General features: G+C 56.3%; 39 protein-coding genes, 1 tRNA gene and 2 pseudogenes (1 of these 42 only partly in view). 12 read left to right on the top strand and 30 right to left on the bottom strand.

Features of this window, described 5'->3' with window-relative positions:
* Nucleotides 1–78 precede the first annotated feature (78 nt).
* The 18 genes and pseudogenes from QP990_RS06030 to uvrA all read right to left on the bottom strand — a co-directional run.
* A pseudogene (locus tag QP990_RS06030) lies at nucleotides 79–1,140 on the bottom strand (amino acid permease); the annotation flags it as partial.
* Nucleotides 1,141–1,358: 218 nt separating this feature from the next.
* On the bottom strand, nucleotides 1,359–2,789 hold the full coding sequence (argH, locus tag QP990_RS06025) for an argininosuccinate lyase (RefSeq protein ID WP_284798707.1): 1,431 nt from the start codon (nucleotides 2,787–2,789) through the stop codon (nucleotides 1,359–1,361).
* 6 nt (nucleotides 2,790–2,795) lie between these two features.
* The gene (locus QP990_RS06020; protein WP_023021630.1) at nucleotides 2,796–4,016 is read right to left on the bottom strand and encodes an argininosuccinate synthase; all 1,221 of its coding nucleotides are present in this window, start codon (nucleotides 4,014–4,016) and stop codon (nucleotides 2,796–2,798) included.
* An 81-nt stretch (nucleotides 4,017–4,097) separates the two neighbouring features.
* Complete coding sequence (locus tag QP990_RS06015) at nucleotides 4,098–4,580, bottom strand: arginine repressor (protein ID WP_049358438.1); 483 nt, start codon at nucleotides 4,578–4,580, stop codon at nucleotides 4,098–4,100.
* 3 nt (nucleotides 4,581–4,583) lie between these two features.
* Nucleotides 4,584–5,504 (bottom strand): ornithine carbamoyltransferase, encoded by a 921-nt coding sequence (gene argF / locus QP990_RS06010; protein WP_200287557.1) that lies wholly within the window; start codon nucleotides 5,502–5,504, stop codon nucleotides 4,584–4,586.
* The gene (locus tag QP990_RS06005) at nucleotides 5,501–6,679 is read right to left on the bottom strand and encodes an acetylornithine transaminase (protein ID WP_239208546.1); all 1,179 of its coding nucleotides are present in this window, start codon (nucleotides 6,677–6,679) and stop codon (nucleotides 5,501–5,503) included. Before QP990_RS06005 ends, argF begins: the two co-directional genes overlap by 4 nt.
* A complete protein-coding gene (gene argB / locus QP990_RS06000) occupies nucleotides 6,676–7,611 on the bottom strand; it encodes an acetylglutamate kinase (RefSeq protein WP_239208548.1) in 936 nt (311 codons plus the stop codon). Before argB ends, QP990_RS06005 begins: the two co-directional genes overlap by 4 nt.
* A 13-nt stretch (nucleotides 7,612–7,624) precedes the next feature.
* Complete coding sequence (argJ, locus tag QP990_RS05995) at nucleotides 7,625–8,794, bottom strand: bifunctional glutamate N-acetyltransferase/amino-acid acetyltransferase ArgJ (protein WP_023021635.1); 1,170 nt, start codon at nucleotides 8,792–8,794, stop codon at nucleotides 7,625–7,627.
* Between the two features lie 16 nt (nucleotides 8,795–8,810).
* Nucleotides 8,811–9,854: an N-acetyl-gamma-glutamyl-phosphate reductase gene (argC, locus tag QP990_RS05990; RefSeq protein ID WP_284798706.1), complete on the bottom strand. Its 1,044-nt coding sequence runs from the start codon at nucleotides 9,852–9,854 to the stop codon at nucleotides 8,811–8,813.
* A gap of 149 nt (nucleotides 9,855–10,003) precedes the next feature.
* A complete protein-coding gene (gene pheT / locus QP990_RS05985; RefSeq protein ID WP_284798705.1) occupies nucleotides 10,004–12,517 on the bottom strand; it encodes a phenylalanine--tRNA ligase subunit beta in 2,514 nt (837 codons plus the stop codon).
* A gap of 23 nt (nucleotides 12,518–12,540) precedes the next feature.
* Nucleotides 12,541–13,587, bottom strand: a complete 1,047-nt coding sequence (gene pheS, locus QP990_RS05980) for a phenylalanine--tRNA ligase subunit alpha (protein WP_023021638.1) — start codon at nucleotides 13,585–13,587, stop codon at nucleotides 12,541–12,543.
* Nucleotides 13,588–13,688: 101 nt separating this feature from the next.
* A complete protein-coding gene (locus tag QP990_RS05975) occupies nucleotides 13,689–14,492 on the bottom strand; it encodes an RNA methyltransferase (RefSeq protein ID WP_239208552.1) in 804 nt (267 codons plus the stop codon).
* Nucleotides 14,493–14,599: 107 nt separating this feature from the next.
* Nucleotides 14,600–15,052, bottom strand: a complete 453-nt coding sequence (locus tag QP990_RS05970; protein ID WP_239205580.1) for a TM2 domain-containing protein — start codon at nucleotides 15,050–15,052, stop codon at nucleotides 14,600–14,602.
* 155 nt (nucleotides 15,053–15,207) lie between these two features.
* On the bottom strand, nucleotides 15,208–15,591 hold the full coding sequence (gene rplT, locus QP990_RS05965) for a 50S ribosomal protein L20 (protein ID WP_005323264.1): 384 nt from the start codon (nucleotides 15,589–15,591) through the stop codon (nucleotides 15,208–15,210).
* 55 nt (nucleotides 15,592–15,646) lie between these two features.
* Nucleotides 15,647–15,841 carry a 50S ribosomal protein L35 gene (gene rpmI, locus QP990_RS05960; protein ID WP_023021641.1) on the bottom strand — a complete coding sequence of 65 codons (195 nt, stop codon included), beginning with the start codon at nucleotides 15,839–15,841 and terminating at the stop codon, nucleotides 15,647–15,649.
* A 36-nt stretch (nucleotides 15,842–15,877) separates the two neighbouring features.
* Nucleotides 15,878–16,399: a translation initiation factor IF-3 gene (gene infC / locus QP990_RS05955; RefSeq protein ID WP_080970442.1), complete on the bottom strand. Its 522-nt coding sequence runs from the start codon at nucleotides 16,397–16,399 to the stop codon at nucleotides 15,878–15,880.
* Nucleotides 16,400–16,669: 270 nt separating this feature from the next.
* Nucleotides 16,670–17,518 carry a hypothetical protein gene (locus QP990_RS05950; protein WP_239208554.1) on the bottom strand — a complete coding sequence of 283 codons (849 nt, stop codon included), beginning with the start codon at nucleotides 17,516–17,518 and terminating at the stop codon, nucleotides 16,670–16,672.
* Between the two features lie 8 nt (nucleotides 17,519–17,526).
* Nucleotides 17,527–20,367 carry an excinuclease ABC subunit UvrA gene (gene uvrA, locus QP990_RS05945; protein WP_239208556.1) on the bottom strand — a complete coding sequence of 947 codons (2,841 nt, stop codon included), beginning with the start codon at nucleotides 20,365–20,367 and terminating at the stop codon, nucleotides 17,527–17,529.
* Between the two features lie 65 nt (nucleotides 20,368–20,432).
* Between uvrA and QP990_RS05940 the strand changes: the two genes are divergently transcribed.
* From QP990_RS05940 to QP990_RS05925, 4 genes are all read left to right on the top strand, one after another.
* A complete protein-coding gene (locus tag QP990_RS05940) occupies nucleotides 20,433–21,035 on the top strand; it encodes an MBL fold metallo-hydrolase (RefSeq protein ID WP_200287571.1) in 603 nt (200 codons plus the stop codon).
* A 77-nt stretch (nucleotides 21,036–21,112) separates the two neighbouring features.
* The gene (locus QP990_RS05935) at nucleotides 21,113–22,129 is read left to right on the top strand and encodes a DoxX family protein (protein ID WP_200287573.1); all 1,017 of its coding nucleotides are present in this window, start codon (nucleotides 21,113–21,115) and stop codon (nucleotides 22,127–22,129) included.
* 157 nt (nucleotides 22,130–22,286) lie between these two features.
* On the top strand, nucleotides 22,287–24,512 hold the full coding sequence (locus QP990_RS05930) for a UvrD-helicase domain-containing protein (RefSeq protein WP_284798704.1): 2,226 nt from the start codon (nucleotides 22,287–22,289) through the stop codon (nucleotides 24,510–24,512).
* A gap of 20 nt (nucleotides 24,513–24,532) precedes the next feature.
* Nucleotides 24,533–25,549, top strand: a complete 1,017-nt coding sequence (locus tag QP990_RS05925; protein WP_023021648.1) for an App1 family protein — start codon at nucleotides 24,533–24,535, stop codon at nucleotides 25,547–25,549.
* 67 nt (nucleotides 25,550–25,616) lie between these two features.
* Here QP990_RS05925 and QP990_RS05920 read toward each other — a convergent pair whose 3' ends face one another.
* From QP990_RS05920 to rpsA, 7 genes are all read right to left on the bottom strand, one after another.
* Nucleotides 25,617–26,057: a universal stress protein gene (locus QP990_RS05920; protein WP_005323273.1), complete on the bottom strand. Its 441-nt coding sequence runs from the start codon at nucleotides 26,055–26,057 to the stop codon at nucleotides 25,617–25,619.
* Nucleotides 26,058–26,140: 83 nt separating this feature from the next.
* Entirely contained in the window at nucleotides 26,141–26,593 is a 453-nt protein-coding gene (locus tag QP990_RS05915; RefSeq protein WP_023021649.1) for a universal stress protein, read from the bottom strand.
* A gap of 131 nt (nucleotides 26,594–26,724) precedes the next feature.
* Nucleotides 26,725–28,818, bottom strand: coding sequence for an excinuclease ABC subunit UvrB (uvrB, locus tag QP990_RS05910; RefSeq protein WP_200287577.1), 2,094 nt, complete (start codon nucleotides 28,816–28,818; stop codon nucleotides 26,725–26,727).
* 40 nt (nucleotides 28,819–28,858) lie between these two features.
* The gene (locus tag QP990_RS05905; RefSeq protein ID WP_051138343.1) at nucleotides 28,859–29,221 is read right to left on the bottom strand and encodes a DUF4259 domain-containing protein; all 363 of its coding nucleotides are present in this window, start codon (nucleotides 29,219–29,221) and stop codon (nucleotides 28,859–28,861) included.
* A gap of 67 nt (nucleotides 29,222–29,288) precedes the next feature.
* Nucleotides 29,289–29,897 (bottom strand): dephospho-CoA kinase, encoded by a 609-nt coding sequence (gene coaE, locus QP990_RS05900; protein WP_239208562.1) that lies wholly within the window; start codon nucleotides 29,895–29,897, stop codon nucleotides 29,289–29,291.
* 81 nt (nucleotides 29,898–29,978) lie between these two features.
* Entirely contained in the window at nucleotides 29,979–32,027 is a 2,049-nt protein-coding gene (locus QP990_RS05895) for a glucose PTS transporter subunit IIA (protein ID WP_284798703.1), read from the bottom strand.
* Nucleotides 32,028–32,325: 298 nt separating this feature from the next.
* Nucleotides 32,326–33,786, bottom strand: a complete 1,461-nt coding sequence (gene rpsA / locus QP990_RS05890; RefSeq protein ID WP_023021654.1) for a 30S ribosomal protein S1 — start codon at nucleotides 33,784–33,786, stop codon at nucleotides 32,326–32,328.
* Nucleotides 33,787–34,035: 249 nt separating this feature from the next.
* Here rpsA and QP990_RS05885 point away from each other — a divergent pair, with 249 nt between their 5' ends.
* A complete protein-coding gene (locus tag QP990_RS05885; RefSeq protein WP_023021655.1) occupies nucleotides 34,036–34,767 on the top strand; it encodes a class I SAM-dependent methyltransferase in 732 nt (243 codons plus the stop codon).
* A gap of 9 nt (nucleotides 34,768–34,776) precedes the next feature.
* Nucleotides 34,777–35,247 (top strand): RDD family protein, encoded by a 471-nt coding sequence (locus tag QP990_RS05880; RefSeq protein WP_200287585.1) that lies wholly within the window; start codon nucleotides 34,777–34,779, stop codon nucleotides 35,245–35,247.
* Here the strand turns inward: QP990_RS05880 and QP990_RS05875 are convergent.
* The 3 genes from QP990_RS05875 to polA all read right to left on the bottom strand — a co-directional run bounded on the left by QP990_RS05875 (nucleotide 35,211) and on the right by polA (nucleotide 39,234).
* Nucleotides 35,211–35,567, bottom strand: a complete 357-nt coding sequence (locus tag QP990_RS05875) for a hypothetical protein (RefSeq protein ID WP_200287587.1) — start codon at nucleotides 35,565–35,567, stop codon at nucleotides 35,211–35,213. The two genes, QP990_RS05880 and QP990_RS05875, sit on opposite strands and share 37 nt — an antisense overlap.
* 75 nt (nucleotides 35,568–35,642) lie before the next feature.
* The gene (locus tag QP990_RS05870) at nucleotides 35,643–36,497 is read right to left on the bottom strand and encodes a DNA glycosylase AlkZ-like family protein (protein ID WP_239208566.1); all 855 of its coding nucleotides are present in this window, start codon (nucleotides 36,495–36,497) and stop codon (nucleotides 35,643–35,645) included.
* An 88-nt stretch (nucleotides 36,498–36,585) separates the two neighbouring features.
* Nucleotides 36,586–39,234 (bottom strand): DNA polymerase I, encoded by a 2,649-nt coding sequence (polA, locus tag QP990_RS05865; protein ID WP_239208568.1) that lies wholly within the window; start codon nucleotides 39,232–39,234, stop codon nucleotides 36,586–36,588.
* Nucleotides 39,235–39,383: 149 nt separating this feature from the next.
* Between polA and QP990_RS05860 the strand changes: the two genes are divergently transcribed.
* Nucleotides 39,384–39,457: transfer RNA gene (locus QP990_RS05860), tRNA-Leu, on the top strand.
* A gap of 759 nt (nucleotides 39,458–40,216) precedes the next feature.
* Entirely contained in the window at nucleotides 40,217–40,399 is a 183-nt protein-coding gene (locus tag QP990_RS05855) for a hypothetical protein (RefSeq protein WP_239208474.1), read from the top strand.
* A 107-nt stretch (nucleotides 40,400–40,506) separates the two neighbouring features.
* Here the strand turns inward: QP990_RS05855 and QP990_RS05850 are convergent, their stop codons facing one another.
* The gene (locus QP990_RS05850) at nucleotides 40,507–42,690 is read right to left on the bottom strand and encodes a metallophosphoesterase (RefSeq protein ID WP_284798701.1); all 2,184 of its coding nucleotides are present in this window, start codon (nucleotides 42,688–42,690) and stop codon (nucleotides 40,507–40,509) included.
* Nucleotides 42,691–43,133: 443 nt separating this feature from the next.
* Here QP990_RS05850 and QP990_RS05845 point away from each other — a divergent pair, with 443 nt between their 5' ends.
* Genes QP990_RS05845 through QP990_RS05830 form a run of 4 tightly spaced genes read left to right on the top strand, consistent with a single transcriptional unit; the run spans nucleotide 43,134 to nucleotide 46,567 of the window.
* Nucleotides 43,134–43,970, top strand: a complete 837-nt coding sequence (locus tag QP990_RS05845) for a DUF368 domain-containing protein (protein WP_034656484.1) — start codon at nucleotides 43,134–43,136, stop codon at nucleotides 43,968–43,970.
* Nucleotides 43,970–44,857 (top strand): ABC transporter substrate-binding protein, encoded by an 888-nt coding sequence (locus QP990_RS05840; protein ID WP_023021664.1) that lies wholly within the window; start codon nucleotides 43,970–43,972, stop codon nucleotides 44,855–44,857. The genes QP990_RS05845 and QP990_RS05840 overlap by 1 nt, the downstream gene beginning before the upstream one ends.
* Nucleotides 44,850–45,803, top strand: coding sequence for an amino acid ABC transporter permease (locus QP990_RS05835; RefSeq protein WP_023021665.1), 954 nt, complete (start codon nucleotides 44,850–44,852; stop codon nucleotides 45,801–45,803). Before QP990_RS05840 ends, QP990_RS05835 begins: the two co-directional genes overlap by 8 nt.
* Nucleotides 45,803–46,567, top strand: coding sequence for an amino acid ABC transporter ATP-binding protein (locus QP990_RS05830; RefSeq protein WP_023021666.1), 765 nt, complete (start codon nucleotides 45,803–45,805; stop codon nucleotides 46,565–46,567). The genes QP990_RS05835 and QP990_RS05830 overlap by 1 nt, the downstream gene beginning before the upstream one ends.
* 84 nt (nucleotides 46,568–46,651) lie before the next feature.
* Here QP990_RS05830 and QP990_RS05825 read toward each other — a convergent pair.
* Nucleotides 46,652–46,834: pseudogene (locus tag QP990_RS05825) on the bottom strand (sulfite exporter TauE/SafE family protein); it runs 560 nt beyond the window's last position.

Below are 46,834 nucleotides of genomic sequence, written 5' to 3'. Positions count from 1 at the left end.
AATCCTCGGCGGCGCAACCCCACGTGAAATACTTAACGAACTATTCAAGCGTGGCGCATCCACCGCTTGATTCCGCCCACCAGACTTGGACATGCGAGCGCCAAACTTCGGGCCGGAGCCGGAGGTGGACATGTTGTACATAATGCGGCCGGTGGAATACAGGCCAGCGTTGAGCGAGGAAATCGCAGCGGTGATAACGACAAGCTGGAAAATCGGAGCCGCCGCGCCAACGCCCAGGGACTCAAAGAAGGTCACGAACGGCGAAACATCTGCGACATAGTTAGTGTATGGCAACACCAAGGTCAGCAATAGCACGGAGCCGAAGTAGAAAATCAAGATGCGGAGCAGCACATTGTTGACTGCGCGCGGGATATGCTTTTCTACATTTTTAGTCTCACCGGAGGTGGTTCCAACAAGCTCGATGCCGGCGTAGGCAAAGACGACACCTTGGACAACGATGACGGCAGGCATGAGGCCATTGGGCAGCCAGCCACCGTTATCAGAAAAGAGGCTAAAGCCGGTGGGATCGCCGCTCGGGTGGCCAAGAATAAGGACACCGATGGCCACCAACATGAAGATGATCAACGCGACAATTTTGATGAGGGAGAACCAGTACTCCAGCTCGCCGAAGATCTTCACCGAGAGCATGTTGAATACAAGGATGCCGCAGATAACAACGAGGGCCAGTGCCCACTGCGGAACGGCGTCGAGCCACGACGTGTACTGGCTAAACCACTTGATGTAGATAGCTACGGCTGTGCCGTCCGCCACCAAGGTCATCGCCCAGTTTCCCCAGTACAACCAGCCTGTGACAAAAGCGGTCTTCTCACCGTAGAACTCACGGGCATAGGAGACGAAGGAACCGGAGCTGGGGCGATAGACAATGAGCTCGCCAAGAGAACGCAGGATGATATAGCCAAAGAAGCCACAAATAAGGTACAGCACCGCTAGGAACGGTCCGGCGTCTTGCAAGCGGCTACCGGTACCCAAAAGAAGACCGGTACCAATGGCAGAACCGATGGCGATCATCTGGAGCTGGCGATTGCCCATCCCCTTTTGCAGGCCGTGGTCTTCCGAAGCGTAGACCGCCTTCTCGTGCTCGTGCGGCCCCGCTGTGGGCGGCGGCGAATTTACTGTCATGGGAGAGATCGTCCTTTCATTGACATGAATGCGTCTGTTAGGTCACATTCTCTGCAAGGATAGTACCGCACCACATTGTAACCCACGTCACCGGCACCCCCATTGTGTTCAACAATGCAGTTGGGGGGTTGGGAATAGGGGCTAATCCCCTACCCCCACATCTAGGCATAAAAGAACCGCATGGCCTACGGCCATGCGGTATTCCGAGGGAAAACTAGTTAGCGCAGTGGAGTCTGCGCCCAGGTACGGGCAGCGGCGGCCCGTTCACGTACCTTTTCCCGTTGCTCAGCCACCCGAGCGCCGGCCGTGCCACCCTTGGTGTCACGAGAGGCAACTGCTCCATCGATGGTGAGCACTTCACGGACGCTTGGTTTTAGCCGCTTGTCGACGCCCGCTAGGTCCTCGTCGCTGAGGTCGATTAGGTCCACCCCACGTTCCTCAGCAATCCGTACGCAGGCGCCGGAGGCTTCGTGCGCTTCACGGAAAGGAACACCTTGGCGGACCATCCATTCAGCCAAATCGGTAGCCAGCGTAAACCCGCGCGGAGCCAACTCGCGCATGCGGTCCTCATGAAACGTCAGCGTCGATACAAGACCGGTCATCGCCGGCAGCAGCAGGTTAAGCTGTGTCACCGAGTCAACGATTGGCTCCTTGTCTTCCTGCAGGTCACGATTATAGGCCAGCGGCTGAGCCTTCAGCGTGGACAAAAGCCCAGTGAGATTGCCAATAAGGCGGCCAGTCTTGCCGCGGGTAAGTTCCGGCACGTCCGGATTCTTCTTCTGCGGCATGATGGACGAACCCGTCGACCAAGCATCATCAAGCGTGACATAGCCGTATTCCGGTGTGCACCAATAGATGATTTCTTCCGAGAGGCGGGACATATCCACCGCGATCTGCGCCAAAACGAAGGCAGTCTCGGATGCGAAGTCACGAGCCGCAGTGCCGTCCAAGGAGTTTTCAGCAGCGGAGTCGAACCCTAGCTCTTCTGCAATCGACTCTGGGTCGAGCTGCAAAGATGAACCAGCAAGCGCGCCAGAGCCATAGGGAGACACGGCTAGGCGCTTGTCCAAATCCTGCAGGCGCTCGATATCGCGCAGAAGCGGCTGCGCATGGCCCAAAAGTTCGTATGCTAGCAGAATTGGTTGCGCGGCTTGCGAGTGAGTCTTGCCCGGCATGATGGCATCGGGATGGGATGCGGCTTGATCGGCCAAGGCATCCACCAAGTCGCTCACCTGGGCGGCGGTATCACGAATGGCATCGCGTACCCACATGCGAAACAGCGTCGCTACCTGGTCATTACGCGAGCGGCCAGCACGCAGGCGACCGCCTACTTCCGGCCCGACAATCTCAATGAGCCCGCGTTCCATCGCACCGTGGACGTCCTCATCTGTCGGCGCCGGGCGGAATTCGCCAGAATCCACCTTCTCCCCTAGCTCGGTGAGACCGGCGAGCATGGTGTCCAGGTCGGCGTCGGATAGCAAGCCTGCCTTGTGCAGCACTTTGGCATGCGCCTTGGAGGCTAATACGTCATAAGGCGCGAGGACCCAGTCAAAGTGGGTGGATACAGAGAGGGCAAACATTGCCTCGGAGGGTCCGCCGGAAAAGCGGCCGCCCCACAGGGCACCTTCATTAGTCTTATGTGATTCCATATGCTTCTACTTCTGGGCGCTGGTCGGGAAACCGCCATCGCGGTCGCGCTGATTGGAAATCTGGGTAGACAGGCCGTGCAGCTGAACAAAGCCCTTTGCGGCGGTTTGGTCGAAGGAATCGCCGGTGTCATAGGTGGCAAGATCAAAGGAATACAGCGACTGGCCAGAGCGGCGCCCGGTCACCGTGGCGGTGCCGGCGTGCATGCTTAGGCGAATATCGCCGGTGACGTTTTCCTGAGATTCCGCAATGAAAGCGTCCAGGGAACGCTTCAGCGGCGAATGCCAGAGGCCGTCGTAGACCTCCTCGGACCAACGAGCATCGGTGAGGCGCTTGTAGCGAGCCAACTCGCGCTCCACAGTGACATCCTCTAGCGCTTCGTGCGCTTGGATAAGGACCATTGCACCCGGAGCTTCGTAGACCTCACGGGACTTAATGCCCACCAAACGGTCCTCGACCATATCTAGGCGACCAATACCCTGTGCACCTGCGCGGCGGTTGACCTCTTCAATGATCTGCAGCGGGGACATCTTTTGGCCATCTACCGCCACGGGGATGCCCTTTTCAAAGGAGAGGATAATTTCATCCGGGGCATTGCCCAGACCCGGGTCCTCGGTGTAGGCGTATAGGTCCTTTGTCGGTGGATTCCACAGATCCTCTAGGAATCCAGTTTCGACGGCGCGGCCCCACAGATTCTGGTCGATAGAAAATGGCGAGGAGGCGGACTGCTCAATTGGCAGGTTGATCTCCTCCGCAAAGGCGATGGCCTTATCGCGGGTCCACGCATAATCACGTGCAGGAGCGATAATTTCGAGAGAAGGATCCTGGGCACGGAAAGAAACCTCAAAGCGTACCTGGTCATTGCCCTTGCCGGTGCAGCCGTGGGAGACGTGGGTGCCGCCAAATTCCTGGGCAGCCTTAACAAGGTGCTTGGTAATGAGCGGACGGGAAATGGCCGATACCAGCGGGTATTGCTTCATATACATGCCGTTTGCCTGAATGGTGGGAACGCAGTACTCCTCTGCGAACTCATCCTTGGCATCGATAACGATGGACTCTACGGCACCGCAGTCAAGTGCACGCTGGCGCACCGATTCCATATCCTCGCCACCTTGACCCAAGTCCAGGGAAACGGCAACAACATCGCCGCCGGTCATTTTTGCCAGATACGGAATAGCAACAGAAGTATCAAGGCCACCGGAGTAGGCCAAGACTACGCGTGCGGACATGGTAAATCTCCTCGATCTATTGGAAACAATTCATTTAAGTACATAATATACGACGGTGGTAAGAATTTCCACTCCCACCGTCTAAAGATTCCGCGTGGTAAGCGTCACGGCCAAATCTGCGCCTGTGACACCCTCGCGCGCCAAGACGAAAATGGTGTCATCACCGGCGATACAACCAATGACATCGTGCAGCCCTACCCTGTCAATAAAACTAGCCAGGTACTGGGCCGCGCCCGCTGGCGTGCGCAGCATCGCAATATTGCCGGAAGAATCATGGGATACCACCAATTCATCGAGCATGCGTCGCAGCTTTTCGCGGGGCCCTCCCACCTGATCTTCAAATTGCTCCAGCTCACCGCCGACCATGTAATAGGAACGGCCGCCATCACGCTTTACCTTCTTCGCTCCCAACTCATCCAAGTCACGGGACAAAGTGGCCTGCGTGATGTCAATGCCGTCTGCGAGAAGCAGCTCGGATAGCTGCACCTGGCTGGTGACGCGATTGCGGTCCAAAATCTCTAGAATCTTGGCCTGCCGAGCATTGCGGGTGGTCGGGGTGTTCATTACTTAGTTGATCTCCTTATTTACTTCGAGCAACCAGACGAGAAGCGCCTTCTGCGCATGCAGGCGATTTTCCGCTTCATCGAAGACTCGCGACTGCGGACCATCGATCACCTCAGTCGTGACCTCGTTTCCACGGTACGCCGGCAAACAATGTAAGAATATTGCATCCTTATGTGCTTTGCTCATTATGGTCGAGTCAACCTGATAAGGCAGGAACGGCGTGTGCCTATCACGACCATCATTTTCCTGTCCCATAGAAACCCAGGTATCCGTAATCACGACGTCTGCGCCTTCTACTTCATTGACATCATCAGTAATGGTGATATTGCCCCGCTGACGCGCGCGGTCAATGAATTCCTGGCGAGGCTGAAATCCCTCTGGCGCAATGATGGAGACGTCCATACCGGCCGTGGCAAAACCGATCATGTACGAGTTGGCCATATTATTATCGCCATCGCCTAGGTAGACGGCCTTTTTACCCGGCAGATCACCTAGATTCTCGCGACAGGTCAGCAAATCAGCCAGGATCTGGCAGGGATGTAGGTCATCAGAAAGCGCATTAATCAAAGGTACGGTAGCAGTCTCTGCCATCTGGAGCAGATTGTCGTGCTCAAACGTACGCCACACAATGGCCTCCACGTACCTTGAAAGCACCGCCGCCGTATCTTGAAAAGATTCCCCCTTGCCCATCTGGGTTGTAGAAGTGTCGACGGTAATACCCCTGCCGCCCATATTCGCTACCGCGGTTTCAAAGGAAAAGCGGGTGCGCGTAGACGTTTTATCAAAGAGAACCGCCACGGTCTTGGGGCCTTCTAAGGGGCGCTCTGCAAAGGGCTCCTTCTTTAGCTTTTCAGCTAAATCTAAAACCGTCGCTTGTTCTTGTGGGCTGAGATCATCGTCAGCTAGGAAGTGCCGCAAGCTCATGCCAGTTCCTCCAATATGGTTCCGAGAGTTGATAGTGCTGTGTCGAGTTCATGCTGGGAAATGACCAAAGGTGGGGTTAGTCGAAGAACATTCTCGTTGGGAGCGTTGAGAATAAGCCCGTGTGCGAGCCCGTCCCGCACGGCCTGCTTAGCCACCGGTGTGCTTAATACAAGGCCCAGCATAAGACCTCGGCCGCGCACACGATCTACAATTGAAAATTTTTCACATTTCTGCCGCACATAGTCCCCCTTGCGGGTCACCTCTGCGAGCAATTCCGCATCTACGGTGTCAAGAACTACGTTTGCCGCAGCGCACGCCACGGGGTTCCCGCCAAAGGTGGTGCCATGAGAGCCGGGCCCAAAAAGACCCTTGGCACGCCCTCGGGTAATCGTTGCGCCGATGGGTAGTCCGGCACCTAAGCCCTTCGCCATAGTGATAACGTCCGGTTGAATTCCTTCTACCTCGTGGGCAAAGAACGTCCCGGTACGGCCTACGCCTGTTTGTACCTCGTCAACGATTAATAGGACTCCGTATTCATCGCACAGCTCGCTGACCTCTTTCATGAACCCCGCAGGGGCCGGAATGACGCCAGTTTCTCCCTGAATAGGTTCCAGGATTATGGCCGCAGTGTCCTGGGGATCTTGTTCCACCAGCTGACGCAGATACTCCACATCCCCGAACGGATAGAACTCCACTCCTCCCGGCAACGGGCGGAAAGAGCGCTGTTTATCGGGCTGACCGGTCAAGGCCAGTGCCCCCATGGTTCGTCCATGAAAGCCGTGCTCGGCAGCGAGGATTCGCCGGCGCCCGGTCAGGCGAGCAAGCTTAAATGCAGCCTCATTGGCTTCGGCGCCAGAGTTACAGAAGAACACTCGGGCGCTATCGTCTCCCACCCGCTCAATCAGCTTCGCTCCCGCATCCAGCACTGGCTGAGTGGCGAAGAGGTTCGAGGTATGCGCCAAAGTGCGCGCCTGGTGGGATACCGCCTGTGCTACGTGCTCATTGCCGTATCCCAAGGAATTAACCGCAATGCCTGCTAGTAGATCAATATAGGACTTACCGTGCTCATCGTTAAGCGTCGCCCCTTGGCCGGAGACGAGACCTATGGACGGTGTGCCATAGGTATCAACGACCGTCTCCGACCACCGCTGTGTCAAGCTCTGTGGCTTGTTCATGCTGCATCATCCTTCCTGAAGATGGTCCCTTCGGGGTAGTCGTGTTGCTTATAATCATCTGGCAGCACCATGGTTCCGACTCCACCCGGGGTTAAAAGCTCTAGCAGCACCGAGTGGCCAATCCGGCCGTCGATAACGTGCGCGGCCGATACCCCGCCTTCTACTGCCTTGAGGCAAGATTCCATCTTGGGAATCATGCCAGAGTCCAGTCGGGGAAGAAGCCTGGAAAGTTGACCACGTTCGATCTTGGACACGAGGGATTCGCGGTTTGGCCAGTCAGTGTATAGGCCTTCCACATTGGTGAGAATGACCAAACGCTCTGCCCCGATTGCGCTAGCCAAAGCCCCAGCCGCGCTATCGGCATTGATGTTATAAATTGCGCCGTCCTCTCCCGGTGCGATGGTCGAGACCACTGGGATGCGCCCAGCGTCGATAATGTCCATCACGGCCGTGGGATTGACCTCTACGATGTCTCCGACCATCCCAATATCGGTAGGTTTTCCATCGACTTCCACCAACCTTTTGGTGGCCCGAAATAGTCCCGCGTCTTCGCCAGAGGTCCCCACCGCATATGGGCCGTGCGAATTGATGAGGTTGACTAATCCGCGACCTACCTGCCCAAAAAGCACCATGCGAACTACTTCCACGATCTCCGGAGAGGTCACGCGAAAGCCGCCTCGAAACTCCCCTTCTATACCAAGCTTGTGGAGCATGGAGTTGATCTGTGGCCCACCACCATGCACCACCACCGGCTTAACGCCCACGGTGCGCAAAAAGACCATGTCCGCAGCAAAGGCAGCTTTAAGTTCTTCGTCCACCATGGCATTGCCGCCGTATTTCACCACTACGATGGTGTCCCGATAATGTTGGAGCCACGGGAGGGCATCCGCTAGGACGGTGGCGCGCTCTTGATCACTAAGCCCACTAAACATTTTCATCTCCTCCCTAGGAGCTATACGCCGAATTGATTTCCACGTAGGCGTGAGAGAGATCCGTGGTCCGCACGAACGCAGACCCAGTACCTCCCGTTCCAAGGTCCACGTAGACATCGATATCAGTCCCGCTAAGGTCCACCTCGCGCGCGCCGGGTACACCCGTCGAGGCACGACACACCGGCTGGCCATTGAAATAGACCGAGATATTTTCCGGGTCCATTTCTGCATCTGCCATCCCCACCGCCGCAAGGACGCGCCCCCAGTTCGGATCAGAGCCGAACATGGCGCACTTGAACAGGTTGTCGCGGCCCAAGGTGCGCGCGGCGTTGAGGGCCTGATAGTCGGTGGCAGTGCCTTCCACAGTGATCTTGACGCGCTTGGTTACACCTTCTGCATCTGCTTGCAATTGCTCCGCAATGTCTGAGCAAACCGCCAGCACCGCCGTTTCAAATTCTTCTTGGCTGGGCGAAACACCCGAGGCCCCAGAGGCCATGAGGATCACCGTGTCATTAGTAGAAGTTGATCCATCCACGTCGAGGGTGTTGAAGGTCTGCGACACGGCCTTGTCCAGGGCACTCTGGAGGGCAGCGGCGCTTGCGGCGGCGTCGGTAGTAAGGCACACCAACATCGTCGCCAGCGAGGGGGCCATCATGCCCACCCCCTTGCCCATGGCCCCAACGGACCAGCCGGCCCCAACATAGGCGGCTTCCTTAGTTACGGTATCGGTGGTCAAAATAGCCTCGGCCGCTGCGTGAGCATGGTCCGCGCTGCCGCCTAGGGCCTTCGCCACAGCGCCTGCACCAGCCAACGCTTTTTCCATAGGCAAAGGCTCGCCTATAAGCCCGGTCGAACAGGCGGCAATATTTCCTTCTGGAAGGGACAAGGAGTGGGCAACCTCGGCTACCAGCGCGGAGGCATCCGCATCGCCCCGCGGGCCATTGCACGCATTGGCGTTTCCAGAGTTAAAGACAATAGCGGCAAGCTGGCCATCGGCCACCGCCTTGCGGGAGAGTTTCACCGGCGAGGCCACAACACGATTACGGGTAAATACCGCCGCCGCATCAAAGCGTGGTCCATTATTGACAACTAATGCCATATCGGGTTTGCCTGAGGGTTTAATCCCCGCTGTGGTAGCGCCGGCGCTAAAGCCGGCCGGGCCAGTAATTCCTGCTGCATTCATAATTTTCTCCTAGTTTTTATGGGGCCACGGCCGCTTGCGGCAAGCCCAAAGTTTCATCCCAGCCGAGTATTAGGTTCATACATTGCACGGCGGCGCCGGCTGTTCCTTTGCACAGGTTGTCCAGTGCTGCGGTAACCACGAGGCGTCGGGCGCGTTCATCCACATGGGCTTGGAGGTGAACCATATTGGTACCTACAACGTTTTGGGTCTCGGGCTGCTGACCGGCGGGAAGCACGTGACAGAAGGGCTCTTGGGCATAAAACTCACCGAATGCAGTCTCTACTTCCCGCTTGCCGACGCCCTCTTTCATCCCCGCCGTTATGGTCGCCAAGATGCCTCGGGTTAAGGGAGCTAGAACCGGAGTGAAGCTGACGTCAAGCTTTTCCTGCGCAAACGGCTGCAGATTTTGCACGATTTCCGGGGTATGTCGGTGCGTGCCGCCGGGCTTATATGCCTTCAGGTTTCCCATAGTTTCCGCGCCGAGTTGCGCCACGGAGGCCTTCTTCCCGGCTCCGGAAACACCGGTAATAGCAATCACCGAGAGGCTCGGCTCAACGAGTTCGTGGGCAACTGTCGGCAAACCTGCGAGGGTTACCGCCGTGGGAAAACACCCCGGCACAGCTACCCGGTTGGCATCGCGCAGCACTTCCCTATTGCCTGGAATCTCGGGGATTCCATAAGGCCAATGCCCGGCGTACTCTCCGCCATAAAAGGCGTCCCAGTCCTTCTTATTGCGAAGGCGAAAATCGGCCGCACAATCGATCACTGTGGTCTGCGGCCCCACGTGCTGAGCAATCGCCGCAGAATGACCGTGTGGAAGGCCCAAAAATACAATGTCGTGCCCGCGAAGATTTTCAGCGGTCGTGCCCACAATGGCACGGTCTGCCAGCTGCGGGAGGTGCGGCATAAGCTCAGCGACCTTCTTCCCTGCGGTGGAATAGGCAGTTAGCGCCCCAATGCGTAGTTCGCCGCCAAGATACGCCGGGTGCGACAGCAGCAGGCGAAGGATTTCGCTTCCCGCGTACCCGGTCGCACCTGCTATTGCTACTGAAATCGTCATAGAAGGGACTATAGCAATAAATACACCCAACCGTATGTTATTCAGTCAGATTGTCCGATTCCGCAGGTAAATGAACGTCGAGTAATGAAAATAATGTATGAAAAAGGGGGAAGTGAGTTAAATCTCACCGCCCCCTGAGCAGGGTTTAACTACGCGCGCATTTCTGCGCCCAGGCGCTGCTTAGCCAATTCCGCCGCCGCCATGCGGTGCTCGTTGACTTCGTCATCCGTCAACGTGCGGTCCGCGGCGCGGAATAGAAGCTGGAAGGCCAAGGACTTCTTGCCATCTCCTAGCTGCTCACCACGGAAAATATCGAAGAGTTCGACGGACTCGATGAGCTCTCCTGCTCCCTCTTCCACGATGGCGCGCACACGCTCGGCGGGTACGTCTTCATCCACTACCAAGGCAATGTCTTGGTGCAATGCGGGGAACGAGGACAACACCGGTGCGGGGAACTTTTCTTCCAACGGCATGGCGCTAATGTCCAGCTCCATAGCGCACGTGCGCGCAGGTAGGTTCAGGGCCTCCAAGACCTGCGGGTGCAGCTCACCAGCATGGCCCAGTACTACGTCGGTGCCAGCCACCTTCACGGCTGCACAGCGGCCAGGATGCCACGGCAGAACCTGTGCTGCCTCCAGCTCAATATTCACACCAGCGGCGCGGGCGACCTGACGGGCGGATTCGATAGCATCGGCGTAGCTATATGCACGGCCCTCGCCCCACGGTCCTTCATGCTCAATATTGCCCGTAGCCACCGTAGCAACGTGAAGCGGCTGCTCAGGCAGGGTATCAAGGAGCTGAGAAACCACCTCTGCAGAAGGTCGCTGTTCTACGGAAGGCATAGGGGATGCCGCAGCGCGCTTGAACGCCACCTGCTGCAGCCCATACAGGGCGAGATCGCTGCGGCCACGAGCCACATTGCGGGCGATGGCCTCCAACATGTTCGGCAACAGCGTCGTAGACAAGATGGCCTTATCCGCCTCAAGCGGATTTTGCACTTCTACGGTGCGGCGGCGAGCATCATCCTTGTCGAGGCCCCACACATCAAACGTATTATTAGCCACGAACGGTGCAGGCAATACCTCGGCATAGCCGGCATAGGCAAGACCATGTCCGATAGCCCGACGACGCTTCTGCGCCGGGGTTAGCCCGCGGCCGCCGGCCGGGGTAGGCAGCACGGCAGGAATATCCTCCAAGCCCTCAAGGCGCAGAATCTCCTCGACGAGGTCAACATCCATTGCAATATCGGTGCGCCAGGTTGCTGGTGTTACCTGCAGTTGCTCACCTTCATCCCCGACGGTGCAGCCGACTTCTTCAAGACGGGAAATAACGGTCTCACGGGAGTAGTCAACGCCGGCATATTCACTGGCTTTTGCGGTGCGCAGAGCAATGGGCTCGCGCTTGGCGACGTCCCCGATAAGCGTACGACCCTTTTCAATGGTGCCGCCTGCTAGCTGCTGGAGCAGCGCACATGCGGTGTCTAGGGCGACCTCTACGATCGCCGGATCTACGCCGCGCTCAAACCGGCGAGAGGATTCGGAAGACAACTTATGGCGGCGAGAGGTACGCGCGACGGTAATCGGATCCCAAATAGCAGATTCGAAGACAACGTCTGTGGTCTCCGCCGAGATTTCAGAGGTAGTCCCGCCCATCACGCCGGCCAAGGACTGGATGCCATTGTCATCACAGATGACCACGTCTTCTGCAGAAAGTTCTCGCTTTACATGATCCAGAGTCTCAAACTTCTCCCCCTCCGCTGCGTTACGGACAACGAGGTTCCCCTGAATCACGTTGGCGTCAAAGGCATGCATTGGTGCGCCCAAAAGCAACATCACATAATTAGTAATGTCCGTAGGCAGATTCACGCTGCGTTGGCCGCAGAGCATTAGCTCGCGTTCCAGCCAAAACGGGGTGCGTGCCTGCGGGTCAATGCCGCTGACCTTGCGGAGGCCAAAGCGCTGTGCCTTGGTTTCGGGGGCCACAGTGACGTCGATAAGCGAGCCCTGCGCCTCCGGCACAGCGGAGGTATCTATGCCAGCCGCGGAAGGATCCTGGGCAATATCGGCAAACTCCAGATCAAAAGCGGAGGCAATCTCGCGGCTCAAACCGCGTGCGGAAAGTGCATAACCACGATCTGGGGTGATGTTTACGTCAAAGTCGGTATCGTGCAAGCCGATAATCGAGCGCGCATCCTCGCCCACTTTATCGGCGACTTCATCGCCTAAGACGATGATGCCGTTGGCTTGCGCGCCCAAGCCGAGTTCAGCGCCGGAACACATCATGCCGTTTGAAATGTGATCGTAGGTCTCGCGTGCCGCGATCTTGAAGCCACCAGGAAGCTCCGAGCCGGGAAGCGCAACGACAACATAGTCATTCAGGCGAAAATTGCGAGCGCCACAAATGATGCCTTGCAGTTCGCCTGTGCCATTAGCCTGGCCTACATTCACCTGGCAGTAGCGAATGGGCTTTTTAAACTGAGTGAGCTCTTCAATCTCTACGACCTGGCCAATAACCAGCTGCCCCGTGCTCTCTGGAACAGCGGCGTATCCCTCGGTCTCAAAACCTACGCGCACGAATCCAGAATCCATATCGGCAGCGGAAACGCTCCAACCGGGGTTCTTAGCACCGAGGATGCGGGTAACCCAGTCTTGGGAAATAAGCATTAGTGTGTCTATCCTTTCTGGGTTTAGGCCTGTACGCCGAACGGTAGAGTAAAGCGAACATCGCCTTCGACCATATCGCGCATATCGGTCAATCCATTGCGGAACTGCAGTGTGCGTTCAAGGCCCATGCCAAAGGCAAAGCCCGTGTATTCCTCTGGATCTACGCCTACGGCGCGAAGAACATTGGGGTTGACCATGCCGCAGCCGCCCCACTCGATCCAGCCAGCGCCGCCCTTTTTATTGGGGAACCACACATCGACCTCGGCCGAGGGCTCAGTAAATGGGAAGTAGTTCACGCGCATACGCGTAGTAGTTTCCGGCCCAAAGAGTACTTTGGCCAAGTGCTCTAGTGTGCCGCGCAGGTGAGCCATGGTCAGGCCTTTATCAACGGCCAATCCTTCTACCTGGTGGAAAACCGGGGTATGGGTGGCATCCAGCTCATCTGTGCGGAATACGCGCCCCGGGCAGGCAATATAAAGCGGCACGTCGCGCTCCAACATGGTGCGCACCTGTACCGGGGAGGTATGGGTACGCAGCACCTGCCTAGAACCCTCGCCCGAGACGTGGAACGTATCCTGCAAGGTACGTGCTGGGTGGTCCGGCTTGAAGTTCAGAGCATCGAAGTTAAAGTACTCTGCCTCGATTTCTGGGCCGTCCGCAATTTCCCATCCCATGCCGACGAAAATATCAGCGATGCGCTCAGACAACGCGGTAATCGGGTGAAGGGCACCGGTCTGGGTGCGGGTGGTAGGAATCGTGACATCTACGGTCTCGGCTCGCAACTGCTCCTCGCGAGCTTGCTGTTCCAAGACATCCTTAACCTGAGCAAAGCGCTTTTCCATCTTGCCGCGGGCCATGTTGACGGCCTTGCCGGCGCTTTTGCGCTGGTCCTTGGGCAGCTGCCCCAGCGATTGGCGAGCCTGCGGAATATAGCCGCCGTCTCCTAGGTGTTCACGGCGGGCAGCAGCCAACTCATCAAGTGTTTCGGCTGCGTCGAAGGCTGCGATAGCCTTATCGGCCGCGGCCCCAAGAGCCTCTTCGGTCAATTCGATCTGCGGTGTATCGGACACGTATTTCGTACCTTCTTCTCGCGCGAAAACTAACGCGTGCAATCTTACTCTGTTGCGGCTAGCGCGACCGCGCCAGGGACCCCCTTTTCATTCGGGTCACACTAGTTATCCGCTTGCGCCTTAGCCGACTCATAAAGACAAATGCTTGCGGCAGTTGCGAGGTTAAGAGATTCTGCGCGTCCACGCAGTGGAATCCGCACCCGCATGTCTGCTTCCTCCAGCAGCTCGCCGAGCCCGTGTGCCTCATTGCCAAATAGCCACGCTGTTGGCTGAGACAAGCCTGCCTCCGCTAGGTCCACTTCACCGTCGGCAGCAGTTGCCACAATCTGCATGCCCGACTTACGCAGCTGACCCAACACGTCTTTAATATTGGGGTCCCGCGCTACAGGTACGTGAAACAGCGAGCCGGCCGAAGCGCGCGCTACTTTGCAGCTGAGGGGATCAACGGTCTCACCTGCGAAGATGACACCATCGGCGCCCATTGCATCCGAGGTTCTAATCAAGGTGCCGGCATTGCCCGGCTCAGAAGTCAGCACGGGAACGGAAACGAGGCTTGGTTTGCCGTTCAGGATTTTGCCCGCGGACCAGCGCACCGGATTGCAAAGCGCAAAGAGCCCCGTAGTCGTGGCTGTATCGGAAAGATGCTTAGCCGCCTTATCGGTGATGGGATGGACGTACACTCCCATGTAACCGCATGCAGTGATGATGTCACCAAAACGATCTGCCGCCTTCTCAGTAACAAAAACGTCGACTGCAGCGCCGGTAGATACCGCCGCGTCTACCGCATTCTCTCCCTCAATGAGGAATTGCTTCGCCTTCTTCCGGTTAGCCGCACGGTGCAGCTTGGCTGCGTTAACAATGCGCGGAGTGCGTTCAGTAAAGGCAGAGTCAAAATCCAAATTCATGGCTACTACCCTACCTGCCAATTCCTTCTTCTCAGACTCACCCCTGAGTCCCTTATAAGAACGAAAATTCCTGTTGCCGCACGGCAACAGGATCGCACAGGTAAGTTCTACTTAGCGAGGGGGACGCCGCGGGCGTCCTTGTCGTAATCACCGGCACCGGCGATGATCATGATGAACTCAATAAACACCCAAAGACCGAGGATGGCCCAGAAGGCGAATCCGAGCAAGAACCAGAAGGTAGCCCAGCCCAAGATATTGAGCACCAACTGTGACACGCCGAAAGTCGTACGGCCAGTGTAGAAGTTGTGTGCGCCGAAAGAGCCTAGGAAAAAGCACAATAGCAAGGTGGCGATCCACGACTTCTGCTGGCCCGGAGCCACATACTGTTGCTGCACCGGGTAAGCACCCATGTTGGGTTGCGGTGCATAGCCTTGGCCATACTGCGGCTGGTAGTTAGCTTGCTGGTTATAAGGGTTGTACTGCTGACCATGGTTATTGTAATCGGACGGGCCAGAGTACTCGCCATTATCAGGTTGGTAGTCTCCGTTTGGATTCGTCATAGGAAATGTTCTCCTGGGTCTCGGCTTTCACGGGGTCTGGGATAAATCTAGCATGTGAGGCCGAGCACCCTAGTTAAACAAAGGTAACGAAAACCAAAATGCCCGCATACCCCGGTTAACAAGGCCGGAGAATGCGGGCACGAAAGCTCTAATGATTAGGCAGCCTTAGGAGCGTTTACGTCCTCAGGCAGAGCAGCCTTGGCAGCCTCGCACAGTGCGGAGAATGCCTCGAAGTCATTAACAGCAAGCTCAGCGAGGATCTTGCGGTCAACCTCGATCTCAGCCAGGCGCAGGCCGTGGATGAGGCGGTTGTAGGTGATGTCGTTCATGCGGGCAGCAGCGTTGATGCGCTGGATCCACAGCTTACGGAACTCAGACTTACGGGCGCGGCGATCGCGATAAGCGTAAGTCATGGAGTGCAGCCACTGCTCCTTCGCCTTACGGTACAGGCGGGAACGCTGGCCGCGGTAGCCCTTAGCGGACTTCAGAATCGCGCGACGCTTCTTCTTGGCGTTAACTGAGCGCTTTACTCGTGCCACAGTGATACTTCCTTAATTCAGATTGTGATGGCGGATGTGGGTTGATTCGGCGCTACTAAGCGCGGCCGAGCAGACGCTTTACGCGCTTGGTGTCAGGCTTTGCGACTGCCTCGGTGCCCTTCAGGCGGCGGGTACGCTTGGACGGCTTGCCTTCCAGCAGGTGGCGGCGGCCAGCCTGCTCACGGCGCAGCTTGCCGGAACCGGTCACCTTGATACGCTTGGCGGTGCCCTTGTGGGTCTTCTGCTTCATGAGTATTAAGTCCTTAAATCCTACGTGGAATCTGGTCTACTTCTTGCCCTTGCGAACCGGACCCAAGACCATGGTCATATTGCGACCATCCTGCTTGGGGCGCGACTCAACGACGCCAACTTCGGCAACGTCATCAGCCAAACGCTCCAAGAGGCGGAAACCGAGCTCCGGGCGCGATTGCTCACGACCGCGGAACATGATGGTCACCTTGACCTTGGATCCCTTCTCGAGGAAGCGGACTACGTTACCCTTTTTGGTCTCATAATCGTGATCATCGATCTTTGGACGGAACTTCTGTTCCTTCACCACGGTTTGCTGCTGGTTCTTACGGGCCTCGCGAGCCTTCTGAGCCTGCTCGTACTTGAACTTGCCGTAGTCCATGATCTTGGCCACTGGGGGCTTTGCCTTCGGAGCTACCTCGACTAGGTCAAGGTCAGCCTCGTATGCAAGCTTGCGAGCATCATCGGTACGGACGATGCCCACCTGTTCACCACCGGGGCCTACCAAACGGACCTCGGGTACTCGGATACGCTCATTGATGCGAGCTTCAGCGCTGATTGTGGTTCTCCTCGATTAGGGGGTGTATGAGTAAGTAGTTCACCTACCGGGACCACAAACGAAGCAAACCCGGTCTGCCATAGACAGCCGGGAGTTCTCACAGTGCCAAGCATGAATGCTTGGTTACCTTTACCTTTATCCTACGAAGCGTGTTCGCGGCATCGGGTGGGAGAAACTCCGCTTGTGACCCACGAACCTCGACAAGGCGTCATGGGCGGTAGTGCCTTTGACACTAGCAGCTCCTCCCCCTCCTACCAAATTGCTACGTTCCTAGCGGGTTTTACAATGGGCGACTGCTTTAATGTCCCCTGCATCTACCCCAGTATCCACGATATCTACCAGCTGATGGGCGAGGTACTTAACCGCTGGTTCGGCATCGGCGTAGTCCTCCCCGTCCATCACGACAGATAGCGCTACTCCCACGCGCTTTCCATCCACCTCATGAACTCCAAACTGACGGTAGGTGTACTCGTTTTCTTCCTCATCCAGACCCCAACCACTTTTCGCACGGGTTCGCGGCTGCGCAGACAGACCTACCCTTTGCCAGGACACAATGTCTTTGAGCACCTTGTGGACGTAGTCCGCTTCTGGAATGCACGGCAGTTCAGCGCCAAATACTGCTTGGTCCTTTAACTCCCAGGTGGAATATCCAAAAGCGGAGTCATGAATATCTGCGTGTGATCCGTAGTCGTCGAGTAAAGCTTTGACCGCATTTTCTGCCGAGCCCTCGCGCCATTGCACCTGCGACCACAAGGCAAAAGCGGCATCATTATCAGATTCCTTGATAGCCAAGTCCACCAAGCTTTTATCCGCACCGTCTTTGAGCGCCGCAATGGCGATGGGCACCTTGATGGTGGACCACACTGGCCCCTCACCTTTATCGCCCGCCGCAAAAGTGTCTTCACCTGCGGAAATGGCGACCCCTACCTTTGCATGATACTTCTTTGCGGTTTTGTCCACCGCACGGTCAAGCTGAGCACGCACCTCAGCTGGATCCGGCACCGCAGAGGTAGTCGTTGACACTGGGGCATCTTCTATCTTGGGGTCGCTAGAGCAGGCACTCATGGTACACAGACCGAGAGCTGCGAGCAGGCTAACTACAAGGCGGATATTTTTCACGCTTTGCCCTACTTCAACATGCCCTTTAGGTAGCCACCGGTATAGGAGCCATCTACTTGCGCAACGTCTTCAGGGGTTCCCTGCGCCACAACGGTACCGCCGCCCGCACCGCCTTCCGGGCCCATATCAACAATCCAGTCCGCTGCCTTGATGACATCAAGGTTATGTTCAATAACAAGCACCGAATTACCCTTGTCCACCAAGCCTTGGATAACCAGCATCAGCTTGCGAATATCCTCAAAGTGCAGTCCAGTAGTCGGCTCATCCAGAATGTAAATCGTCCTACCGTTGGTACGCTTTTGCAGCTCGGAAGCTAGCTTGACGCGCTGCGCCTCGCCGCCGGAAAGCGTAGTAGCAGCTTGGCCGAGGCGTACATAACCCAAGCCGACGTCGACAAGCGTGGCAAGGTAGCGGTGAATGGAGTTGATGGGTTCAAAGAAGTCCGCTGCCTCAGAGATTGGCATGTCTAGAACCTCGGCAATGTTTTTGCCCTTGTAGTGCACCTCCAAGGTTTCGCGGTTATAGCGTGCTCCTTCACACACCTCACACGGCACATAAACATCTGGAAGGAAATTCATCTCGATCTTGATGGTGCCATCGCCCTGGCACGCCTCACAGCGCCCGCCCTTGACATTAAAGGAGAAGCGTCCAGCCTTGTAGCCGCGGACTTTTGCTTCCTGGGTTTCGGCAAAAAGGTTACGGATTTTGTCAAAGACACCCGTGTAGGTCGCCGGGTTAGAACGCGGGGTACGGCCAATCGGACTTTGGTCAACTTGCACCAGCTTATCTAGGTGCTCCACACCTTCGACGCGCTTGGCACGGCCGGGAACCTGGCGGGCGCGGTTAAGTTTATTGGCCAAAGTCTTAGCCAAAATCTCATTGACCACGGTGGATTTACCCGAGCCAGACACACCAGTAATGCATACTAGGACTCCCAGCGGGATTTCCACGTTGATGCCCTTGAGATTATTCTCCCGCGCACCCACTACCTTCAGGGTGCGGTCCTTATCGATCTCCCGGCGGTGGTCCGGTACGGCAAGCGCCTTTTTGCCGGAAAGGTACTGGCCGGTGAGGGACTCTTCTACCTGTTCGATTCCGGCTGGTTCACCTTGGTAGACCACTTCGCCGCCATATTCGCCCGCACGAGGGCCCACATCGACGAGCCAATCTGATTCCCGGATGGTGTCCTCATCATGTTCGACCACGATGAGGGTGTTTCCAATATCACGCAGGCGTTGCAGGGTCTTGATAAGCCGCTGGTTATCGCGCTGGTGCAAACCAATGGATGGCTCATCGAGTACATAGAGGACTCCGGCCAAGCCGGAGCCAATCTGAGTAGCCAGACGGATACGTTGCGCCTCACCGCCGGAAAGCGTAGACGCGCCGCGATCGAGCGTGAGGTAATTCAAACCGACGTCCAGGAGGAAACGCAGGCGGGCTTGAGTCTCCTTAAGCACTGCCCCGGCAATGATTTCCTCACGGTGCCCCAGCACCAGGGAGTCTAGGAACTCAGAGGCGTCTTCAATAGAGAGCGCACAAAGCCCGGCAATGGACTGCTCACCGTGAGTCGTGGAGGCCAAGCGGACGGCCAAGATCTCCGGCTTCAGCCGGGTGCCCTTACAGGTGCTACATGGCACGCGGCGGGTATATTGCAGCAGGCGATCCTTTTGGGATTGAGAATCGGTAGTTTCCAGCTTGCGGTGAATAAACCCGGTAGCGCCTTCAAATGGGGCGGTCCAATTACGCTGGCGCCCGTAACGGTTCTTATATCGAACCTGGACTTCCTCATCGGTGCCATAGATCAGCGCGTGGCGCTGTTCCTCGGTTAATTCACTCACCGGAGTTTTGGGGTCAAACCCCATAGCCTTGCCTAAACCCTCTACTAGCTTGACAAAGTAGCGGGAATTGGGGCTGGAGTGCCACGGTTGAATGGCATCTACAGCTGGAGCATCTGGATCCGGAATGAGCAGATCAACATCAACTTCCAATTTGGTACCCAGGCCATCACACACCGGGCAGGAGCCAAACGGAGCATTGAAGGAAAAGGCACGGGGCTCGTATTCTTCAATGGTCAACGTGTGGCCATTCGGACAGGCCGCCTTCTCCGAATAGGTATGGGTGAGTTCTTCCCTATCCACGAACTCAATGGTGACTAGACCATCTGCCAAGCGCAGCGCTGTTTCCACCGAATCCGTTAAGCGTTGCTTTTGCGAGGCCTTTACCTGCAGGCGATCAACCACTACCTCAATATTGTGCTTGATCTGCTTCTTCAACTTGGGCGGATCGCTTAGCTGATAGGTCTCCCCGTCCACTCGGACGCGGGAATAGCCCTGAGCGGACAAATCCTGGAAGAGATCAACAAACTCGCCTTTGCGCTTGCGCACCACCGGTGCGAGCACCTGAAACTTCAGTTTCTCTTCCAGCGCCAGCACGGCATCGACGATTTGCTGTGGCGTTTGGCGCTCGATTACGGCATCACACTTTGGGCAGTGTGGCGTTCCGGCACGGGAGAAGAGCAAACGCAGGTAATCATAGATCTCCGTAATCGTGCCCACCGTAGAACGCGGATTATGGTTGGTGGACTTTTGATCGATAGACACTGCGGGTGACAGACCGTCAATAAACTCCACATTAGGCTTGTCCATCTGCCCCAAAAACATGCGGGCATAAGAACTCAAGGATTCTACGTAGCGGCGCTGGCCTTCTGCGAAGATGGTGTCAAAAGCCAGCGAAGATTTACCAGATCCGGAAAGACCAGTAAAAACAACCATTTTATCGCGAGGGATATCGATATCCACGCCCTTGAGGTTGTGCTCGCGGGCACCGCGCACCACCAAACGATCAGCCACTGTGCTCAGACCTCCAGTACTAGGGATTGCAATCTTCCCTCGAATGTACCCGTAGGCTGGGACACATGACTAACGAGCTTCAGTTACATCAGATTTCTGTGTCCGAGATGGACAATAACTGCTACCTTTTGCAGGCGGGCGAAGAAGGCTTGCTTGTCGACGCCGCCGATGACGCCCCCGCACTCCTCGACATGGCCCAGAAGGCCGGCGTTAAAATCACCGCGGTACTAACCACCCACCGCCACTGGGACCACGTACGCGCACTCAAAGAGGTTCTCTCTGAGACCGGCGCTATCCACTACGCGTCCTTCCTTGATTCTCCGGCTATCCCAGCCGAGGTAGACGTTGAGCTCCGCGAAGGCGACTCCATCAAGTTCGCGGGCCTCGACCTCCCCATCATCATCTTGCGCGGCCACACCCCAGGCGGCGCCGCACTAGTTACAAACATCGATGGCGTAATTAATCTTTTCGTGGGCGATTCACTCTTCCCGGGCGGCTTGGGCAAGACCACCTCTGAAGGTGACTTCGTACGCCTGTATAAGGACGTCACCGCGCGCATCTTTGATGAGTTCCCGGACAATACGATCGTGCGCCCCGGTCACGGCAAGTCCACTACCTTGGGCGAGGAGCGCCCCAAGCTGGAAGACTGGTGGGAGCGCCGCTGGTGATCCAGTGGCCAATTTCCGCGTACAATGGTCTAGCACACGATAGGTCTAAAACAACGAGCTAAGGAGCTTTAAGGACTATGATTCGCAAGCTTGCCCGCCCCATGCTGGCATCTGTATTTGTATGGGAAGGCGTAGACAACCTGCGCAACGCGTCCGAGCATGTAAAGGAAACCGAAGGTTTCCTCAAGAGCGTGCGCAAGGCCGTTCCTTCTGAGTACCAGGGCTATATTCCCAATGACCCGGAACTGGTTACCCGCGCTATTGGCGGCGCTAAGGTAGGCGCCGGCTCCACCTTGGCTCTGGGCAAGGCACCGCGCACCTCCGCTGCGGTTCTGGCCGCCGCAACTCTGCCCAACTTGATTGCTAAGAACAACTTCTGGGCTGCAGATAACAAGGAAGACAAGGAAACTCGCCGCAACGGCTTCCTTACCAATACCGCTTTGCTCGGCGCCTTGTTTATCGCTACCCAGGACACCGAGGGCAAGCCTTCCCTTCGTTGGCGCGCACAAAAGGCTGGTCAGCGCACGAACAAGAAAATTCAGCAGGCGCTGCCTACCAAGTCTGAGTCCGAGCAGAAGCGCGAAGAGCTCTCCGCCCGTGCCAACGAGGTTTCCACCAAGGCCGGCGACTGGATCAACGAAACCTCTGCAAAGGCACAGGCTTATGTAGATGACAACAAGGATGACTGGCAGTCCACCGGCCGCGGGTTGCTCGATACCGCAAAGTCTTACGTTGACGATGCCAAGACTTATGTTGAAGACAATAAGGACGATTGGCAGGAGTCTGGCCGCGATTTGCTGGGCAACGCAAAGTCCTTCATTGAGGACTCTGTCGATAATGCCAAGACCTATGTTGAAGATAACAAGCGTGACTGGCTTGAGGCCGCACAAGCCAATCGCGACACCGCCCGTACCGGTGCTGTAAAGGCCGCTACCAAGGCTCAGGCACGTGCAGATAAGGCCGTCGCCAAGCTGGATGGTGCGAAGTCCAAGCGCGCAAGCAAGAAGGCTTCCAAGCATGCTGAGAAGCTGCAAAAAGAGGCAAATAAGAAGATTGAGGCAGCAATCAAGAAGCTGGAAAAGCGCTCTAAGTAGCCACAACTTCTGCGGCCGAATAACTCGGCAGTGACACACGGCCCAGCCTTATGCTGGGCCGTTGTTCTTTGTCATGGCAGGGTCTAAACTCATCTCTCCCCTTGCCGGACAGCGTGCCCGGCCCATCCCCATCAACGTCCAATTACCAAGGAGTCACGTGAACTCAGCATCCAATAGGCACGCGGCGGCTGCAGGTTCCTCGGAGCGCACAGCCATCGCTACTGAGCAAGATTATGTGGACGGACTATTTTCGCGCCTCGACGATGAGGTGGCGGCAGCCAATAAAAGGCTTAATGAGGTACAGGCGGATGTAGATCCCTCCACGCCGGACGCGGACGCCTTGGTGCGCCGAGAAACCGAATACCACGGGCTGCAGGCAAAACTTGATCGTCTCAATGTGGCCCAAATGGGCCTAGTCTTTGGCCGCATTGATATCGACGCTCCCGGCGATAATCCCACCCCCGAAGGCCTAGACCGCCGCTACATCGGCCGCATGGGACTAGATGCACGCGAAGATGACTATCGCACACTGCTTTTAGACTGGCGTGCCCCCATGGCGCGCCCTTTCTATCTCGCTACCACGGCCCAACCGGAAGGCGTCCACACCCGTCGCCAAATTCGCACCAAGGGACGCACCGTCACCGGAATACACGATGAGGTTCTTTCCGGCCCCAGTGTGCGAGAAGAAGAAGCAGGCGTCGCGAGCGAATCGGCGCTCTACCACGCCATGCAACGGGCACGTACCGGCCACATGGCGTCAATCGTGGAGACCATCCAGCGAGAGCAAGACGAGATTATCCGCGATAACACCCGCGGCGTCATGGTAGTAGAAGGCGGCCCAGGTACGGGTAAGACCGCTGTTGCTCTGCACCGTGTGGCTTACCTGCTCTATACCCACCGCGAACTACTTTCTGCCACGGGTGTCCTCATCGTGGGCCCTAATAGCAGCTTTTTGGACTATATTTCACGGGTGCTGCCAGAACTGGGCGAGACTGGCGTGGTGCTATCAACCATCGGCGGGCTCTTCCCCGGAATCGAACCAGAACACGAGGAAGACCTCCTCGCTCGCGAAATCAAAGGTAGTGCCGCCATGGTGGAGATTCTCTCCACCGCGGTCAAGGACTATCAGCTTCTTCCTGCCGCCCCATGCGAGCTGGCAATTGATGGCCTCAGCTTAAGCGTTACGCCCGGCATGGTGAAAAGAGCCCGCACTCGGGCCCGGCGCTCGCGAAAGCCACACAATGAGGCTCGCGGTGCCTTTATTGAGCACCTCGTAGAAGACCTTGCATTGCAGATGGCTGAAAAGGTCGGGGCGGATCCGCTCGGCGGGAAGAACCTCCTTTCGCGCGCCGATATCGATCAATTCCACGATGACCTTGCAGAAGATACGGCCGTTACTGCATTGATCGATGAGTTCTGGCCCGAGCTCCACCCCACCGACGTGCTTGCTGGCCTATTCTCCTCACCTGAGCGCATTGCCTCTGCTGCCCGCGGGTACGACGATGAAACTCAAGAGGCGCTCTACCGAGAACAAGGGCGAGCATGGACAGATTCGGATGCCGCCCTCCTAGATGAGCTAGCCGTCCTCATCGGCCTGCCCAACCCTGAGGAAAAGAAGGCAGCCGATGATGCTGCGTGGCGCGAACAAGTGGCAGAAGCAGAAGACGCCCTAGATATCTTGTCTTCTTCCGAGTCCACAGATAATGACGATGACATGTTTGAAGCGGAAATTCTTTCTGCCCATGATGTCATCGACGCCGAGACCTTGGCACACCGTCAGGAGGTACGCGATAAGCGCACCACTGCCCAACGCGCCCGCGAAGACCATACGTGGGCGTATGGTCATATCATCGTGGACGAAGCCCAGGAATTAACTCCCATGGAGTGGCGGATGCTCTTTCGTCGTTGCCCTTCACGGTGGATGACCTTGGTGGGCGATACTTCCCAGACCGGCTCACCGGCGGGTGTTGATGATTGGGGCGAGGCTCTGGAGCCGTTCGTGGCGCAGCGCTTCCGCCACCATTTTCTCACCGTCAACTATCGCACCCCGCAGCCCATCACTGAGCTGGCTAATGGACTATTAGAGATGATTAACCCTGATGCCATCCCGGCTACAGCCATCCGTGATGGCGTGCAGGTGCGCCGACTTGCACAGGGCAGCTACACCCCTGGTGTACACAGGGAGGCAGACGGCAGGCTCACAGCAGTTATTGACGCCGCCACGGCAGAACGCTTTAAAGGCTTAGAGTTTGACCATGTGGTGGTACTCGATCCGCAGAGGATCGTCGATGCCTCCCCGCAGGGTTTGCAGAATCTCTATGTCTGCATCACTCGTGCTACCCAGTCGCTTACCCTCGTCGGTGACTGCGGCGAAGTTCTTTAGGCTCCCGTAAGCTTTAGGCCATGGCCTTATCTGACATTGCGCGCAAAACTGAAAGCTCGCTGAACACCTTTACTTTGAAGCGTTCTCTACGGCGGGGATGGAAGCCCCAGATTGTGGGCTATACCGGGTATGGCACCACCGAGCAAGTAAGGGTTGTTGGCCGCGTACTCATGCACGATCCTGATGAAGGCAAAAAGGATTCCTGGGGTGAACGCGGCTACCAGCAGTTTCTTACTATTCAGGTGGGAAACCACGACATTTCAGTGACTATTGGTGAAAAGACCGTCGCGGGCACAACCAATAGCAACGGGTACGTTGACATCCTCGTTCACGAACATGGGTTAGAACCTGGTTGGCATACGGCAACGATCGAGGCCGCCAACGCGCAAGCCGTGGAAGTCCAGGTGCTCATCGTGGATCCGAGCGCCAAGATTGGCATCATCAGCGATATTGATGACACGGTTTTAGTTACGTGGCTGCCACGTGCGTTGACAGCGGCGTGGAACTCTTGGGCTAAGCGCCCCAGCAAGCGACAGGCCGTTGCTGGAATGGCCGAGTTCTATGCTCAGCTGCAACAGCGATTCCCAAAGGCCCCAGTGTTCTATCTTTCTACGGGAGCATGGAATACTTTTGGCTCGCTGAAAAAATTCCTGTCCCATCATAATTTCCCCGCAGGCCCCATGCTGCTCACGGACTGGGGCCCAACTGAGACGGGCCTTTTCCGCAGCGGACAAGAACATAAGCGGGTTCAGCTACGCAATCTACTCATTGCTTACCCGGACATGCAATGGATCCTGATCGGCGATGACGGACAGCACGATCCATTGACTTACGGCGATGTGGCTAACGAGCACCCGGACCGGATTCACTCCGTGATCATCCGCAATCTAAGCCCGCAGGAGCAGCTGCTCTCGCATGGCTCCCTGAGCCCCCTGGCAGATGCCAATGAAGAGGGCCATTTCACAATCCCACTGATTCAGGGCGCAAACGGCAGTGCCCTTGCCGCAGCCTTCAACGCCGCGCACCCCACGGAGTAAGCAGCACTTAACGACGAAACCCGCCTTGGCCTCTTTAACAAGACCAAGGCGGGTTCAATCACCACATTTAGCTGACAGTGTGAACGATCATCACGTCGCAGTCCGACTGGCGAGCAACGTCTGCAGGTACGGAGCCCAGCAGGCGGCCGGTCAGGGAGTTGATGCCGCGGTTACCCACGATGAGCAGGTCAGCATCGTTGTCATTGACGATGGACATCAGGGCCTGCACCGGAGTACCAGGGCGAACAGCGGTTTCGACCTTAGAAGCACCGAACTTCTCGGCGTGAGCCTTGGCGTCCTTCAGGTTAGCCTCGGCCTTCTCATCGCCCAAAATGGTAACGGAATCCTGGCGCAGGGTCTTGGAAGCCTGCTCCTGGTTCTCGTAGTAAGCACAACCGATGATCAGATTGGAATCGAATGCGGCGGCAATCTTTGCTGCTCGCTCTACAGCGAGGAGGGAAGACTTAGAACCGTCAGTACCGACAACGATCGAGTTGTAGTCGCTCATGATGACCTTTCTTTGTGGGAATGTACCCGGTGTGTTTATTTAGCCTACAGGGGCATTACTGCCAGTGTAACAACGAGAAACGATTAACGTTCCTCGGTGGTATTAACTACGACGACGTCTACCGTTGACTTGTGGGTTAGTTCCGTTGGCACAGAACCGAAGACTCGACCACGGACGGAATTCACGCCGCGGTTGCCCACAACGAACAGGTCCACATCATAGTCCTGGCCTACTTCTAACAAGGCTTTTACTGGGTCTCCAGATTTTCCTACGATTTCAATGTGCTCCGCACCTTCCGATTCGGCGATACGGGTGGCATTGGTCAAATAGGTCCCAGCCATGTCCTCACTTACAACGGGCAGACCGGCTTCGTCGCCCCTCGGAGCGCCAAGCATGGATCCAGCGTGGTTATAAAAGGCTGAGATAATAATCAGCTTGGCGTCGTACGCCCGTGCCATGGACGCCGCTGCGCGAACCGCGCGCAGGGAGGTTTCAGAGCCATCGGTGCCGACGGCAATGTTTTTATAGGTAAGCATCATTCTCCTTGCAGTTGAACCATTTCACAGTGACAACTAAACGGCGCTTCTGGCACCTATTCAGTATAACTAGCGCAGCCGTTTAGAGAAGCACCCGCAGAATCAATCAGCACACTTTTAGGGGGAGAAAACTAAATCCCCGCTTCTTTCAAGCCGCGCAACTCCTTCTTCAAATCGGCAATCTCATCGCGTAGGCGGCCGGCCAGCTCGAATTTGAGCTCACGCGCGGCTGCACCCATTTGGGCCGAGAGGTCGTCGATAAGCGCCTGCACCTCATCGGTAGCCATACTAGAAATATCCCGCTTTTCCACCATGGCGGAAGGATCGGAATTAGCCTCCTCGTCTCCGCCGTCTTCATAGACCTGGTCAAGGATATCCGCGATCTTTTTACGCAACGGCTGCGGATCAATGCCATGTTCCCGGTTATAGGCAATCTGCTTCTCACGGCGCCGTTCCGTCTCCTCAATTGCCTCTTGCATAGAGTCGGTGATTTTATCGGCATACATGATGACCTCGCCAGACACGTTACGGGCAGCACGGCCAATGGTCTGAATGAGCGAAGTTGTAGAGCGCAGGAAGCCTTCTTTGTCCGCATCCAAAATGGCAACGAGCGAGACCTCAGGAAGGTCAAGGCCCTCGCGCAGAAGGTTAATGCCCACGAGAACATCGAATTCTCCCAAGCGCAATTGCCGCAATAATTCGACGCGCTGCAAGGTATCGATATCCGAGTGCAGGTAGCGCACCTTTATCCCCTGCTCCAACAGATAGTCAGTAAGGTCCTCTGCCATACGCTTAGTCAGCGTGGTCACCAACACACGCTCTTGCTTCGATATGCGAGTGCGCACCTCATCAATGAGGTCATCAATCTGCCCTTTGGTGGGCTTGACAGTAACCTTCGGATCCACCAGACCAGTCGGGCGAATTACCTGCTCTACGTATTCGCCATCCGAGGACGTAAGCTCGAAATCGCCTGGGGTGGCGGACATGTATACGGTTTGTCCGACCCGCTGTTCAAACTCATCAAAGGTCAACGGGCGGTTATCCACTGCGGACGGCAAACGGAAACCGAATTCGACCAAGTTGCGCTTGCGCGACATATCGCCCTCGAACATGCCGCCAATCTGTGGAACTGTAACGTGTGACTCATCGATGATGGTGAGAAAATCCTCTGGGAAGTAATCGAGTAGCGTAGCCGGCGCTGAGCCAGCCGGACGACCATCGACGTGACGGGAGTAGTTCTCGATACCGGAGCAGAAACCTACCTGCTCGATCATCTCCAGATCGTATTCGGTGCGCATGCGCAGACGTTGCGCTTCAAGCAGCTTGCCGCGGTTTTCTAGATCCTCCAAGCGCTCAGCCAATTCCTCTTTAATCGCTGCCACGGCCTTTTCCATGCGTTCGGGCCCGGCCACGTAGTGCGTGGCCGGGAAGATGCGAACCTCATCTACTTCCTCTATGACATCGCCAGTCACGGGGTGAATGTAATACAGGGAATCGATATCGTCGCCGAAGAATTCAATGCGCACCGCACGTTCCTCGTAGGCCGGAATGATATCTACCGTATCGCCCTTGGCGCGGAAGGTGCCGCGGGTAAACCCCACGTCATTGCGTTCATATTGGATATCCACCAGCAGTCGCAGGAACCGATCGCGGTCCAGCTCCTCATCAACAGAAATGATTACCGAGCGATCCAGGTAAGACTGTGGAGTGCCCAAGCCATAAATGCAGGACACGGAAGAGACTACGACCACGTCCCTGCGAGACAATAGTGCCGACGTAGCCGAGTGGCGCAGGCGCTCTACGTCCTCATTGATGGAGGAATCCTTTTCAATATAGGTATCGGTCTGCGCAATATATGCTTCTGGCTGGTAGTAGTCGTAATAAGAAACGAAGTACTCTACTGCGTTATGCGGCAAGAGCTGGCGCAGCTCGTTCGCTAGCTGCGCAGCCAGGGTTTTATTGGGCGCCATCACCAACGTGGGCCGCTGCTGCTTTTCGATGAGCCACGCGGCGGTGGCAGATTTACCGGTACCGGTAGCACCCATCAGCACAACATCGCGCTCATCACGGTTGAGTCTGTCATTGAGCTCTGCGATGGCGGAGGGCTGGTCACCAGCCGGTTCATATTCAGAAACGACCTGAAACTCGCCCGGGGTGCGCTCGACCTCGCTGACAACGCGGTGCTCGGAATTTGGAATAAGGGGATGTTCAGCAGCAAAAGCCATACCCACTACTCTACTGTTTAGGTGGCGCGCCTAGCTACGTTCAGGGCAAGGAGTTCTGCGCGGTGCGAAGCCATTCTTCCAACTCGCCAGTGGTCTCCCACAGCGCATAAACGGAAGACGTCTCGGGCCGCATCGCACTATTGATGCGGCGGCGCAGCCAAGCCTTTGACTGCGGCGTGTACAGGGGCGCGAGATCCTCGCGCTCGATGCCTTCCGGCAGTGCATCAGCCTTTAATTTCAACAAGGCGCCGAGTGCAATCATAGTTTCTGCGTCATCCGAGTCGATAGGCTCTGTGGAACATGATTGCTGAAAGCTTTTGAGATCGAAGGAACCATCCCGCAAGCTCGCGAGTAGTTCTCGCGCCGCGTGATTATCAAAAGGCCCAGTATCCCACGTTCCCACGGCGGGTAGCTTAAGCTGCCCAGGTTAACGAGACTTCGAAATGGCGTAAACTTTAGCTACCCAATGGTTAAATCTTCGGTGACTCCGCTTCAATGCGGTCCAGGACCTCAGTCGTTCGCACACGTAGCTGGTCAAGCGTGCCGTTATTATCAATGACGTGCGTGGCCGCGGCAAGCCGCACCTCATCCGGTACCTGTGCCGCAATGCGACGGCGCGCATCTTCCTCATCTATCCCCCGAAAAGCCACCAGCCGACGGACGCGCTCTTCAGGATCCACATCGACCACAATGACGTAGTCCATGTCTTTGTCCAGGCCATTATCCACCAACAGCGGCATATCATAAACGGCGAAGTCACAGCCATCTCCACGTGCCGTCGCAAATTGCCGCTGTGTCTCCTCTTGGATGCGTGGATGGGTAATAGAGTTCAGCAACTCAGTGTGCTCTTTGTCCGCAAAGGCCCGGCGTGCCAATTCCTTGCGGTTAAGGCTGCCATCCGCCAGCAGGATTTCCTCTCCGAAAGCTGCGGCCAACTCGGATAAAGCAGGCTTCCCAGGCTTCACAACGTCGCGTGCAATGCCATCGGCGTCGACCACTCGCCACCCGCGTTCACGGCACAAGGATGCAACTGTTGACTTACCGCTGCCAATGCCACCTGTAAGGCCAATGAGTTTCATGGTCGCCACCCTACGCGAAAAGGAGCCCCACCATACGCGATGGTGGGGCTCTTCATTGCAATTCAGGAGAAAGCGTCTCTTTTACTCTGCGTCCTCCGCCTTTGGAGAAATGTGCAGCAACACATCGCTCGAGGAAACCTGGCCAGGCTCGCCGGTGACAGTTCCAAACTTGGTGGCGTTAGTAACTACCACAGGGGTAATCAGGTTATAGCCTTTGGAGCGGATAAATTCCGGGTCAAAGGAAATCAATTTATCGCCTGCGGAAACGCGTTGCTTCTTTTCCACATGGACTTCAAAACCTTCGCCTCCCAGCTCCACGGTGTCGAGACCTACGTGAATGAGTAGCTGTACGCCGTTGTCCAAGCTCAGTCCTACCGCATGGCCAGACTTTTGAACGGTGAGCACCTTGCCGTCGGCAGGCGCAAAGACCGCATTGCCCGCCGGCTGGACCGCCATACCCGGGCCCAGCTTTGCCGCGGCGAAAATGGGATCCGGAACTTCCGATAGAGCGACCGCCTCGCCCTCGAGGGGAGATTCCAGCGCAATAGCATCTTTCCCAGCCTGCTTAGTGGCCACGCCGGCAGCAGCAGCGCCTGCGGAGCTGGCGGGAACGGCGCCGCCCTCGATCGCGGAGTCCGTACCATTGCCCTTAAGGAACTTCATCTCTGCGCGAGCAGCTGCATCGTCAACAGTCTCGCCTTGTTCGCGCGCAATGCGCTCCAAGTCAGCTTGCTTTTCTTCTGCCGTGCGGTAGCCGAAGAACAAGGTGAGCAAGAAAGAAGTAAGGAATGCAGTCGTAATACCAAGGACATAGCCCAAATGCGGGGTCATGGCACTGGTGGTCAACGCCGAGGTAAAGACGAAGGCTTCTGCACGGACGTCGAAAAGACCGATGATTGCGCCACCCAAGGCACAACCTGGCAGCAACCGATAGTAGCTGCGGCGGAAGCGCAACAAGATGCCGTACAGGGAAGGTTCCGACACGCCACCTAGGATGCCCGCTGCAAACGCACCGATGGAAACCTGGCGCATAGCATTGTTCTTCTCCTTGAAGGAGACGACCATGACCGCGCCGACGACGCCGAAGCAGGCGAAGTTCCATGCGCCCATCGGTCCTTGAATGAAGTCGTAGCCGTAGGTGGCGATGTTCTGGATCATGATGACGTTCAGCGGCCAGTGCAAGCCCATGGGAACGAGGAACGGGTAAAGCAGCGGAACAACTATAGCCAAGATGAATGGAGAGAAATCATTGATTTGATAAAGGACCCAGGAAATGCCGTTGCCCACGCCAATGCCGAACGGGCCAAGGAGGAAGGCCGTTGCCGGAATCATAATTAGCAGGGAGAAAAATGGTACGAAAACCATTTGTACCGCACTTGGGATAATCTTCTTCAGTCCCTTTTCCACCCAGTACAGGCCGATTGCAGCCAGAATCGGGGGAAATACCTGGGAGCCATAGGAGTTAATAACCAACGGCAGGCCAAAGACATTAGCGGTATCTCCTGCTTCGCCCAGGGACAAAAACTCCGGGGTAAGAAGTGCCGCTGGGATAGCGGCGGAGACCCACATGTTCGCACCCAGCTTCTGAGCCGCGGTCGCACCCACCATTACCGGGAGGAAGTAAAAGACCGACTGGAACATGGCGTGAGCCAAACGGAAGCCTTCCGGCTGCTCATCCAGCGGCGCACGGAAGTCCTGAATACCAAAGGTGTCCGCCAAGATCAGCAGCATGATGATGAGCGAGGCGCCCAACAGTGCCCAGAGAACTGGGCGGAAGGTATCAGAAAGAAACTCGAAGCAGTAATCTACCCAGTCGTACTTGCCACGAACGCCGTCGTACTCCTTCTTGGAGGACGCCGTTTTCTCACCGGAAGCGTGTACACCGGGCTGCTTGATGATTTCGTTGTAGTAGTCAGCAACGCCGCCACCCATGACTACTTGGTAGCCGTGGGCGCCTTGTGGCACGGTGCCTAGCACCGCTGGGTCGCTGTCGAGCTTTCCTTTATCAACTTTCCCCGCATCAGCAAGTTGGAAACGCAAGCGCGTCGCACAGTGCGTCAGCGACGTAATATTGTCAGCGCCGCCGATACTTTCAACGATGTGGGCGGAAGTGTCCTTGGTAGATGCCACTTCTTACTCCTCAGTTCAAATACCACTTATAACCAGTGCAGCACTGGCTATAACGTCATAGTTGAGTATAAGAGGATTCCCACATGAACAAAAGCCCGTTTTGTGGGCTTGCCAGGAGATTTTTGCCTCCCCCTTCTTAACTGCGCTGGTCAGCCACTTAAAAACCTCAAATGGCTCAGCAAACGTTTGCAGGGCCTGTCTCAAAGATCACAAAAGCCGCGCCCACCCCGTCTATATGACGAAGTGAACGCGGCCTTGAAGCTTAGCTCTAAACTCAGCAGGGAACTAAGCGGAAGCTTTAGTTGCCAGCGAGCTTGTCGCGCAGTGCGGCGAGCTGCTCGTCGGAAGCCAGGGAGCCGCCAACCTCTGCCTGAGTCTCGGATGCCGGAGCTGCATCAGAGGAATCAGAGGAGTAGTTGGAGGACTCTGCAGACTCAGCAGCCTCAGCGGCTGCGGCGCGGTTGCGCTCGATCTGAGCAGTGTGCAGGTTGAAGCGACGCTCGGACTCTGCGTAACGTGCCTCCCAAGCCTGACGCTGCTCGTCGAAGCCTTCCTTCCACTCGTTGGTCTCAGGGTCGAAGCCCTCAGGGAAGACATAGTTGCCCTGCTCATCATAGGAGTCAGCCATGCCGTACTTGGACGGATCGAACTCTTCGGTGTAGTCCTCGTCTGCCTGCTTAACAGACAGGGAGATACGACGACGCTCGAGGTCGATGTCGATGACCTTGACCATGACTTCCTGGCCAACGGTGACAACCTGGTCCGGAACCTCAACGTGGCGCTGAGCCAGCTCGGAAATGTGAACCAGACCCTCGATGCCCTCCTCGACGCGAACAAAGGCGCCGAATGGAACGAGCTTGGTGACCTTGCCCGGAACGATCTGGCCCACAGCGTGGGTGCGGGCGAATACGCGCCACGGATCTTCCTGGGTAGCCTTCAGGGACAGGGAAACGCGCTCACGATCCAGATCAACGTCGAGAACCTCAACGGTTACCTCGTCACCAACGGTGACAACCTCAGATGGGTGATCGATGTGCTTCCAGGACAGCTCGGAAACGTGAACCAGGCCGTCGACTCCGCCGAGATCGACGAAGGCACCGAAGTTGACGATGGAAGAAACAACGCCCTTGCGGACCTGACCCTTCTGCAGCTGGTGCAGGAACTCGGAACGAACCTCGGACTGGGTCTGCTCCAGGTATGCACGGCGGGACAGGACAACGTTGTTGCGCTGCTTGTCCAGCTCGATGATCTTTGCTTCCAGCTCCTGGCCGATGTACGGCTCCAGGTCGCGGACGCGACGCATCTCAACCAGAGATGCAGGCAGGAAGCCACGCAGGCCGATGTCCAGAATGAGGCCGCCCTTGACAACCTCGATAACGGTACCGGTGACAGGCTCTTCCTTGGCCTGCAGCTCCTCGATGGCGCCCCAAGCGCGCTCGTACTGCGCACGCTTCTTGGACAGGATCAAGCGACCTTCCTTGTCCTCCTTGGTGAGAACAAGTGCGTCAACCTCATCGCCGACCTCGACAACCTCATCTGGGTTGACGTCGTGCTTGATGGACAGCTCGCGAGAAGGGATAACGCCTTCGGTCTTGTATCCAATGTCCAGCAGTACCTCGTCGTGGTCAACCTTGACGACGGTACCCTCGACAATGTCACCATCGTTGAAGTACTTGATGGTGGCATCTACAGCTGCGAGGAAGTCCTCTGCGGTTCCGATATCGTTGATCGCAACCTGCGGGGTGTTAGAAGATGGCATATTAAGAAATGCTCCGAATAAATGTAGGAAATCGAAATTGGACAACTGCGCGTCTCTCGAAAAAAGCTTGCTAAGCTGCCCAAAGCAGCAAAAGAAAAGTATTCGATCCCGCCTCGTGATTGCTTAAAGCCTTCCTACAACGGCTTAGAACAACCCGTGGCATAGACACGCCCGTTCAACCCTACATCTGTCCAGCTTAAAGGGCAAATACAAGACGCAACTTTTTCTCCAAGGAGTTCTTCCCCCACCGTGATTTCCCCATCACAAGCAAATCAGGTCTACTGGGATGGCGACGCCGCTAGCTACCATGCCGAGCACCCCGACTATCTTTCTTCCTTCTATTGGTGCCCAGAGATGCTCCATGAGGACCAAGTGCACCTGCTTGGCGACGTCTCGGATTCTTCCGTCCTCGAAATTGGCTGCGGGTCCGCACCGTGCACCGAGTGGCTCCAAACGCGTGCCCGCTTTGCCACTGGCTTCGATATCTCTCGCGGCATGCTCAACCACGCTGCTGGTGCACTTCCCTTGACGCAAGCCGATGCGCTGTCGCTACCCTATGCTACAGAGTCCTTCGACGCTGCTTTCTCTGCGTTCGGCGCTTTTCCCTTCCTCGCTAATCTCGACTTAGCGCTACAGGAGGTCTCCCGGGTTCTTAAACCAGGCGGTCGTTTTGTCCTCTCAGTCACCCATCCCATGCGCTGGATCTTCCCCGATGATCCTACCGATTTAACGGCTGATATTAGCTACTTCGACCGCGCCTATCTGGAACAAGACCGCGATGGCAACCTCACGTATGCGGAGTTTCATCGCACCATCGCCGATTGGTTCCAGGCCCTGCAGAGTAAAGGCCCGTTCCTTATCGAGGACATAATTGAACCCGAGTGGCCGCAAGACCTTAGGATCACCTGGGGCCAATGGTCTCCGGAGCGCGGCGAAATCTTTCCCGGCACGATTATTTTCGTCTGCAGCAATTCCCGCTAACCTATGGGCATGGTTTTGGACCGGATTGGCTTATTGATACGACGTGGCATTGCCTGGTGGATTGACAGTTTCCTAGCCGCTGCCATCGTCATGGTGGTGCGGTGGGTAGTAAATGCGGCAGCCGACCATCCGCTTACTGGAGAGACCTTAGAACTCTATAATGCCATTGCCGCCGCCGTGGTCTTTTACGTCTATCGGGTATGGGTGGAAGCCGCGAAATCCACCTCGCTAGGTAAGTGGTCCCTCCAGCTAGAAATCATTGCCACCCACCCAGGATTTTTCACCGCTTGCCTGCGAAACTCCTGGCTATTGCTAACAATGCTGACGCTTTCAGGTTGGTCGGGTGTTATGCCCCTGCTACTGGCAATTTTAAGCATCAGCATGCTCGCTTTTGGCCAAACTCCCTTCGATATGCTGGCCAATTGCCTGGTGGAGCGCCGACCTCAGATAGACACGCCTTCTTTTCGTGGCCAGAGGTAATAAACAAGGGCGAAAATAACCAACGCAGCAAACATCCACTCGGATGGAAAGAGGAACGCAAGCGCCGTGGAAACGACCATCACCCCAGCGGCCGTTAATCTCCTGACCTTAGGGTTTGGCGCCACACGGGCGATGCTCATGGCTGCCACAAAATACGCTACTGCGAAGAGTCCATACCCGATTCCATAGGCCCTATGCTCTTCAAGGAATTGGTCTAGCCCGAGGTCATTGATATCGGCTGCAAGGAAATTCACTTGCATGGCCCACAAACTTTCAAAAAAGCGGAGATTCCATTTATTTATTTTCTCTTCCAGAGTCACTGCGCAGTATTTCCCTTCCTAGTTTCTCCATGTGCACGCATAATTTTTTCCGCACAGAGAAGGCTACCTAAAAACTTATTGCGCAGTTCGCCACAACTTCTGAACTTTGGGCTCGGCGTAGCCGGGGATACCCAGATTCTCGATAGCTTGTTTATTCCACGTCCCACGAACCTGGCCGTCCACCACAATGGCGCGGCGAAATACACCGCGGTTTCCAGGGGCAAGTATCTCGTGAACTTCTGAAGTCATCGCAAATGACCGATCTCGGTATCCCAGGATGTACTCGTCGAAGGCTCCCAATAAGAGCACCGAGCGCTTCTTTCGTGCTTCGGCCATATCAATTACCTCTATCGAGACAAAGTCCGGGGATTCTTCTCCACACCGCACAATGTCCGGCGGGAGGTTTTCAGCCGCTGGTCTAATTAGTTTTTGCGGTAGCTTTGTCCACCAAGCAAAGTCCCCCAACGTGACTTGGCCATGAGTGCGAAAATACCGAGTCATCAACTCTGTGGTAGCGGCGACTTTGTCGCCGTTGTAAATCTCCTCTAACCCCGGCAAATCGACCGGTGTAATCAGCTGATCAGCTCCGGAGTAAACGGCGTGACCGCCTTCCATTGCTACACGCACAACGTGCCAGAAAGGCACACCCGGCAACGCTGTGGCAGCACGTTCTTTCAGCTCGGCACGCGAAAGCGGACGATCAATGAGCTTGTTTACCTTTGCCACTAACTCTGCGTCGCCCTTGCGCCGTTTAGCACAGAGTTCAGTTATCCAGCCTATGTCCTTGACAGAAGCCGCAAAAAGCGTATGACGCATGGGATACCCACGCACAATATTTCCGGCATCTGAGTGGTCTTGCGCCCGCAAGGCCAGCGATCGGCGCACGGAGTGCAGGTCTTGGCCTTGCATAACGCCGAAAGCCCGGATCACTTCCTCCGCACTCTCCCACCGCTGAACGGTTAAGCCTTGCGAGGCAAGCCTAAGGCGCGCCTTTTCTCGGCGAGAGAAAGAAGCTGCGCTAGTGGGCTGCGGCATCCCAATCCTTGCCTGAACCAGCGGAGACCTCCAGCGGCACGTTGAGCTCGATAGCAGAGTCCATCTCCCGCTCGAGAATTTCACGTACCTGGTCAGCCTCGCCAGGAGCGACCTCAACTACCAATTCATCGTGGACCTGTAGCAGCACGCGGGACTTCATGCCCTGCAATGCGCGGTCAACGCGAATCATTGCCACCTTGATAATGTCTGCCGCGGTACCTTGAATCGGTGCATTTAATGCGGCTCGCTCTGCGTTCTCGCGCGCTAGGCGGTTATCGGAGTTGAGCTCGGGCAAGTAGCGGCGGCGGCCGAAGAGGGTGGCTGTATACCCATCCTTACGCGCCTGGACCACAACTTCATCGAGGTATTTCTTTACCCCGCCAAAACGCTCGAAGTAGCTTTCCATGATGGACTTCGCTTCCCCAGCCGGGATGCCCAATTGCTGGGATAGGCCGAAGGCGGACAGGCCATAGACCAAACCATAAGACATTGCCTTAACGCGGCGGCGCAGCTCCGGCGTGACTTGGTCGACGGGGACGTCGAAGACTCGGGAGCCGACGTAGTTATGCAGGTCTTCGCCGTCCTTATAGGCCTCGATAAGCCCGGGATCTGCCGAGAGGTGTGCCATCACACGCATCTCAATCTGCGAATAGTCCGCGGTCATGAGTTCTTCGTAGCCCTCGCCTACGATAAACGCGGAGCGAATCTGTCGCCCAGCTTCGGTGCGCACCGGGATATTCTGCAGATTTGGCTCCGTCGAGGACAAGCGGCCAGTCGACGTCACTGTCTGATTAAACGTGGTGTGGATGCGACCGTCCGGCTGCACGGTCTTGATTAGACCTTCGAGGGTGGTTTTCATCTTTTGGTACTCACGGTGAGCCAAAAGGTGGTCTAAGAATGGGTGGGGATTCTTAACCGCGAGCTGTTCAATCTCCTTAGCCGCGGTAGAATAGCCGGTCTTTGTCTTCTTGGTCTTGGGCAGATCAAAAGTCTCAAAGAGTACGGTTTGTAGCTGCTTGGGTGAGTTGAGGTTGAGCTTATCGTCACCGGCAAGCTCGCGGGCGGCACGCTCTTGTTCGGCGACCTGCTCTACGAAGGCATCCTTTTGTGTTTCGAGAATGTCTACGTCAACAGCAATGCCGGTAGCTTCCATGCGCGCCAAAATGGTCACCAGGGGCAGCTCCAAGTCGGTATAAAGTTCGAAAGAATCAATCTCTTGGAGCTCTGCAGTGAGCCTTTCCGCCAATTCCATAATGGCTGCGGCTTGGTCCACCAAGGTGGAATCATCCAACAGGGAAAGCTGCTCCGTGGCGGCGCCGAGGGTCTTTTGGAGGTGGCGTTGGTAGACGTCGGCAAGCGCGTAAGTGCGTTGACCGGGCCGCAGCAGGTAGGCGGCAATGGCCGTGTCGTGGGCAATGCCGGCTAGCTCAATACCCCGACCGGCAAGCATATGGAAGGCGGCCTTCGCCTCGTGGAAATACTTCGGCGCATCGGAGGCCAGCCACTGCGCTAGGGCCTTATCGTCCGCGGCAGAAAGGTCGCCCAACTCCACTTGCAGCCCGTGGCGTTCCTGGTCTACGAAGGCAATGGCAGAAGCATCGCCCTGTCCTGGGTTTCCCTCGCCTTGGACATAGACCGCAACATGCTCTCGGCCTGGCAGCCACTGGGACAATGGCTCATCGTCGATGACTGTCTCTAACTCTTGGATTTCCTCGGTCTGCTCCGCTGCCTCAGCGCCGTCATTGGGAATGGCGGCCAGTACGCGATCGCGCAGGTTGGTGCCAAACTCGAGGTCATCGAACTTAGCGGCAACGTCCGCAACCTTCGCCTCCTGGAAAGCCAGATCGTCAGGGCCAACCTCTAGGTCCATATCCGTGATCATTTGGGTGAGCTTGCGATTCATCTGCACCTGATCGATGCGCTCGCGGAAATTATTGCCCACCACGCCCTTGATTTCTTCGGCGTGCTCAACCAGTGATGCCAAGTCCCCGTATTTAACAATCCACTTAGTCGCCGTCTTCTCGCCCACCTTGGGAATGCCCGGCAAATTATCGGACGGATCACCGCGCAATGCAGCAAAATCTGGGTACTGCGCAGGTGTGAGACCATACTTCTCTTCCACCGCGGCGGGCGTAAAGCGGTGGAGAGTGGATACGCCCTTCATGGGATAAAGCACCGTAGTGGAATCGTTTACCAATTGCAGGTAATCGCGGTCACCGGTGACGATGAGGGTCTCATAAGCCTGCGCCTCGGTCGCCAGCGTGGCGAGGATGTCGTCGGCCTCGAAGTTCTCGCGGGAGAGGGTGGTAATCCCCAGCACCTCGAGCACCTCGCGGATGATGTCAACTTGGCCCTTAAATTCCTCCGGCGCGGCTTCACGCTGCGCCTTGTAGTCCGGGAACATTTCGGTGCGGAAGGTCTTTCGCCCTACATCGAATGCCACCGCGATGGCATCGGGCTTCTCCTCCGCCACGATATTGGAAAGCATCGATAGAAAGCCATATACGGCATTGGTGTGCTGGCCGCCCGAGGTAGAAAAGTTATCCACCGGCAGGGCGTAGAAGGCACGAAAGGCCATAGAGTGGCCGTCAATGAGCAGAAGTCGAGGCTGTTTAGTAGTCACCTGCCCCATCCTAGAGAAGCGAGCCGATATACGAACACCCCGGTGCACATTTATTGGATGACGTGGGCATTCCCCCGCTTCCCCTACCCAATTAGGAATTCCCCTAGTCCCTGCGCTACTATTTTCACAGTCACAGGCAGCAAGCCTTGGCACTGTGCGCCCCTGTAGCCCAATTGGCAGAGGCAACGGATTCAAAACCCGTCCAGTGTGAGTTCGAGTCTCACCAGGGGCACAGATAGAAAAGACCTCGCATGTCCGGTAAATCGGAAAGCGGGGTCTTTTTCATGTTCGCCCCTCCTACCGACGTGTAGTTGAACGGGTAGAAGCTTGCCAGGTTTTCAAGCTCTGGAAACATAGATAGGCCGCCAAAAAGCCACAAATACTAGCCTGTGTGACCCGTATGGCTTCCAAGCTCGCCAGTTCCGCCCTCAACGCGAGATAGCCAAAGCCGCAGGCAGAGGCGATGGAGTACACCCCCATTAACAGAAATCTCTTTCTAGTCGCCTTAGCTAACGTCTTTTTAAGGTGAAAAAAGGATGTAACCCACGAAAGGGCTGCTAGGGAGCGAATAAGTAGAAGTACACCCATTATCCACCGCCTCACGCGTGCATCCTCGATTCCGTCGAATGAACTGCGGTGAATAACGACAAAAGCGTCGACATAATCGTCGAACCGAACTATGCACAGAACTAAGCCAAGTACGGAAAGCATGAGAACGAACGCAACAACCGCCAGGAACATTCCTTCGACCTTATCCCCTAGGTTGTCCCCAGACTTCTGTGTTTGATCACTAGACATTTCCCAAACCTCACATCTCGCCGCCTTGTGCTCGAGGCGCCATTTCAGCCGCCAGCGAAGCAATTTAGGACATCGATTCCAAAATTTAAGCACATTTCACGTTACATACCGTAAACTATACTTGACACTCTGACAAGCGAATACTATTTTGGGCTTTGTAAATTTGGCATACCTTCCACATTGAGGAGATTTCATGAACCGATTGCGAATGGAAAGAATTAAAGCGATAGTTTTCACTGCATTGACGCTCATTACATTGTTGGCAATGATGGCCGTGCAATCCCCTTCCCTAGCCTGGATACCCGTCGTGTTGGGTGGAGCCTCCGCTTGGTTTTGGTGGAAGGTGGATTATCTCTCCAAGCAGGGCGAAGATTAAAAACCAAAACGCGCTTAGGTTCTCTCCCCTTATGGCGAAGAACCTAAGCGCTTTGGTGCAGCTAAAGCTTTAAAGCCTGATACTGCAAAATCCCTCTACCCAGTGCTTTAGCCCAACTCGGGCAGAGTCGGGAGGTGATACTTACGCAGGAGCGCGTTAATCTGCGGGATGGAAGCCTTCAGTTGCGGCAGTGCTAGTCCAATGAGGCCAGCCACCCCTGCGATACCAAGGATTGCTCCTAAGATGGCAGGCTTCGAGCTCGTACTGGAGCTCAACGCGGAGCCATCCGTGGCGGGCTGCGTGGTATCGGCCGGCTCGCCATTATTGTGTGCACGGGCGGTAAGCCATTCATCCTTGCCCAGGACGCCCTGAGTCAGGCGGGTCTCGCCGATCCAGCCATACCACGGGTCTTGTGGGCGCTGGTTGTCAAAGCCACCACCCATGACCCACTGCAGGTCGCGAGGGAGGAGCCCCTCGGCGCCTACGGCATTGCGCAGGATGGGCGCGCCGTTGATGAACATTTCGACGCTATCGCGTTCGGGATCATTGACCACGGCGATATGCATCCACTCGTCTTTGGGAACCTCGTGGGACCACACGGTAGAGCCGCTTCCCTGCTTCGGCTCCGCCCACCAGCGCAGCTCGCGGAGGTTAGAGATACCGAACATGACGGTTGGGTCCGTGTCCTCGGAGCCGTCTACCAGTTTATTGATGGCAGAGTCACGGCTGAGCGCACTTCCCCAACCATGCTGTGCGCCGTTGAAATCCTCCGGAATCTTGACAAAGGATTCGAAGATATATCCCTTGGTGGTATCGACGCTATTGGCAGCCGCGCCCTTATCGGTACGGAACTCGGCATTGCCAACTTTGCCGGCAGGGTCAGACCAGAAGAGGGAGCCGGCATCAGAGGACAACGGGTGATGGTCGGTGCTATAGGTCACCCTGTCTCCGAGCATGGCGCCAGCGCGATGCAGGTCGCTGCCAGAATCGCTGGCAATGTCGGGGATGGTGGTGCCACGGCCGGCAGGGGCGCCATCGACAAGCGCATGCCCATCCTTGTCTCGCGCTTCGCCCGGGCGCCAGTGGAATACCGTGTGGTCGTTTGTGGCAAAATCGTCCGCGCCCTTAGGAAGCTCGTCCTCCCCAATGGTGTATGGCCTATAGCCCTCAGCGGCGATGTCGCGGGCGCGCTGCGCTAGGTCCGGCTGGTGGCCCCCGCCCACGGTGAATTCCGGGGCGAAGGAGGAAAAACGCTGTTCAAAATCGAACGGAATGCTATAGCTATCGCCCTTATCATCCAAGGTGAGCTTATCGAACTGCGTGAGCTCCTCATGCGGCTTTTGCGCCACCCACGGCGAAAGCGCGGTCATCTCCAGCTGCTTGCCCGTAAGGTCAAACTCGAGCACGCCTAATAAACCATTTCCGCCCTGGTAGGCCATCTGATAGTCCTGCAAGATGGAAACGACGTCATGTCCTGCATCGTTCTTGTCCACGCGGTATCCGGCACCGTGGTGGTGGCCGCCCATCACGAGAAAGATCTGATCATTGCTCTTGATGAACTTATCCCACAATCCCTTGCCATAGTCATCGGAATAGAAGACGTTTCCTTCACCATCAATATTGAGGGCCTCATGAGTGGTCACAATGACCGGAAGGTCTGGATGCTTATCAATGATGCCTTGTGCCCAGGCAATAGCCTTCTCATCAGCGCGCCAGCCCAGGGCTAGATTGAGATATTTCTGGCCTTCGGCTTCAAAGATATGCGCCTCGGAGTCATTATTGACGGCGGTGTAGCGCTCTTGAAAAGTCTCCGAGTTGGCGGCCTTAGCGCGGTCGGCGCTAAACCACTTGTCATACGGGTGGGCTGCCGCGCCCTCCACGTCCATATCGTGGTTGCCTGGCAGGATCGAATAGTTCAAGTCCGAATCGTCGAGGACCTGCATGGCCTTATCAGCCACCTGCCATTCGCCCTCCACGTTCCACTGGTCTACAACATCACCCAGGTGGGTGACGAAGTCCATGTTCAACTCGTCTTGATGGTCCACTAACCATTGGGTTTGCGCCAAGTAGGGTTCGCTGCCGTAGCGAGCTTGGGCCAGGTTGCCGGTCTCTGGGGTGGAATAGCGCGAATAGAACTGGGTATCCGGCAGTACACCGATGCTAAAACGAGAGCCTTCGCTTGGCGACGCCCCCTCGGGCGCCCCCTCCGCAGCACTTGCTGCCGGCACAAAAATGAGGTTTCCCACCACCGCGGTGACAGTCACCGCGGGCAGGACAAAACGATTCTTCATAGAGAGTCCTTGGTCACTGAAAAGGAATATTTGCACGGGAGAAAGACGGGAATACGCAGGAAATAGTAGGCAGTCAATCTTTCAGTTAGTTGACGCCTACGTAAACACCAGACTGAATAATGGGAAACTTATAGTTTCTTCCATATAAAACAGCCCTGACTGCAGGAGGCCGCGCCTACCATGCCCCAAACTGCATAGTTGCACTTAAGTGTATTATTCTGACAGAATATTCATGAACGAGGATTCGCCTCAATGATTGTTTCACCTCTACGGTTAGAGAAATCACGTCCCTTTCCGTGACGGATAACCAATCGCCTTTCAATGAAAGATATGCATCACTATTAACAGCGGTCCACATGGCCACCACCGGGAAGCACTTTCTCCCCGCCCGCCTAGGCCAGTCGCCCGCCACTCCAGCCCTCTCCCAGGTAGATTTTAAATTTATGCAATACATTTTGAACGCTATCCGCGGTGCCCTCATCGGCATGGCCGAACTTGTGCCCGGAATCTCCGGTGGCACCGTGGCGCTCATCGTGGGTATTTATGAACGCGCAGTCCACAATGCCAATGACCTCATCTCTGGTCGCTTCAAGAGAGTCGAGTGGAGCTTCCTTGTCTCCGTAGCAGTCGGCATGTTTATCGCAGTCTTCGCAATGTCCACCGTGCTATCTAACTTCGTGGAAAATCACGTATCCGCGTCCGGGGCACTATTTTTGGGCATGGTTGCCGTGTCTATTTTCGTACCACTGTCTATGCTGTCCAAGCAGGAGCGGTTGCGCCCTTCTTCCATCATTGCGTTTGTGATCGCCACTATTGCCATCTTCTTTATCACCGGCTTTACTTCCGAGCCGCATGAGAACCCCAGCCTTATCGTGGTTTTCTTTGCCGCCGCCATTGCTGTGTGCGCACTCATCCTGCCGGGCATTTCCGGCTCGCTCATCTTGTTGACCATGGGGCTGTACCAACCCATCATCGGCGCTGTATCGGATCGAGATCTTGGCACCATAGCCGTCTTTGCGCTGGGTGCCTTGTGCGGCCTCGCCGCGTTTATCAAGGTCTTGAACTTCTTACTGGATCATCACCGAGCCCCTACGCTGATGGCCATGGCAGGTTTCATGCTCGGTTCTTTGCGTGCACTGTGGCCGTGGGGTGCTGACCAGGATGCCTCCAGCGGCATTATCATCGGCATGTTCATCATCGGCGCTCTTATCGTTTCCGCGTTCATTTTCATTGACCTGAAGAAAGCACGCGCCATAGATGAAAGGACGGCGCAGAAATAATGCCGCGCACGTTTTCTCGCCGCGCTACAATTGCCGCGGTCCTTATCCCAACTTTGGGTTTAAGCGCTTGCGTCACCAACGAGGAAGATTCCACTCCAGAGGGCTGGGAAGAACCCCACACCTCTGTAGTACCGGAGATTGCCGCCATGTATGACGACAATGATGGCGTCCTCACCGCTGGCACTAACCCGCCCTACGCGCCATTTCAGCTTAAGGATTCCCACGGAGCCCTCCAAGGCGTCGAGCTTGACCTAGCCCGCGCTGTAGCAGGTGTCTTGGGCCTCGACTTCCAGCCCTTGGAGCAGGACTTCTCCATGATCTTGCCGGCCGTGCAATCGGGCCAGATCGATATGGGTGTCTCCGGTTTTACGGATAACCCAGACCGCCGGAATGAATTCGACTTTGTAGACCACCTCTACGCCGGTATCCAGTGGGCCGAGCGCGTGGACGGGCCTAGGAAGGTCGACCCCGATAACCCCTGCGGATTGACAGTCGCAGTGCAGCGCACAACGGTCTCCGAAACCGATGATGTTCGCCCTAAGCAAGAAGCTTGTAATGGCGATCTCACCGTCTTGTCTTATGACACCGGGGATAACGCCGCGCTGGCCGTCCTGATGGGGCGCGCGGATGCCCTGTCTGCGGACTCCCCGGTCACAGCGTGGGCGGTCAATCGCTCTGAGGGAAAAATGCAGCAGGTAGGCGATATGTTCCAAGCCTCGCCGTATGGCTTCGCAGTTCCTAAAGATTCCGATTTGGGCAAGGCATCGGCCGCAGCGCTGCAGCACCTCATCGAAACCGGCGAGTATGCAGAAATTTTGTCCCGCTGGGGCATCGAGGATGGATTAATAGACCAGGCAATGATTAATGAAAGGCCGATCAATGGTTAATGAGAATGCGGCGACGCCGGCTACGGCCAAGCCTAAAGAAGAACCCGCGCAGATCGAGGCCCGCCCGCTGCGCCATCCATGGCGCTGGGTCTTCGCTGGTCTACTCATCGTGCTGGGAGTGTGGTTCATCATTGCCTCCGCCCGCAACGAGGCTTTTGGCTGGGGAACCTATTTCCAGTACCTCTTTGATAAGCGCATCGCGCTCGCTTCCCTGCACACCATCGCCATCACTATTTTGTCGATGATCATCGGCGTTATCGGTGGTGCCGTGCTTGCGGTCATGCGCATGTCACCTAACCCGGTGCTGCGCGCCGTCTCCTGGATTTTCCTCTGGGTATTCCGTGGCACGCCGATTTATGTCCAGCTGGTGTTTTGGGGTCTGCTCTCTGCCATCTACCAGTCCATCAACCTAGGCTTTACCGAGGTGTCTTTGCAGACCATCCTCACCAACGCCTTCTTCCTTGCGGTGATGGGCCTAGGACTTAATGAAGCGGCCTATATGGCTGAGATTGTGCGCTCGGGCATCACTTCCGTTCCAGAGGGCCAAAAGGAGGCCTCCAAGGCACTCGGCATGTCGTGGTGGATGACCATGCGCCGAACCGTCCTTCCGCAGGCCATGCGCATTATCATTCCCCCTACGGGCAATGAGTTTATTTCCTTGCTCAAGACCTCTTCCCTCGTGGTGGCCATTCCTTATACAGAGGAAATCTTCGGCCGTACCACGGATATTTCCGCCGCCCTTTTCCAGCCCATCCCACTACTATTAGTCGCGGCTTCTTGGTACCTCGTGGTTACTTCCCTACTTATGGTGGGTCAGTACTTCTTGGAGCGCCGCTTTGAGCGCGGTGCAACCCGCGAACTCACCGGCCGCCAGCTAGCTGCTCTTGCAGATGCTGAAGGAACCATTCCCCGCAACGTATCCGTGATTTCGGAGGCTCAAAAATAATGGCTACTCCCATGATTTCTGCCCAGAACGTCCACAAGTCCTTCGGGCAGCTTGAAGTCCTCAAAGGCATTAACCTCGAGGTCCAAGCCGGCGAGGTGGCCTGCCTTTTAGGACCTTCGGGGTCCGGCAAGTCTACCTTCCTGCGCTGCGTTAACCACTTGGACAAAGCAACGGCCGGGCGCTTATACGTCGACGGCGAGCTGATTGGCTACCGCGAGAAAAACGGCACCCTCTATGAGATCAGCGAAAAGGAAGCCGCCGAGCAGCGCTCCGATATCGGCATGGTCTTTCAATCCTTCAATCTCTTCCCCCACCGAACGGTGATTGAAAACATCATTGAGGCACCGGTGCAGGTGAAGAAAATCCCAGAGGAAACCGCCCGCGCCCGCGCCATGGAGTTGCTCGAGGATGTTGGCTTAGCCTCCAAGGCCAATAATTACCCCGTACAGCTCTCCGGCGGCCAGCAGCAGCGCGTTGCCATCGCTCGTGCGGTAGCCATGGATCCTAAGCTCATGCTTTTCGACGAACCCACGTCAGCCCTTGACCCAGAGCTTGTCGGCGAAGTACTACGCGTAATGAAGGATCTCGCGGCCGAGGGCATGACCATGCTCGTAGTCACCCATGAGATGGGTTTTGCCCGCGAGGTGGCAGATAAAGTCTTCTTCATGGACGGCGGCGTGGTCATCGAGTCTGGTAGCCCCGCTGAAGTGCTGGATAATCCGCAACAGCCACGTACCAAGGACTTTTTGGCCAATCTACTCTAAGCCCATAGCACATGATTGACTGTGCAAAGGCCCGTCAGCTTCTGTCTCTGCAGAGGCGACGGGCCTTGTTCATGGTGGAGGTGTTTAACCGAGGCTCACCAGGCCGCGAACCAATGCGCTCGCTGCGCCCAGTCCGGCAACACTAAGCGAGAGCACGCGGGCTTTCTCCCGGGGCACACGCTGCGCGATGCGGGTGCCGGCCCAAATCCCGACGAACATTCCCATAACTCCGGCGGGCCACATTACCCAGGGCAAACCATCAAAGTG

The sequence above is a fragment of the Corynebacterium sp. MSK071 genome (assembly GCF_030232125.1).
Classification (GTDB): Bacteria; Actinomycetota; Actinomycetes; order Mycobacteriales; family Mycobacteriaceae; genus Corynebacterium; species Corynebacterium kefirresidentii.
Note: the sequence above shows the minus strand (reverse complement) of the source record. Positions and strands in the feature narration are given on the sequence as shown.

What these genes read in the sequence shown, in the direction of transcription:
- QP990_RS05850 (WP_284798701.1), bottom strand. Translation starts at nt 42,690, where the DNA reads ATGAAGAATCGTTTTGTCCTGCCCGCGGTGACTGTCACCGCGGTGGTG.
- QP990_RS05835 (WP_023021665.1), top strand. Translation starts at nt 44,850, where the DNA reads ATGGTTAATGAGAATGCGGCGACGCCGGCTACGGCCAAGCCTAAAGAA.
- argF (WP_200287557.1), bottom strand. Translation starts at nt 5,504, where the DNA reads ATGAGCTTGCGGCACTTCCTAGCTGACGATGATCTCAGCCCACAAGAA.
- QP990_RS05970 (WP_239205580.1), bottom strand. Translation starts at nt 15,052, where the DNA reads ATGACGAATCCAAACGGAGACTACCAACCTGATAATGGCGAGTACTCT.
- uvrB (WP_200287577.1), bottom strand. Translation starts at nt 28,818, where the DNA reads ATGGCTTTTGCTGCTGAACATCCCCTTATTCCAAATTCCGAGCACCGC.
- QP990_RS05840 (WP_023021664.1), top strand. Translation starts at nt 43,970, where the DNA reads ATGCCGCGCACGTTTTCTCGCCGCGCTACAATTGCCGCGGTCCTTATC.
- QP990_RS05845 (WP_034656484.1), top strand. Translation starts at nt 43,134, where the DNA reads ATGCAATACATTTTGAACGCTATCCGCGGTGCCCTCATCGGCATGGCC.
- argJ (WP_023021635.1), bottom strand. Translation starts at nt 8,794, where the DNA reads ATGAATGCAGCAGGAATTACTGGCCCGGCCGGCTTTAGCGCCGGCGCT.
- QP990_RS05935 (WP_200287573.1), top strand. Translation starts at nt 21,113, where the DNA reads ATGATTCGCAAGCTTGCCCGCCCCATGCTGGCATCTGTATTTGTATGG.
- QP990_RS05830 (WP_023021666.1), top strand. Translation starts at nt 45,803, where the DNA reads ATGGCTACTCCCATGATTTCTGCCCAGAACGTCCACAAGTCCTTCGGG.
- QP990_RS05975 (WP_239208552.1), bottom strand. Translation starts at nt 14,492, where the DNA reads ATGAATTTGGATTTTGACTCTGCCTTTACTGAACGCACTCCGCGCATT.
- QP990_RS06020 (WP_023021630.1), bottom strand. Translation starts at nt 4,016, where the DNA reads ATGTCCGCACGCGTAGTCTTGGCCTACTCCGGTGGCCTTGATACTTCT.
- coaE (WP_239208562.1), bottom strand. Translation starts at nt 29,897, where the DNA reads ATGAAACTCATTGGCCTTACAGGTGGCATTGGCAGCGGTAAGTCAACA.
- QP990_RS06015 (WP_049358438.1), bottom strand. Translation starts at nt 4,580, where the DNA reads ATGAACACCCCGACCACCCGCAATGCTCGGCAGGCCAAGATTCTAGAG.
- pheT (WP_284798705.1), bottom strand. Translation starts at nt 12,517, where the DNA reads ATGCTTATTTCCCAAGACTGGGTTACCCGCATCCTCGGTGCTAAGAAC.
- QP990_RS05855 (WP_239208474.1), top strand. Translation starts at nt 40,217, where the DNA reads ATGAACCGATTGCGAATGGAAAGAATTAAAGCGATAGTTTTCACTGCA.
- QP990_RS05925 (WP_023021648.1), top strand. Translation starts at nt 24,533, where the DNA reads ATGGCCTTATCTGACATTGCGCGCAAAACTGAAAGCTCGCTGAACACC.
- argC (WP_284798706.1), bottom strand. Translation starts at nt 9,854, where the DNA reads ATGACGATTTCAGTAGCAATAGCAGGTGCGACCGGGTACGCGGGAAGC.
- QP990_RS05940 (WP_200287571.1), top strand. Translation starts at nt 20,433, where the DNA reads ATGACTAACGAGCTTCAGTTACATCAGATTTCTGTGTCCGAGATGGAC.
- argH (WP_284798707.1), bottom strand. Translation starts at nt 2,789, where the DNA reads ATGGAATCACATAAGACTAATGAAGGTGCCCTGTGGGGCGGCCGCTTT.
- polA (WP_239208568.1), bottom strand. Translation starts at nt 39,234, where the DNA reads ATGGGGCAGGTGACTACTAAACAGCCTCGACTTCTGCTCATTGACGGC.
- argB (WP_239208548.1), bottom strand. Translation starts at nt 7,611, where the DNA reads ATGTTTAGTGGGCTTAGTGATCAAGAGCGCGCCACCGTCCTAGCGGAT.
- rpmI (WP_023021641.1), bottom strand. Translation starts at nt 15,841, where the DNA reads ATGAAGCAGAAGACCCACAAGGGCACCGCCAAGCGTATCAAGGTGACC.
- QP990_RS05920 (WP_005323273.1), bottom strand. Translation starts at nt 26,057, where the DNA reads ATGAGCGACTACAACTCGATCGTTGTCGGTACTGACGGTTCTAAGTCT.
- QP990_RS05915 (WP_023021649.1), bottom strand. Translation starts at nt 26,593, where the DNA reads ATGCTTACCTATAAAAACATTGCCGTCGGCACCGATGGCTCTGAAACC.
- QP990_RS05880 (WP_200287585.1), top strand. Translation starts at nt 34,777, where the DNA reads ATGGTTTTGGACCGGATTGGCTTATTGATACGACGTGGCATTGCCTGG.
- rpsA (WP_023021654.1), bottom strand. Translation starts at nt 33,786, where the DNA reads ATGCCATCTTCTAACACCCCGCAGGTTGCGATCAACGATATCGGAACC.
- QP990_RS06005 (WP_239208546.1), bottom strand. Translation starts at nt 6,679, where the DNA reads ATGAACAAGCCACAGAGCTTGACACAGCGGTGGTCGGAGACGGTCGTT.